Below are 54,541 nucleotides of genomic sequence, written 5' to 3' on the forward strand. Positions count from 1 at the left end.
GCACCTCGACCTCCAGCTTGTCCTCCGGGTCGTAGAGCACCCGGTCGCCCGGCTCCACGGCGCGCACGCTCTGGCCGACCGCGACCGCCTCGGCCCAGGCGCACCGCTTGGAGATCTCGGCCGTGGCGGGGATCAGGATGCCGCCGGTCGAGCGGCGCTCGCCCTCGCTGCCCTCGATCTTCACCAGCACCCGGTCGTGCAGCATCCGGATCGGCAGCTTCTCCCCCAGCCGGTCGTGGCGGGGCTCGTCGTGCGGCAGGCTCAGCTCGTCGTTCTTGCTCACGCCCCGACCGTACCGGTCCGGGGCCCGGCCGGCTCCGTCACCCCGGCAACAGCAAGGGCCGAGCGGGTCGCAACCCGCCCGGCCCCGTCCGGCCCCCGTCCGGCCGCTGGTGCGTCCGGCTCAGCCCTTGCGGCGCTTGCGGGCCGAGGCCGCCAGCAGCAGCACACCGGCGCCGACCAGCGCGACCGGGATGATCCGGTCCTTGCGCGGCCGGCCCTTCTCGTCGGTGAACTGCGCCTTCACCTGCTCCAGCGCGCCGCTCGCGGCGACGTACGCCCGGCCGGCCTTCTGCTCCACCGAGGCCAGCACCTTCGCCTTGGTCTGCGCGGCGACGGTCGCCGGGTGCACCCGCATCGCCAGCTCGTCCAGGGTCGACGCGAGCCGGTCACGGGTCCGGGAGATGTCCGACTCGATCTGGGCCGTCGACCGGGCCGCCTTGTCCTTCGTGCTCGCCTCGCCCACGCGGGCCACCCCTCTTCTTCCTGCCGTTGTCCGGTACGACAGAGCCAGTCTGTCAGCTCCCCGCCCGGGCCGCGCAGCGCCACCCACCAACGGGGGTAGGTTTGCCGTGGTACGACCACCCAGTCCACGCACGAGGAGAGATCCACCGTGAGCGAGCGCCTTCAGGCCGGCGACACCGCCCCCGCCTTCACCCTGTCCGACGCCGACGGCAACCAGGTGTCCCTCGCCGACCACCTCGGCCGCAAGGTGATCGTGTACTTCTACCCGGCCGCCCTCACCCCCGGCTGCACCACCCAGGCCTGCGACTTCACCGACAACCTCGAGGTCTTCGCCGGGGCCGGCTACGACGTCCTCGGCATCTCCCCGGACAAGCCCGAGAAGCTCGGCAAGTTCCGCGAGACCGAGAACCTCAAGGTCACCCTGCTCGCCGACCCGGACCACGCCGTCCTGGAGGCGTACGGCGCCTACGGCGAGAAGCAGAACTACGGCCGTACCTACGTCGGTGTGATCCGCTCCACCGTCATCGTCGACGAGCAGGGCAAGGTCGAGCGGGCCCTCTACAACGTCAAGGCGACCGGCCACGTCGCCAAGCTGCTGCGCGACCTGAAGATCGCCACGTCGTAGCCGACGCCGAACCGCCGGTCGGGGCGATCGCCAGGTGCTCGTACCACTCGGTGCCCGCCATCGGCGTCAACCCGATCGGCCCGGCGGGCCGCGGCAGCCGGGCGCGGAAGCCTCATCACCCGGCATCGGCGGTGGCCGCGATCCGGGCGGCGAGCCCGGGTGCCAGCGGGTACCGGGTCTCGATCGGCAGCAGCGCCTGCGCACCGGCCGGATCGCCGGCCCGGACCAGGGCGTGCGCCCGGTGGGCGAGCGCCGTGACGTCCTCGACGCCGGTGATCCACCCGTCCACGTACCGGTGCACGGCCTCCCCGGTCAGGCCGACCTGGATCGCCCGGTGCCCCAGCGCGCCCAGCCGGATCGAGCGCTCCGGATCCCACTGGACCCGCACCGGGCTGGCGGCCAACTCGGCCTTCCAGTCGGCGGCCGAGGCGTGCCGCTCGCGGTCCTGGTGGCTCAGGCAGGCGTGCGCGAGCGCCCACTCGAAGCCCTCGCGGCTGATCCGTACGGCCAGCACCCGCTCCTGCCCGGCCTTGGTGCCCCACCCCGAGCGGTACATCATCCAGCGGAAGGACGGCTTGATCCAGGTCATCCGCTCCCGCTTGAACGGCGGCACGAACCTCCCCGCCGCCAGCGCCGGTTCGGCGATCGAGGCCGGATACGCCTGGTACACCACCAGGCTGCTGTCGTCGTACGCGGCGCGGACCTCACGCAGCGGCGGCTCGGACATCGCGGGGCTCCAGAGGTCGGGGACGGTGCCAGCGTCGCAGCCCCGGTCGGTCGCGCGCGAGCGGATTTCCACCCGCCGTACGGCCCCGGGCCGGCGCCCATGGAGCGGTGGCGGCCGACCCCCCGACCGGGTCGACCGCCACCGCCGTCTCTCACCTCGGGTCAGCAGACTCCGAGGTCGCTCCACACGCCCCACTGACCGGTGGTCGAGGGGTCCTCATTGGTGGTCCACCACTTGTTGCTGTACTGGTGGCCCTTCCACGACACCTTGGTGCCGGTGGTGGCGTAGACCGTCGCGGCGTTCCAGCTCGGCGCGGTGCAGGTGCCACCGGTCGGGCTCGCGGACTGCGAGGGGCTGGCCGAGGCCGACGGGCTCGCGGACTGCGACGGGCTCGCCGAAGCACTCGGGCTCGCCGACTGCGAGGGGCTGGCCGAGGCGCTCGGGCTCGCCGACTGCGACGGGCTCGGCGAGGCGGTGCCGCCGCCGGTCGAGCCGCGGGTCAGGTCGCCCGCCAGCCCGTACAGCGTGCCGCCGACGTTGACCGTCCAGTTGGCCGGGGTCGAGACCGGCAGGTAGTAGACGAAGTCCAGGTCGACCGAGGCGCCCGGTGCCAGCGACTGCCAGCCCGGCAGCTTGACCGAGACCCGGTTGTACGTGCCCTTCAGCCCGCCCACGTTGTTCGCCGCGGTGTGGTCCTGCCGGATCACCGTCAGACCGAAGCCGGACTGGTCCTTGGCGTTGCCCGGGGCCGAGTTGGCGTAGTCGAACTGGAACTCGGTGCCGCCCGGCAGCGTCTGGGTCGAGTTGTTGACGATGTGGATCTTCGGGTTGATCGGGTAGTTCGAGTCGCCCAGCGCGAAGTTGGTGAACGACACGTCGATCGGGAGGGTCCGGGCCGGCAGCGCGACGGTCGAGCGCACCGCGCCGTACGGCGAGGCCGCCTTGAACTTGTCGTACATCAGGGAGGTCAGGGTCGACCCCGGCACGTACTCGCCCTTGCCGCCGTTGGCGGTCGCGTCCCAGCGGTAGTCGCCCGCCAGCTCCCAGATCATGGTGCCGCCGGCGCCCTGGTCGACCACGTAGTCGGCCTTGGCCGCCACCGACTCCTCGTCCTCCGTCGACAGGAAGACCTTCTTGGCGTCGTTCCACAGCCACGGCGCGACCAGCGAGGAGCTGTAGTTGCGGGTGTAGGAGCCCTGCAGCGCGGTGTCGGTCAGCCCGTACGTGGACAGGTAGTCCGGGACGACGCCCTTCTCCAGGTTCTTCGCGTGCCACATCGGGTTGGAGCCCGCCGGGGACTCCTTGCCGTTGGTGTCCAGGTCGTGCCAGAGGTTGTCGATGCCGACCGCGCCGTCACCACAGGTGGTCAGCCCCGCCCCGGCCGGGCAGGTGCTGGTCGACGAGGTGCCCCACAGGCCGTTGGTGCCACCGGTGACGTTCTTGAACCCGCGGGTGTAGTACGGCAGGCCGACGTTGATCCGGCCGGCCGGCATCGCACCGCGGAAGTAGTGGTACGCCCAGTCGGTGTTCAGGTAGCCGATCCCGCCGTACTGCGAGGTGCCGTACACGTTGGCGGCCGCCAGCTCGGCGTCCTTGCCGTCGTCGTAGAGCGAGGCGTTCGGGCCGACGTACTTGTTCCAGGCGCCGTGCAGGTCGTACGACATGATGTTGACGTAGTCCAGGTACTGGGTGACCTGGAAGGTCTCCATGCCGCGCAGCAGGTAGCCCGAGGAGGGCGCGGCCACCGACAGCAGGTAGTGCTTGCCGTCCGCGGCACCGGCCCGGTCCAGCTTCTCGCGCAGCGTCTTCATCAGCGCCGCGTAGCCCTTGACCACCGCACCGCGCTTGGCGTTGGAGATCGAGGTGTCGAGCGGGTTGCCCGCGTCCTTCATCGAGGTCGGGTACTCGTAGTCGATGTCCACGCCGTTGAAGCCGTACTTCTTGATGAAGTCGACCGCGGAGTCGGCGAAGGTGTTGATCCCGGCCTGGTTGACGCTGCCGTCCGCGTTGGTGGTCATCGCGTAGAAGCCACCCGAGTTCACCCGGTTGCCGTCGTCCCCGAAGTAGCCGCCGGTCTCGGCCCAACCACCCACCGAGATCAGGGTCTTCACGTTCGGGTACTGCTTCTTGAACTTGGTCAGCAGGTTGAAGTGACCCTTGTACGGCAGCGACGGGTCCAGCTCCGCGCCCGGCACACCGGGGAAGGTCATCCCGGTGGCGGCGTTGGTCGGGGAGTCCGTGCCGACCGACAGCCTGTTGGCGCCGTCGATGTGGCCGAAGGCGTAGTTGAGGTGCGTGACCTTGTCCCACGGGATGTTGTTCACCAGGTAGGCCGGAGTGCCGTCCTGCCCGGTGCGCCAGCCCGTGAAGTAACCGATGATGCGGCGCTGGTGGTCCGCGCCCATCTTCTCCCGGCCCGCACTGTCGTACACGCTGCAGTACGGCACGTCCACGCCGGGCGTGCTGTACATGCCGTCGGGGCGACAGGACTGGTTGTCGACGGCCGCCTGCGAGGGCGCCGCACCCAGCGTCGCCATCAGCAGCCCGGCCAGACCGGCGGCGGCCGTGGCGGCGAACGCCGGCCGTCCGCCGGAGCTCTTGTGACGGCCGGCAGCGGTGGGACGCTGCGCCGTCGCGATTCGGATCAACACTCGGTCCTCCAGGAGAGAGTGTCGGACGCGCTGTGGGGACGCGCCTGTGGGGGAGGTTTTCGCCCGCCGCACGACGAGCCGTCAACTACCCGGCCCACCGCACCTCGGAGTGCGCCGAAGCTATGTGGTCTGAACCACAGAGGTCAATAGGTCTGTACCAATCGGTAGTGAACCGACACCCCTCACGCCCCCACTTCTCCCCCCACCCCCAGCCCCTGCGAACACCCCGCACCCAGCTACCCCAACACTCGTTCGTATCTGTACGGGGGACGGGATCGACAACGACCCGATGGGGAGGATCAACCATGTCCGTCAGGTACACCCGCGAGCTGCTCGCCGAAATCACGCCGCCCGCACCCTCGCTGGACACGATCCTGCGGGCACTCGGACGGGATCCGAACGCCCACAGCCGCCGCTACCTCCGGAGCCGGCTGGCCACGTACGGGATCGACACCTCGCACTTCGAGCCCGTCGGCAGCGTCTACACCAAGCAATTGCTCGAGGAGGCCGTGTCGGCCTGCCAAAGCGTCGCCGGCGTCGTCCGCCACCTCGGCCGGCAGCAGGCCGGCGGGACCCAGGCGCACATCGCTCGGCGGATCAAGAGTCTCGGGATCGACACCTCCCACTTCACGGGCCAGGCCCACAACAAGGGAAAGCGCTCAGCGCGGCGGCTGCGGCCGGAGCAGGTCCTCGTCCAGCGGCCCAAGGACGCGAAGCGAGTTCCCGGCGCGAGGATCCGTATCGCGCTGGCGGAGATCGGGCGCCCCGAGCGATGCGAGGCCTGCGGGACCGGACCGGTCTGGCACGGCCGACCGCTCACCCTGGAGGTCGACCACATCAGCGGAGACTGGTCCGACAACCGGCCCGAGAACCTCCGCCTGCTCTGTCCGAACTGTCACGCCGTCACGGAGACGTACTGCGGGCGGAACAGGAAAAAGCGGCGGATCATGAACGAATGAGCCTCCCGAGGGCGCCCCGAGGCCGGTGTTCTGTCGGGAGCGGAGGCTCTAGACTTGGAAGGCATGCGGCCGTGGCGTAATTGGCAGCCGCGCTAGCCTTAGGAGCTAGTGGACCTAGTCCGTGAGGGTTCGAGTCCCTCCGGCCGCACCACCCTCGGGGCCCGCCCGGAGTCGATCTCCGGACGGGCCCTCGTCGTCGCTGTGGCGCGGCCGTTACCCGAGCAGCTCGCGGACCACCGGGACGAGGGCGCGGAAGGCCTGCCCGCGGTGGCTGATGGCGTTCTTCTCGGCCGGGGTCAGCTCGGCGCAGGTGCGGGTGTCGCCGAGCGGCTGGAGGATCGGGTCGTAGCCGAAGCCGCCGTCACCTGACGGGGCGGTCCGCAGGGTGCCCCGCAGTTGGCCCTCCACCACCCGCTCGGTGCCGTCCGGCAGCGCGAACGCGGCCGCGCAGGCGAAGTACGCACCCCGGTGCGGGTCGGAGATGTCGCCGAGCTGGGCGAGCAGCAGGTCCAGGTTGGCCCGGTCGTCGCCGTGCTTGCCGGCCCAGCGGGCGGAGAAGATGCCGGGCGCCCCGCCGAGCACCTCGACGCACAGGCCGGAGTCGTCGGCGACCGCGGGCAGCCCGGTGGCCTCGGCCAGGGCGTGCGCCTTGAGCAGGGCGTTCTCGGCGAAGGTCACCCCGGTCTCCGGCACATCGGGGATCTCGGGGTAGGCGTCGGCGCCGACCAGCTCGACGTCCAGCCCGGCGGCGCCGAGGATGTCGCGCAGCTCCGCGACCTTGTGCTGATTGCGGGTGGCGAGGACGAGGCGTCGGGTAGTCATGGCGTCCACCCTAGCCAGTGCGCCGGGGCCGAACGGCGCGGCTCAGCCGGTGCAGGCCTTGCTGAGGTTGCCGGCCGCGGCTCCCAGCGGCTGCAGGTCGGGGGCCTGCTTGTTGTCGATGGCGTGCTGGACGTTCTGGACCTGGGTCTGCAGGTCGCCGAGCGCCTTGCTGACGTCGGTGTCGCTGGAGTTGCGGTTCAGCTTGTCGATGTCGTTCTTCAGCTGCTGCATGGCCTGGCCGGCCGCGGTCGGGTCGTTGTTGGCGTTGTTGAACGCGGCGGTGGCGTTGGAGACGTCGCTGGTGATGGTGATCGCGGTGTTCCCGCAGTCGATCGCCTTCTGGGCGGCGGAGCAGCTGACCGCGCTGAGCGGAAGGATCAGGGCGAGGGCTGCGACGGCGAGCACGGTCGGGCGGTTGATGCTGGGCGACTGCGGCATCGCGGTCCTTCGGTCGGTCCGAGGTTTCTGCCTGGCACGGTACGGGCTGCGCCGGTGGCGTGTACAGCATCCGCCGGCCGCGGCACCCACAAGGACGCCGGGGCCGGGCGGTCCGGTTGCGGACCTCCCGACCCCGGCGGCCACCCGGAAGGCGGCGTCAGCCTTCGAGCACCTTGCGCTGGATCTCGTCGAGCTCGGCGCAGCCCAGGGTGCCGAGGTCGAGCAGCTGGTCGAGCAGGTCGCGGTCGAAGGGGGCGCCCTCGGCGGTGCCCTGGACCTCGACGAAGCGGCCGTCCGAGGTGCAGACGATGTTCATGTCGGTCTCCGCCCGGACGTCCTCCTCGTAGCGGAGGTCGAGCATCGGGACGCCGTCGATGATGCCGACGCTGACCGCGCTGACGCCACCGGTGATGGGCTGGCCCTTGGCCCGGAGGATCTTCTTCTCGCGGGCCCAGGAGACGGCGTCGACCAGCGCGACGTAGGCCCCGGTGATGGCGGCCGTCCGGGTGCCGCCGTCGGCCTGCAGGACGTCGCAGTCGAGCACGAAGGTGTTCTCGGCGAGGGCCCGGTGGTCGATCACGGCGCGCAGCGAGCGGCCGATCAGGCGGCTGATCTCGTGGGTGCGGCCGCCGATCTTGCCGCGGACGGACTCGCGGTCGCCGCGGGTGTTGGTGGCGCGGGGGAGCATGGAGTACTCGGCGGTGACCCAGCCCTCACCGCTGCCCTTGCGCCAGCGGGGGACGCCTTCGGTGACGCTGGCGGTGCAGAGCACCTTGGTGTCGCCGTAGGAGACCAGGACGGATCCTTCGGCGTGCTTGCTCCAGCCCCGCTCGATGGTGATGGGGCGGAGCTGGTCGGGGGTGCGGCCGTCGATGCGTGACATGGGTAACGAGCGTAGTGGCTCCGGGTGAACGCTTCGGCCCGCCGCCCCCGGTGGGGCGGCGGGCCGTGGCGGTGGTGAGCCGGGGCTCAGCTCACATCATGTCCTCGATGTCGGCGGCGATCGGGTCGGCGTCGGTGCCGATCACGACCTGGATCGCGGTGCCCATCTTGACGACGCCGTGGGCGCCGGCGGCCTTGAGCGCGGCTTCGTCGACCTTGCTCGGGTCGACGACCTCGGTGCGGAGACGGGTGATGCAGCCTTCGACCTCTTCGATGTTGTCGATCCCGCCGAGGCCGGCGACGATCTTCTCAGCCTTGCTGGCCATGTCTTTCTCCCTCTGTCTCGGCGCCTCGGCGGGGGTGCCGCCGGTAGCCGTACTGCGGTGTGCGGTATGCGGTGGGCGCTGTCGGAGATGATGACGCGGGATCAGCTGCCGCGTCGTCGGAACAGCGCGTCAAGCATCACCCGTCTCCGGACGATATGCCACGTTAGTCCACTTTTGGGCTACTCCGGCGCGCAGGCTCAGGGCGCCGGTCCCAGGATGGCGATCACTGGGCCCAGGGCCCGGCGCGACCGCACCGCCCGAAGTGGTCTACACCAATATTAGGTGCACTCCGGACAACGCGGGACACCTCGCCGGCGTTCCCGCCCGGCCCGCGCGGGTTCCGGCACTCGGAGGACGACATGAGCTCGGCAGGCGCCACGATCCCGCGGAGCCCCTGGTGGCAGTCCTTCTACGGCGGCCTGCAGAAGATGGGCCGCAGCCTCCAGCTGCCGGTGGCCGTGCTGCCCGCGGCCGGCATCCTGAACCGCTTCGGCCAGCCCGACCTGCTCGGCGCGGACGGCCTCGGCTGGGACAACGTGGCCAAGGCCTTCGCCGCGGCCGGCGCCGCCCTGCTGGACGGCTCGCTCGGCCTGCCGCTGCTGTTCTGCATCGGGGTCGCGATCGGGATGGCCAAGAAGGCCGACGGCTCGACCGCGCTGGCCGCGGTGACCGGCTTCCTGGTCTACTACAAGGTCCTCCAGGCCTTCCCCGACCTCAGCGCCTGCAAGGGCGTGGTGGCCGGCACCCAGTGCATCGACTACGCCAAGCAGTCGGCCTCCAACATCGGCTTCCAGAACCCCGGGGTGCTCGGCGGCATCCTGATCGGCCTGATGTCCGCCTGGCTCTGGGTCCGCTTCCACCGCACCAGGCTGGTCGACTGGCTGGGCTTCTTCAACGGCCGGCGGCTGGTCCCGATGATCACCGCCCTGGTCGGCCTGATCTTCGCCGCGCTCTGCCTGTGGGTCTGGCCGCCGATCGGCGACGCCCTGGAGTCGTTCTCCCAGTGGCTGGCGGACCTCGGCTCGATCGGCTCCGGGCTGTTCGGCCTGGCCAACCGCGCCCTGCTGCTGATCGGCATGCACCAGCTGCTGAACTTCTTCCCCTGGTTCCAGTTCGGCACCTACGTCAAGCCGGACGGCACCGAGGCGCACGGCGACATCGCCCGGTTCCTGGCCGGCGACCCGACGGCCGGCCAGTTCATGACCGGCTTCTTCCCGATCTTCATGTTCGCCCTGCCGGCCGCGGCCCTGGCCATCGCGCACAGCGCCAAGCCGCACCGCCGCAAGGAGATCTACGGCCTGATGACCTCGGTCGCGCTGACCTCGGCGGTGACCGGCATCACCGAGCCGATCGAGTACTCCTTCGCCTACATCGCGCCGCTCCTCTTCGTCATCCACGCGATCCTCACCGGCGCCTCGATGGCCGTCACCTGGGGGCTCGGCGTGCACGACGGCTTCGCCTTCTCGGCCGGCCTGATCGACTACGTGCTGAACTGGAACCTGGCCACCAAACCGTGGCTGATCATCCCGGTCGGCCTGGGGTTCGCGGTCGTCTACTACGCGGTCTTCCGCTTCGTCATCGTGCGGTTCGACGTGAAGACGCCCGGCCGCGAGGACGACGACCAGGTCGAGGACGTCACCAAGGCCTGACCCGCCGTCACCCCCGGCGCCTTTTGTTGCGCAACTCGCCAAAAGGCCTGTTACGGCGGGTAGCCAAGATCGCCAATCCGCAACAAGGTTTCGATTTCATAGCACTTCCGACCTGCGCAGCTGTCCGGGGTTCCCCCCCTCTTCCACGCGTGCTAGAAAACTGGTCTACACCACTAGTGGTGTAGACCAGTTCGCGAGTCGGCCCCCGACGCTCCACCCCACGACCGACCCGCCCTGCCGTTAGGAACCACCCCCATGAGTACGACTGCGCAGGCACCGGCGCCCGCCGCCGCACCCAAGCCGGGAAAGAAGTTCGGCTCCGGAATCCTCCCCGGCCTGCAGAAGGTCGGCCGCAGCCTCCAGCTGCCGATCGCGGTCCTCCCCGCCGCGGGCATCCTGGCCCGCCTGGGCCAGCCCGACGTGCAGACCAACTGGCACTTCCCCGCCAAGCTGGTGCAGGTGTTCGGCGCGGCCGGCGGCGCGGTCCTGGACAACCTGCCCCTGCTGTTCTGCGTGGGTGTCGCGATCGGCTTCGCCAAGAAGGCCGACGGCTCCACCGCGCTGGCCGCGCTGGTCGGCTACCTGGTCTTCAAGCAGGTCCTCACCGCCTTCCCGGCCGAGGGCACCGTCACCGCCGCCCTGCCGGCCGGCAAGCCGCAGAACCCGGGTGTGCTCGGCGGCGTGGTGGTCGGCCTGCTGGCGGCCGTCCTGTGGCAGAAGTACCACCGCACCAAGCTGGTGGACTGGCTGGGCTTCTTCAACGGCCGCCGGCTCGTCCCGATCATCATGGCCTTCGTCGGCACCGGCCTGGGCATCGTGTTCGGCCTGTGCTGGGGCCCGATCGGCGACGTCATCTCCGGCGGCAACGACCAGCTGGTCGGCGCGGGCGCCCTGGGCGCGGGCATCTTCGGCCTGGTCAACCGGGCGCTGATCCCGATCGGCATGCACCAGTTCGTCAACACCTACGCCTGGTTCCAGACCGGCAGCTTCACCGACGCGACCGGCAAGGTCGCCACCGGCGACATCAACCGCTTCCTGGCCGGCGACCCGACCGCCGGGCAGTTCCAGTCCGGCTTCTTCCCGATCATGATGTTCGCGCTGCCCGCCGCCGCGCTGGCGATCGCCCACGCGGCCCGTCCGGAGCGCCGCAAGGTGGTCCTGGGCATGATGACCTCGCTGGCCCTGACCAGCATCGTCACCGGCGTCACCGAGCCGATCGAGTTCACCTTCCTGTTCATCGCGCCGGTGCTCTACGCCATCCACGCCGTGCTGACCGCGCTGTCGATGGCCGTCACCTGGGCCCTCGGCGTCCACGACGGGTTCAGCTTCTCCGCCGGCCTGATCGACTACGTGATCAACTGGCACCTGGCCACCAAGCCCTGGCTGATCATCCCGATCGGCCTGGTCTTCGCGGCGATCTACTACACGGTCTTCCGCTTCGCGATCACCAAGTTCGACCTCAAGACCCCCGGTCGCGAGACGGACGAGGAGATCGAGGACGTCACCAAGGCCTGACGGCCGTCCGCCCCCGGTGCCCCGCCGCGTCCCCGCGCGACGGGGCACCGGCGCGTGCGGACACCGCGGACCGCCGCGCACGAGATGCCGGAAAGCTTTGCCGAACGGTCGACCAACTGCCGCCCCGGCCCCGGTAGCGTCCGCGGCATCCGTTGGACCCGAGCCCGTGAGGGGTGTGTCGTGCAGGTGATCGACCTGGTGGAGGCGGCGGCGCGGCTGCCGCGGGCGTGGAGCTCCCGGTTGCTGGGCGAGGTCGGCGCCGCCGGCCTGAAGGTGCTGCGGATGGACGCGCTGCCGCTGGCCGAGGAGACCCACGCCGTCACCGAGGCGCTGCTGGTGGTCGAGGGGTGCCTGGAACTCACCGTGGCCGGCCGCCCGGTGACGGTGCGGGCGGGCGAGCTGGCCCTGGTGCCGGCCGGCAGCCCGCACGCCGTCCGGCCGGGCAGCCGGGGCACGCTGGTGATCGTCGAGGTGCCGGAGCCGTAGCACCGCTGCGGACGGTGCCCGCGGTCGGAAGCGGTCAGAACTCGTAGACCGCGCCGGGTCTGGCGAGGTCCACCGGGCCCGCGAAGGCGGCCCGGGCGTCGCGCAGGTTGCGCTGCGCGTCCGTCCACGGCGGGATGTGGGTGAGCACCAGGTGGTGCGCGCCGGCCGCGGTGGCGTGCTCGCCGGCCTCCCGGCCGTTGAGGTGGACGGCCTGGTAGGTGTCCTTGCCGTCGGTGTAGGCGGCCTCGCAGAGGAACAGGTCGGCCCCCGCGGCCAGCTCCACCAGCTCGGCCGACTCACCGGTGTCGCCCGAGTACACGATCGAGTGGCCGCCGTGCTCGATCCGGAACGCGTAGGCCTCGACCGGGTGGTTGACCTGCACGGCGGTGATCCGCAGCGGGCCGAGCTCGAAGCTGCCGGACTTGAGGGTGCGGAAGTCGAAGACCTCGGTCATCCCCGGCTCCTCGGGCATGTCGTAGGCCCGGGCGAGCCGCTCGGGGGTGCCGGCCGGGCCGTACACCGGCAGCGGCTCGGGGCAGCCCTCGACCCGGTAGTTGCGCGCGACCCAGTAGGCGCACAGGTCGACGCAGTGGTCGGCGTGCAGGTGGCTGAGCAGCACGGCGTCGACCTCGTACAGGCCGCAGTAGTTCTGCAGCGCGCCGAGCGCGCCGTTGCCGAGGTCCAGCACCGCCCGGTAGCCGTCCGCCTCCACCAGGTAACTGGAGCAGGGCGAATCGGCGGACGGGAAGCTCCCCGAGCACCCCACCACGGTCAGTTTCATGCCGAGCCCCTCCGCCCCGATGGGTCATGGTCCGCAGCGGCCGCAGCTACTGCCCCGGTACGGTCTTCGCGTGTCGAGGGTAAGGGCCGAACGGCACTTTGCCCCCGTCCCCGTGCCGCGCTGTGGCTGGAATCACCAGAACGGGGCGCGGGGCGGGGGCGGGCGTTCGAGGACGGTTCAGCGGTGCCGTGGGCGGTTGCGGGCCCAGGCCTTGACGGTGTCGGGGTACCAGCGCGGGTGCCCGTTGCGGTCCACCAGGTCGGGCTCGGGGAGCAGGCCGTGCCGGCGGTAGTTGCGGACGGTCTCGGACTGGACGTTGATGTGCCGGGCGATCTCGGCGTAGGACCACAGGTCGTTGCTGTTCGGACTCATCTGGACCACCTTCGGACGGAGTTACGGGCCTGGCCCGGGGCGTCGCGATCAGCCTTTCCGTCCGAACCGTGAGCTTTCACCCGGAACGGACGCTGTGGTCGTTCCGTGACGAATCAGCAGCTGAAAACGGACAAATCACCGAGTGTCACAGCGCCCGGGCGGCCGGGTACGGTCGGCGGATGAACAGCTCCCCGATCCTGCTCGTACTGCTGGTCGCCGTGGCGGTGGCCGCCGTCTGGTGGTGGCGCCGGCGCTCCCGGCCCGAGGGCGCGCCACGGCCCGCGCCGGGCCCCGGCCTGCGGACCGGCCGGCCCGCGCCCCGGGAGATCTGGTGGGCCGAGGTGCCGTTCGAGGACGGCCCGGGCGCCAAGGACCGGCCCTGCCTGGTGCTGCGGGTGAAGCCGCGCACCGCGCTGGTCGCGAAGATCACCACCAAGCACCACGCCGAACGGCCGGGCGTGCTGCGGCTGCCCTCCGGTGCGGTCGGCGACCGGCACGGGCGGGCCAGCTGGCTGGAGACGGACGAGCTGCGCGAGGTGCCGCTGGGGGCGTTCCGGCGCCGGGTGGGGCCGGTGGACGAGCGGACCTGGTCCGAGGTGGTCCGGCGGGCCGGGCACTGAGACGACGTGGGCACCGTACCCCGGCGGGTACGGCGCCCACGGCGAGGACGCGGCCTCAGGCCCAGAGCTGGCCCTGCAGCGCCTCGACCGCGGCCTCGGTGGACTCGGCGGTGTAGATGCCGGTGGACAGGTACTTCCAACCGCCGTCGGCGACCACGAAGACCACCTCCGCCCGCTCGCCGGCCTGCGCGGCCTTGCGGCCGACACCGATCGCGGCGTGCAGGATCGCGCCGGTGGAGACGCCGGCGAAGATGCCCTCCTGCTGGAGCAGCTCCCGGGTGCGCCGCACCGCGTCGGCCGAGCCGACCGAGTAGCGGGTGGTGAGCACCTCGGCGTCGTAGAGCTCGGGGACGAAGCCCTCGTCCAGGTTGCGCAGCCCGTAGACCAGGTCGTCGTAGCGCGGCTCGGCGGCGACGATCCGCACGCCCGGGACCTTCTCCCGCAGGTACCGGCCGACGCCCATCAGGGTGCCGGTGGTGCCGAGGCCCGCGACGAAGTGGGTGATCTCCGGGAGGTCGGCGAGGATCTCCGGAGCGGTGCCCCGGTAGTGCGCGCCGGCGTTGTCCGGGTTGCCGTACTGGTAGAGCATCACCCAGTCGGGGTGCTCGGCCGCGATCTCCTTGGCCATCCGGACGGCGGTGTTGGAGCCGCCGGCGGCGGGCGAGGGAATGATCTCCGCGCCCCACATCCGGAGCAGCTCGCGGCGCTCCTCGCTGGTGTTCTCCGGCATCACGCAGACCATCCGGTAGCCCTTGAGCTTGGCCGCCATGGCCAGCGAGATGCCGGTGTTGCCGCTGGTGGGCTCCAGGATGGTGCAGCCGGGGGTGAGCCGGCCCGCCGCCTCGGCCCGCTCGATCATGTGCAGGGCCGGGCGGTCCTTGATCGAGCCGGTCGGGTTGCGGTCCTCCAGCTTGGCCCAGAGCGTGACCAGCCCGTCGGTGTTTCCGGGGACGGCGGCGGAGATCCGGGGGAGCCGGACCAGCGGGGTGTTGCCGACCGCTTCGATCGGGCTGTCGTAGCGCATGGGGCGGCGGCTCAGCGGGCCCCGCCGGCCACGGCCGGCAGGATGGTGACGCTGTCGCCGTCCGCGAGGGCGGTGGCGATGCCGTCCAGGAAGCGGACGTCCTCGTCGTTCAGGTAGACGTTGACGAAGCGGCGCAGCTCGCCGCCGTCGAGCAGGCGCTCCGCGATGCCCGGGTGGCGGGCGTCGAGGTCGGTGAAGAGCTCCCCGAGGTTGCTGCCGGCGCCCTCGACGGCCTTGGCGCCGTCGGTGTAGGTACGGAGGATGGTCGGGATGCGGACCTCGATGGCCATGGCTGCGCTCCTGGGGAGGTGGGTCGGGTGGGCCGCACGGGTCGCGGCAGGGGTGTGGCCCCGGTCGCGGCCGGGGCGGTCGGTGCCGAAGTCAGCGGGCGTCGGCGGTGCCGGGACAGATCGCGCTGGCGAGCCGGCACAGGTCGACGTGCAGGCGCGCCACGAGGCGGGTGCCCGGGGCCTGGTTGCTCACATCGACGGAACGCATGGGCTCATCGTATAGATTCCCGCCCCCGGTCCGGCAGCTCTGTCTCACCAACCGGGCGGTTCCGTATCCGATGCTGAGATTCGGGTGAACCGGAGGAGTGCCGTCCGCAGGTGGCGCGCCGCCGGCGGGCCCCCGGTCCCGCCCGGAGGCGGTCAGGCACCGTACGCCTCGACCACCTCGACGTCTTCTTCCGTGATCACACCGTCCAGAATGCGGAACGACCGGAACTGGTACGGGTCACCCTCGCCGTTCCCGTCCGCGGTCGACACCAGCACGTAGTGGGCGCCCGGCTCGGAGGCGTAGGAGACGTCGGTGCGGGACGGGTAGCCCTCGGTGGCGGTGTGCGAGTGGTAGATCACCACCGGCTCCTCGTCGCGGTCGTCCATCTCGCGGTAGAGCTTGAACAGGTCGCCGGAGTCGAACTCGTAGAAGGTGGGCGAGCGGGCCGCGTTGAGCATCGGGACGAACCGCTCGGGCCGGTCGCTGCCGGCCGGTCCGGCGACCACGCCGCAGGCCTCGTCCGGGTGGTCCGCGCGGGCGTGGGCGACGATCGCGTCGCGCAGTTCTCGGGTGATGGTCAGCATGCGGTCAGGATAGCCAGGCATCGAGGCCCGCCCGGCCGTCGCGGGGTGCGTTCGACGGCCGGGCGGGCGGCCGGTCCGACAGGCGGACCGGGGTCTGTTGCCGGTCAGTCGCCGGACCGGGCGGGCACCGGGGTCCGCGGGCCGCCGTGGACGGCCTCCGGCCGGGTCCGCCTGAGCACCTGGTAGCCGATCACCAGCGCCACCGCCCAGCCGGGGAAGACGTAGAGCGAGATCCGGGAGTCCGGGTCGATCGCGATCAGCACCACGACCAGGACCAGGAAGGCCAGCGCGGCCCAGCTCGGCCAGGAGCCGCCGGGCGCCCGGAAGGTGGGCGCCGGGAGCCGGCCGGCCTGCCAGGCCCGGCGGTAGCGGAGCTGGCAGATCAGGATGACCGCCCAGGTCCACAGCCCGCAGACGGTGGCGACCGAGGTGATGTACTCGAACGCCTTGGCCGGGACGAGGTAGTTGAGCACCACGCCGAGGCCCATCAGCAGCGCCGAGACGGTGATCGCCGCGGCCGGGGTGCGGCGGCCGTTCAGCCGGGTGAGCCCGCCGGGTGCCTGGCCGCGCTGGGCGAGGTCGCGCAGCATCCGTCCGGTCGAGTACATCCCGGAGTTGCAGGAGGACAGGGCCGCGGTGAGCACCACGAAGTTGATGATGCCGGCCGCCGCCGGGATGCCGATCTTGCCGAAGGCCGCCACGAACGGGCTGACCCCGGGACTGAACTCCTGCCAGGGGACCAGGGCCAGAATGATCGTCAGCGCGCCGACGTAGAACAGCATGATCCGCCACGGCAGGGTGTTGATGGCCCGCGGCAGGTTCTTCTCCGGGTCCTCGCTCTCCCCCGCGGTGACGCCGACCAGTTCGACGCCGAGGTAGGCGAACATCACGATCTGCAGGGTCATCACGGTGGATCCGATGCCCTTGGGGAAGAAACCGCCGTCCGCCCACAGGTTGCTGAGCGAGGCGGTCTCGGCGGCGTCGCTGAAGCCGAGGGTGAGCACGCCGACGCCGATCAGGATCATGCCGATGATCGCGGTGACCTTGACCATGGAGAACCAGAACTCGATCTCGCCGAACAGCTTCACCGAGATCAGGTTGGCCGCGTAGAGGATCACCAGGAAGACCAGCGCGCTGGCCCACTGCGGGATACCGGGCGCCCAGAAGCGCACATAGACCGCCGCGGCGGTGGTCTCCGCCATGCCGGTGACCACCCAGAAGAGCCAGTACGTCCAGCCGGTCACGTAGCCCGCGAACGGGCCGAGGAACTCGCGGGCGTACTCGGCGAAACTGCCGGAGACCGGGCGGTAGGTGAGCAGCTCGCCGAGCGCCCGCATGATCACGAAGATCACCAGGCCGGCCACCGCGTAGCTGAGGATCAGGCTCGGCCCGGCCTTGGAGATGGCGGTGCCGGCGCCGAGGAACAGACCGGTGCCGATCGCCCCGCCGATCGCGATCATCTGGATCTGACGGCTGCCCAGCCCGCGCTCGTAGCCCTCCTCCTCGGGCCTGGCCTCGGTCACCTCGTCATAGGCCTGATCGGCCATGGCCACACTCCTTCTGCTCGCGGGGCGAGTGGAAGTCGTACCACGGTATGACCGGATACCGGTGGGTATCTGAGCGCTATTTGAGCATGACAGGTACGGATATCGTGGGGTATGCCCGGATTGAAGGGATATTCCGCCCAGCATGCGGACGGACCGGGCCGATCCGCACCGCGCCGGTCGCAGCGGTGCCCCGGACGCGCGGGCGCCGGGGCACGGGAGGGGCGGGCGGCGAGCTCAGCCGGACATCGCCTCCAGCAGGGTCTCCTGGAGCTCGCCGAGCCAGATGTAGGCCATCACCAGCGGCTTGCGCTCGTCGGTGTCCGGCAGGCGGTACAGGCCCTGCTCGTCCTCCTCGGAGACCTCCAGCCGGCTGCCCAGGGTGAGCCGCAGGTCGTTCAGCGCCCCGAGCCAGCGCCGGCACTCGCCGGCCGGGATCCGGAGCAGCCCGCCGTCCTCCCCCAGGCCGTCCAGCGAGCGGACCACGGCCAGCGCGTCCTCCCGCTTGCGGGCGCGCAGGTCGACCTCGGTGTAGCGGCGGAACTCGCCGGCCATCGCGCGGGTCTCGGCGTCGGTGCTCTCCCCGGGCTCGCCGTAGGCGTCGGGGAAGAGCCGGGCGAGAGCCGGGTCCTCGGGCGCCTCGGTCGGGCCCTCGGCGAACAGCGCCGCGAGCGGGTCGTCGCCCGGCCCGCCCGGGCCGGGCCCGATCAGCTCCAGCATCTGCACCTCCAGCGTGCGCAGGATGGAGGCCTCGACCTCGTCCAGCGCGATCGCCGCACTGCCGCCGCCGGCGCTCTCGAACAACCCAGCCATGAGTTCTGATCAGCCTGTCTGCTTGTGGTGGTGGAGGGGAGGATCAGTCGTGCTGGAGGGTCGCCCACAGTCCGTAACCGTGCATCGCCTGGACGTCCCGCTCCATCTCCTCGCGCGTCCCGCTGGAGACCACCGCGCGGCCCTTGGTGTGCACGTCCATCATCAGCTGTCGGGCCTTGTCCTTCGGGTACCCGAAGTAGGCCTGGAACACGTACTGGACGTAACTCATCAGGTTGACCGGGTCGTTGTGGACGATGGTCACCCACGGTGTATCCGGCTCCGCCACCGGCAGGCCCTCGACCTCAGGGCGCTCGATCTCCACCGGGGCGACACTCACGGCTGCTTCTCCCTCACCCGACACGACTTCCTCTGCTCCTCATGCTTCCATCCGGGGGACGCGCGAGCGAATCCGGGTCAACACGCACGGGGGAAATCGTCAAACTGACGCTAAGTGGTAGTAGCATCATCTTCATGGACGCCATCACCGCGAGCCGGTCCACCGCGCTGCTCACCGACCGGTACGAACTCACCATGCTCCAGGCCGCCCTGCGCAGCGGCGCGGCGCACCGCCGCTCCGTCTTCGAGGTGTTCACCCGGCGGCTGCCCAACGGGCGCCGGTACGGCGTGATGGCCGGCACCGGCCGGGTGCTGGACGCGGTGGAGGCCTTCCGCTTCACCACCCCGCAGCTGGACTGGCTCGCCGACCAGCGGGTGGTGGACGAGGCCACCCTGCGCTACCTGGCCGACTACCGGTTCACCGGCGACATCCACGGCTACCCGGAGGGCGAGGTCTACTTCCCCGGCTCCCCGCTGCTGCGGGTCGAGGGCAGCTTCGCCGAGGCGGTGATCCTGGAGACCCTGATCCTGTCGATCCTCAACCACGACTCCGCGATCGCCGCCGCGGCCTCCCGGATGACCTCGGCCGCGGGCGACCGCCCCTGCATCGAGATGGGCGCCCGCCGGGCGCACGAGCAGGCCGCCGTCGCCGCCGCCCGGGCCGCGTACATCGCCGGCTTCGGCGCCACCTCCGACCTGGAGGCCGGTTTCGCCTACGGCATCCCGACCACCGGCACGGCCGCGCACGCCTTCACCCTGCTGCACGACAGCGAGCGGGACGCCTTCACCGCCCAGATCGACTCGATGGGCCGGGGCACCACCCTGCTGGTGGACACCTACGACCTGGCCGAGGCCGTGCGCACCGCCGTCGAGGTGGCCGGGCCGGGGCTCGGGGCGGTCCGGATCGACTCCGGCGACCTCACCCTGCTGGCCCACCGGGTCCGCCGCCAGTTGGACGAGCTGGGCGCCACCGACACCCGGATCATCGTCACCTCCGACCTGGACGAGTACGCCATCGCGGCGCTGGCCGCCGCCCCCGTCGACGGGTACGGCGTGGGCACCAGCCTGGTCACCGGCAGCGGGCACCCGACCTGCGCCATGGTGTACAAGCTGGTGGCCCGGGCGAGCGGGCCCGACGGCGAGCTGGTGCCGGTGGCGAAGCGCTCGGCGGGCGGCAAGAGCAGCCTCGGCGGGCGCAAGTGGGCCGCCCGGCGCCCGGACGCGGACGGGGTCGCCGAGGCGGAGGTGGTCGGGCTCGGGCCGGTGCCCGCGGAGCTGGCCGGGCACCTCCTGCAGGTGCCGCTGGTCACCGGCGGCGAGGTGGTCGGGCGGGAGCCGCTGGCGGCCGCCCGGGAGCGCCACCGCCGGGCGCTGGCCGCACTGCCGCTCTCGGCGACCCAGCTGTCCAAGGGCGAGCCGGTGATCGTGACCGAGCTGCCGGCCACCGCCCAGGCGGGCCTGCCGGTCGGAGTCTGACCACGCCGGCCGCGGGCCTTTCGCCTACGCGCGTCACTCCCTAGAGTTCATAGCCCCGGCCCCTGGCCCCGACCCGAGACCACAACGAGAGAAGCCAAGCCATGCACCGCGCCCTGATCGTCGTCGACGTGCAGAACGACTTCTGCGAAGGCGGCAGTCTGGCCGTGTCCGGCGGTGCCGAGGTCGCCGCCGCGATCACCGACCTGATCGCCGAGTCCGCCCCCGGCTACACCCACATCGTCGCCACCCGCGACCACCACATCGACCCGGGGACGCACTTCTCCGCCGAGCCGGACTTCGTCAACTCCTGGCCGGTGCACTGCGTGGCGGGCACCGAGGGGGTCGGTTTCCATCCCAATTTCGCGCCCTCGGTGACCTCGGGAGCGATCGAGACGGTCTTCGACAAGGGCTCCTACTCGGCCGCGTACAGCGGCTTCGAGGGCAGTAACGAGAACGGTGAGGGCCTGGCCGACTGGCTGCGCTCCCGGTCGGTGTCGGAGGTCGACGTGGTCGGCATCGCGACCGACCACTGCGTGCGGGCGACCGCCCTGGACGCCGCCCGCGAGGGTTTCACCACCCGCGTCCTGCTCGACCTCACCGCTGCGGTGGCCGCCCCGACGACGGCGGCGGCCCTGGAGGAACTCCGGCTGGCCGGAGTCGAGTTGGTCGGCGAACCGGTGGTGCGGGGCTGACCCGCCAGGGGTCTCAGCGCTCGGTCACCAGCAGCTCGACCACGTCCTCGCCACCGGCCCGGAAGGCCTCCCGCAGCTCGCTGCCGACCGCCTCCGGCTCGGTGGCGAGCCGCTCGCCGCAGACGTACACCACCCGCACCCCGAGGTACTCCATCCGGTGCTGGCCGCCGCGCACCCAGGCGGCCTCGCCCTCGCTGACGCAGCGCAGGTCCGAATCCACCTCGACCGCCACCGCGACATCGGGCCAGTAGAGGTCGGGCACCGCCACGTAGGTGCCGCCGCGCATCCGCAGCTCCGGGCCGGTCAGCGGGGCCGGCAGCAGCCACTCGTCGACCAGCTCGCCGATCCGCTCCAGCACCGCCTCCCGCCCGGTGGCCAGCAGTTCGTCCAGGGCGGCGCGCACCCGGGGCTCCTCCAGCAGCCCGGCCTCGGCGAGCTCGGTGGACAACTCCCGGAGCGCACCGCCGGATTCGATCCGGGCGACGGCCTCGCGGAGCACCGAGCGCAGCAGGCCGGGGCCGATCACCCCGGCATCGAAGGCCCCCGCGTCCGTCCACTCGCGCACCGCGTCGGCCACCGCGCGGGCGACCGGGGCACAGGCCAGGCCGTGCACCGACCGCGCCACCAACTCCCGCTCGGTCCGGCGGATCCGGACCTCCCCGGCGTCCCGAAGCCGGCGCTGACGGGGCACCAGCACCTCGACCCCGGTGACGGCCGGCAGCCGCGGCATCGAGACGAAGCCGTACAGCGCGAGCGCGGCCGCGCCGGTGATCACCGCCCCGTCCCGGCCGTCCTCGTCGCGCCCGTTCTGCGCGGCGTACAGCAGCGCGGCCCACATCCGCTGCTCGGGGGTCGGCTCGCTCTCCTGCAGCAGGTACACCCGGGGCAGCATCCGCTGCCAGGGACCGCCTCGTCGGCAGTGTTCGCTGACCACCCGGGTCGGCACGCCACGGGCACGCAACTGGCTGGCCGTGATCACGTTCTGCTGCCGCCTGGCCAGCTCTTCGAGGGACAAGGACTGGGAAGGAATCTGGTAGCTCATGCCGACACCCTCCCCAACAGCCCCGCCCCGGCACCCCCGACCTGACGACCTGTTACCCAACCGTCGCGAAAACGGGACTGGTCTGCACTAAAGTCCCCATACCCTCACCCATTCGGCGGATAGGACGTTCATTCAGTTGCCGGATTAGATCGGACTTGACGGGTACCATCCGATTTTCATCGGATTGGCCTCCGGCGCAACCGAAGCCACCCCATGACACTGACCTGGTGATCATGACGGAGCGTGACCGGCGACGCACGGTGAAGCACCAACCCGGAGTCAACCCCGTGTCGGCGATTGCCTACCATCAGCTCATGCCACGTGACGAAACCTCCGGCCGGCGCACTGCCCAGCTGCGCCTCGGCCGACTGCCCGGCTACGTCCGCCGACCGGACCTCGCCCGCCGCAACAGCGAGGACGGCCGCGCATACAAGAAGGGCTGGGAGGTCCGCTTCACGGCGCGGACGGAGGAGGAGATAGCCGAGATCCGGGAGCTGGTGATCGCGGCCGGCTTCGCTCCGGCCAGGCCGTTCTTCAAGGGGCACCAGCTGATCCAGCCGGTCTACGGCATCGCGGCGGTCCAGGCCTACCTCGCCGCTCGGGAGGCGGTCGAGGCAGCCGAGGAATCCGCCCGCAGCCGCCGGACCGAGCCGTCCCTGGGCATCCCCGGACAGACCAGACGGGAGGCCGCCCCTGCGGCGGCCTCCGCTGCCGCCGTGGCCGCCTCCGCCGCGGCGGCCTCGGCCCGGCGCTCGCACCTGGCCGAACAGGCGGCCCCGCAGGCGGCCCCGCGGCCGGGCGGCGGCCGCAGCGACGTCAGCCCGGTCGGCCGTACGTCCTGAGGGGGTTGGCCACCGCGGGAGCAGCAGGTCGGCGGGGGCGTGGGCATCGCGGCGGCAGGTCGGCGGGGGCCGTGCGCGGCGCGGTCCGGCGGCCCGGACCGCGGCCGTGCGCCCCCCGCCCCGGCAGCACGCCCTGCGGATGCGCCGCCCGCCGTCGCCGATCCCGCGGCGGCATCCACTCGTTCGGGGCCGATCCGGTCGGCGCCGCGCCCCGTCCGCGCGCCGGCGCCGCCGGTCCGCCAGGCCCTGCGGCGGCGGCACCGGTACGCCGTCGAACGGACCGTGCCGGAACGGCGGCCGGCCCGGATCCGGCACCGTTGTAGCATCGCTGACCAGCCGTGACACGGTCACCGTCGGCGCCATGGCACAGACCTGACCGCTCGTCAGCGAATCGGCCGGATCGGGCCCCAGTCCCGGTCATCTCAACGGACTTGTCACCCGGTGCAGCGGGGCGAGGGCCTAGAGTGAGCGGAATGTGCGCCGCCCCGCCGCCCCGAGCAGATCGAGAGGCAGATGTGACAGAACGTCATGTCCAGGCCGAAGAACCGGCGGCTGCGACCAGGGCCGCGGACTTCCCCGGCATGCCGGTGGAGTTCGGCGCCTTCTGCGAACTGCACCGGCCCCGCTACCTGAGCTACGCCCGGGTCTGGTTCGCCGACCCGGACCAGGCCGCCGCGGTGGTCCGGCACGCGCTGGGCTGTCTGGCCTCGGTCTGGTCCGAGGTGCTGGTCGGCCCCAACCCCACGGCCGCCGCCTGGGAGATCCTGCGCACCACCATCGCCGAGCAGCGGGCCGGTTCGACCCCTTCGGGCCTGCGGCCCGGCCCGGCCGACGAGGACCTGGCGATCCTGCACTACGTGGTCGGGCTCGCCACACCGGAGATCGCCGACGTGATCGGCACCGACACCGCCAGCATCACCGGCCGCCTCCGGCACGCCCGCCGCAGCAGCCCCGTCGAGGAGGTGTGACGGGCGCCCGCCGCCCATGGTGATCGGGATCACCCGCGTGCCCCCTGCTGACGGGCCGTCCGCGGGCGAATGATGATCCCAGCCGACCGAAACGGAGCCCGCAGATGTCCCCAGCCCCCGCCGCACCCGGCGAGCCGGGCGGAGCCTTCCCCCCGGGGCCGCCGACCGCACACGCCTTGGTGCACGCCATCACCCTGGTCGAGCAGCAGGCCAAAGCCTGCGCCGACCTCGGCTCGCCGCTCTACGCCGCGCTGCTGGACCAGGTCGCCCTCGACCTCGCCACCGGCGGCCCGTGCGCGGCGGCGCTGGCCGGACACGAGAGCGCCCCGGCGGGAGCCGCCGTCGCCCTGCGCCTGCTGGGCGGGGTGCACGCCCTGGTGCTCACCGGGCGGGCCCCCGAACTGGCCGCCCACTACCCCAGCGCCGGCGGGCACGTCGACCCCGCCCGCCCGGCGGCCGCCTGGCCCGCCTTCCGGTCCGCCGTCGCCGCCAACCTGCCCTGGGTGCGCGACTGGCTCACCCGGCCACCGCAGACCAATGAGGTGGGCCGCGCCAACCTGCTCATCGCCGGCCTGCTGCACACCCTGGCGGGCCGGGCCCGCCCGGTCCGGCTGTTCGAGCTCGGGGCCAGCGCCGGGCTCAACCTGCTGGCCGACCGCTTCCGCTGCGAGTCCACCGACTTCTCGTACGGGCCGGCCGACTCACCGGTCCTGCTCACCGATGCCTGGCGCGGCGCACCGCCCGTCCCGCCGGCCGGATCACCGCCGCTGGAGTTCACGGAGCGGCGCGGCTGCGACCTGACCCCGATCGACCCCCGCTCCGCCGAGGGCGCACTCGCCCTGCGGGCCTACCTGTGGCCCGACCAGCCCGCCCGAGCGGCCCGGCTGGAGGGTGCGCTCCGGCTGGCGGCGCAGATCCCGGCCCCGGTCGAGGCCCGGGGCGCGGCGGACTTCCTGCGGGGGGTGGACGTCGTGGACGGCACGCTCACCGTGGTCTGGCACTCGATCATGCGGCAGTACGTCCCGGCCGAGGAATGGGCCGCGGTGGAGCGGGAGTTGGCGCGGCTGGCCGGGCGGTCCACGGCCGCGGCGCCGTTCGCCCACCTCGCCTTCGAACCGCGCCGGGACGGCGACACGCACCGCTTCGTGCTCACCGTCCGGTCCGGTCGGGAACCCGAGCGACCGCTCGCCGAGGCGGCCCCGCACGGGCTGCCGGCCCGGGCCCTGGACGCCCCGCCGCCCGGCCGGTAGCGCGGCGTCAGGGCGCGGTCAGGGGCGCGCGGCGGTGACGTCGTGCAGATGGTGGACCGGGTCGTGGATCAGATACCGGGCGAAGGACGCCACGGTGAACCGCGCCCCGTCGCTCCGGGTGCCGGTGCGCTCCCACCGCGCGCCCTCGACCTGTTCGAAGGCACAGGCCAACACCTCGGCCGCCGCGGCCAGTTCGACGGCGACCCGGGCCGGCTCCTGCCGGTCGTACCGTTCGGCGACGGCGGTCTCGTCCTGGTCCCAGTTGGGGAAGGCCGGATCGTCCTGGCCGAGCATCAGGGCGAGCCGGACGTCGAAGAGCCGGAACACGTCCCGGACGTGGCAGGCGTATTCCAGCGCGGACCACACGTCCGGGGCCGGCCGCCGCCGCAGCCCCGCCGGATCGCCCGCGAGCAGGCCCACCCAGGCCGTCGCGTTGGCGCGCACCATGCCCGCGACGGCCTCCAGGGCCACCGCCGGGGTGTCCAGACCGCAGTCGGCGCAGGCGCGTTCGAGCACCCAGGTCCAGTCCTTGGTATCAGGAGTGATCATGGCTCAAGGGTGGCCCCGGCCCGGCCGGACCACCAGCGGCCGGACCGCCATCCGTCCGCGAGATGCTGCCGTCGGCGCCGCCCGGCGGCCGCCGAAATTCGCTTGCCCATCACCCCAGAATGAACCGTGTGACCAGCACCTTCCCCCTTGAGGCCGTACCCCCGCCCACCGGCTGGGAGGTTGCCGCCGTACCGGCCGACCACCCCGACGCCACCGTCCTGCTGCGCGAGTACACCGACGAGCTGATCAGCCGGTACTACCGGCGCCCCGCGTCCTCGTCGGAGATCGACACCTTCGCCGGCGACATCGCCGACCTGTTCGAGCCGCGCGGCTCGCTGCTGGTCGCCCGGGCCGGCCGCACCCTGCTCGGCTGCACCGGAATCCACTGGCTGGACGAGGAGCGGGCCGAGCTCACCCGGGTCTACGTCCGCCCCGGGGCGCGCCGGGGCGGCGGCGGGGCCCGGTTGATCGGCGCGGCGGAGCAGGCCGCCCGGGCCCGCGGCGCGCACCGGATGCTGCTCAACACCCGCAAGGACCTCACCGAAGCCATCGCGCTCTACACCCGCCTCGGGTACCGTCCGACCGACCCCTTCGGCGACGACCCGTACGCCGAACTCTGGTTGGCCAGGCCACTGTCGGGTGACTGACGGGCCGTCGGACGGGCCGTCGGGGGCTCGCCGTAGGATGTCGGCCGCCCGCCTGCCGCGGGCGGACCTGACACCCACGGGGGGTACCACACCATGACGGCCAACGCCCCGCGCAGGGCCGCGCTCTGCCTGATATCGGTCGCCATCGCCGCCGCGCCGCTGGCGGGCTGCGCCAAGAGATCGGAGCACCCCGACGCGGCCCCGCCACCGGCCGCGCCGGCCGTCACCGGGCCGCTCTCCGCCGCCCCCTCGCCGACCACCGCACCCACCGCGAGCGAGGCGCCGAGCGGCACCGCCCCCAGCCCCGGCGCCTCGGCCGACGCCTCCGCAAGCCCCGGCGGCAAGCGGACCAGTGCCTCGCCCGGCCCCGCCAGGACGGCCGCCAAGCCACCCGCAGCGGCGCCGGCACCCACCGCCAAACCCGGCCCGGTCGCCCCGCCACCGCCTCCGGTCACCCCGCACACCCCGCCGCTGCAGAGCGGCTGCGCCCCCAGCCACACCGGCACGGACGCCCCCCGCGGCGCCGTCGGCGACGCCCTGGCCGCGGCGGCCGCCCAGTCCCGCACCCTCTCCCTGGGCAACGGCGGCACCGACCGGCTGCCGCCGATCCCGACCGCCCTGCTCAAGGCCGTCGCCTGGCAGGAGAGCGGCTGGCAGTCCACGATCCTCGCCTGCGACGGCGGCATCGGGACCATGCAGATCATGCCGAACACCGTGAGCTGGATGAACACCAAGTTCGGCACCAAGAGCGACGTCAACACCCTCGCCGGCAACGTCCAGCTCGGTGCCCAGCTGATCGACTGGCTGATCGCCTACTACGGCGACTCGTGCTTCGGCGGCAGCTACGACCTCTCCCCCGACCCGGTGAACGGCCGGACCCCGCTGCTCGACCTGGTCATCGCCGCGTACAACGCCGGGGCGGGCAACGTCCACTACACCACCACCACCGACCCCGCGACCGGCGCCACGGTCGGGACATCGGTGATCCCCAACCCGGGCTACGTCGCCAACGTCAAAGCGATCATGGCCAAGGCCCCCTGGACCACCGCCGGCTGACCGAAAACCCCTGGCCCGACCGGTGCTCCCGGCGTAGAACGGGCGGGTGATCAATCATGCCGCCCTGCTCGACAAGCCCACGCTCGAAGGCCGCCGGGTCCGCCTCACCCCCCTGGCCCCCCGCCACGCCGAAGCCCTCTGGCACGCGACCCAGGACCCGGAGGTCCGCCGACTCACCGCGACCCGGCAGGAGTTCACCCTCGACAGCATCCGCACCTGGTGCGCCGAGCGCGCCACCCGGCCCGACCGCCTCGACCTCGCCATCGAGAACCCGGCCGACGGGGAGTTCCTCGGCGACCTCGCCCTCAACGACCTCGACCCCGACTCCGAATCGGCCGGCTTCCGGATCGCGCTGCGCCCCGGCAGCCCCGGCCGGGCCTGGGCACCGAGGCCACCGTCCTGCTGCTGCGCCACGCCTTCGAGCAGGTCCGGCTCCACCGGGTCGAACTGGAGGTCTTCGCCTACAACCCGCGCGCCGTCCGGTGCTACGAGAAAGCCGGCTTCGTCCACGAAGGACGAAGCCGGCAGGCCCTGCTCTGGGACGGCGAACGCCACGACGTCCTGCGGATGGCCGCCCTGCGCACCGAGTGGCGCCCCGCCCCGGCCTGACGCGAAGCCTCAGCCGCCCTTGCGGACCACGCAGATCGCGTCGGTCAGGCTCCCGGAGAGCGCGGCCGGCAGCAGCGCCCGGCACACCGCTGCCTCCTGCTCGTTCTTCGGCCCGTCCGCCGACGCGGGGGCGGCGGCGCCGAGCACGCCGGCCGTGGTGGCCGAGGCGAGGAGGGCGAGAGCGGCGAGCTTCTTGAACATGACGGCCCTTCGGGTAGGCGACGACTGTGCAGCCATCTCTTACCCGAAGGGCCGATCACATTCGACGATCTACGGCCGTCCGTGGGCGTGTCAGCGCCGGTAGGGGTTGTCTCCCGGCGGGGCGGCGGGGGGCTGCTGGGGCGGGTACTGCTGCGGGTACGCCTGCGGCGGCTGCTGCTGGTACCCGTACCCGACCGGGGCCGGACCGGACCCACCAGGCCCACCGGCACCCCCGCCCCCACCACGCGACCGCCGCACCAGGAACACCACCAGCCCGACCACCACCACGAGCCCGACGACCCCGCCCACCACAGCGGCCACCGGGAAGCTCTTCCCGCCGTCCTCCTGCACGGCCCCCGCCGACGCCCCACCCCCGGCCACCGACCCGCTCGGCACCGGCTGCGGGCTCACCGGAGCCCCCGACGAGCCCTTCTGCGACTCCGCCCGCCCGAGCAGCGGATTCTCCTTCGCCCCACCGTCCACCGCCGGGTTGGGCGCCAACGCGGCCGCCGGCGAGGCAATCCCGTACCCATAACTACTGTTCGGCACAGCCGACTTGTCCGGCGGAGCCACCGCCGACTTGATCATCCGATTGATGACCTGCCCCGCCGAGAGCTCCGGATACTTGGCCCGCACAAGCGCCGCGATCGCGGACACGTAGGCGGTGGCATCCGAAGTGCCGTTCGAGGTGATGTAGGCCGAGTTCGACTTGATCCCGGCGCTGGCGATCCCCACCCCGGGTGCCGCCAGTGTCATCTCGGGGCCCTTGTTGGACTTGTCCCAGACGGCGCCGGTCTTGTCGACGGCAGCGACCGCGACCACTCCCGGGTAGGCCGCCGGATACGCGACAGGATTCCCGTGATTACCGAGATTTCCCGCTCCCGCGATGAGGACGACGTCCTTCGAGAGGGCGTACTCGACCGCGGATCGCGTCTCACTGTCGGCCGCGGACCCGCCCGACACCGACAGGTTGACCACCTTGGCGCCGTGGTCGGCGGCGTAGCGGATCGCCTCGGCCAGCTTGGTCTCTCCGCCCTCCGCCTCACCCGCGTCGTTCAGGGCGACCCGGATCGGGAGGATCTTTGCCTTGGGGGCCAGCCCCATGATCCCCGACTGCCCGTCGTGGCCGTGTCCGGCGATGATGCTGGCCATGGACGTGCCATGCCCCTTGGTGTCCGCGCGCCCGTCGCCCTGCGCCCCGGACAGGTCGGTCCCGGGCAGCACCTGGCCGCTGAGATCCTGGTGATCCGGCAGGACGCCCGTGTCGACGAGGGCCACGGTGACTCCCTCACCCTGGCTGAGCGGCCAGACCCTGGACTCCGCACCGTAGTTCTGCAACGGCCACTGAGCGTCGCGGATGCTGTCCGCATACGCCGGCGCCACCGCAGGCCCCCACAGCAGGGCACCCGTGGCCAGAACAGCCACAATGCCCATCGGTCGCCTGACCACCAAGTCCTGTCACCTCATTCTTCGTACGGGCCGTCCGGAGAACGGCTGAACACGAGCCACCTGTCGAGCGGGCAGGTCACTCCACCACGTCGGGGTTGACCCGCTCGCCGGACGCCCAGGTCTCCTCGTCCTCGACGAGGTAGTCGGGACGATCCTTGGCCTGCTTCTTGTCCTTCTTGCCGCCACGGCTCCCGCCGGGCATTCCGTTCGCCGCTCCGTCCGCGCCCGGCCCGCCCTGCCCCCGGCTTCGGCCGAGCCCGGAACCGCCCTCGGTGAAGGCCTGTCGGCCGGATCCGTTCTTGCCTGCCTCACCGACCAGCCCGCCACCCTTGCGGACGAGCCCGGAGGACGTACGACGATCCGCACCGGCACCGCCGCCCGCACCAGCGCCGGCTCCCTTGGCGTGGCCGCCTTCCATGCCGCCCGCGCCGAAGGCATTTGCGCCTCCACGAGCGGAGCCGCCGGCCCCACCGATGGACCGACCCGCTCCGGATCCCGCTCCCGATCCGCCGAGCTGGCCCCGTTGGCCTCCCGTCGAGGAGCCGCCACGGCCGCCGGCCCCACCGGCCGCACCACCGCCCCGCACGTCCACGCCCCCGGCGATACCACCGGCGTGCCCGCCCGAGTTCACGCCCGAGCCGCCACTCCCGCCGCCTTGCGGCAGGACGTTCCCCTTCGGCGCGGTCGTCCCGACGTGCACACCGTCGATCCCGGTACCAGGACCACTGGGCCCGGGCGAGGCGGGCTTGGCGGGCGAGTTGGCAATGCCGCCCTTGATGCCCGGATCCGTCGGGCCGGCCTTCGCGGGCTTCGGCGAGGTGGTCGATCCGCCGATGGCCGGGCCGGAGGAGCGCGGGGTCGGGGCGACACCGCCCTTGCTCTGGCCGGCGCCCGCGAATCCCATCCCGCCGCCCATGATCAATGCACCGAGGGCCGCCGCTCCGCCGGAGTCCGGCGGCTGCAGGTCCTCGATCTCGTCGCCGATGTCCGTCTTCCTGGGCGGCTTCAGGTAGTTGGTGGTGGCGCGGTACTTGGCGGCGAGGGTCTCCATGACGCCCACCGCCTGGGCCTTCTTCTCGTCGGAGATCGCCGTGCGGGTGTCCTCGTCGTCGGCGCCGACGGTGGACTTGGCGGTGTCGCTGATCGCGTCGCCCGCCTTGTCCCACCAGCTGGGCTCCTCCGGCATGTCCCGCTTCGCGGTGTCGATGGCCTCCGACATCATCTGCATCGCCGCGGCGGCGTCGTTCGCGTACGCGGCCGCATTGTTCACCGCGTTCGCGAGCTTCGTCATCTTCGAGTAGAAGGCGTCGCTGGTCGACCCCTCCCACGACGAAGTCGCGTCGGCGGAGGCCACGTTCAGGGCGCCGTGGATCTGCTTGAGGGTCTCGGTGGCCTTGCGCCAGGGGTCGCTGGCGGCCATCACGCCGCCGGAGTCCATGGACTGGACCATGCTCCGCATGTCGCCGTGGCTGTAGCCATGGAAGTTGGTGAATTCACTCATGATGATCGGACGCCTCCCGTTTCCGTCCCCGTCCCCATCGCCCCGCAGCGGTCTACCACGACGGCTTCGGCTCCCCGCTGCCCGACGGGGACGCGGTGCTCGTCGGGGCGGTCGGGGACACCGCGGCGACCGGCCTGGGCTGCGCGGCGGTCGTGGTGGTGCCGTAGACGGTCTGGCTGTGCGTGGAGGGGTTGGCCACCGACCAGCCGTCGGAGCCGACCCGCAGCGTCCGCGAGGTCTCGTGCTCCTGCTCCTCGTAGTTGACCGCGGTCAGCTCGGCCTTGCGCTGGGATTCGTCGATCGCGTCGTAGAGCGCGTTGAGGACGTCCCGAAGACCGTCCCGCATCTGCTCGTACCGCTCGTGCAGCGCCTGCGCCTCCGGGAAGCTGCCGAAGGCGGACCCGCCGACCCCGCTCTGCCCGTGCACCCGCGTGCCGTCCGCCGTGGTCTGGAACTCGCTCAGCAGACCCCGCACCTGCGTGGCGAACGCCCGGAGGCTGTCCACCTCCACGCGGTAGCCGGCGCCGGAGCCGCCCGTCGATCCGGTCCCCGTGCTCACGTCCTCGTACCTCCCCCGTACCGGAGTGGCGGGCGGGTGTTGCTCCGGCGCCGCCCGCCGGCCACCTGCCGTTGCCAAGCTTCAACCCATATGTCTAACACATGCAACGCCGCGTCAGAACGGCGACTCGTACCCCAACCATCGCCCACCGTCTACCTGTGGGTTCCCGCCGACCGGGTGTCGTACGCCCGCTGCGCTTCGACCAGCCCGCGGCGGCACAGGGAGTCCGCGTGGCGGGTGGTCTCGGGGAGCCGGTAGGAGGGGCTCAGGGTGAGGGTGGTCGCCACCGCCTCCGCGAGGCCGATGCGGTGGCCCACGGAGACGAAGACCGGCTTGACGCCGCGCCGGGTGCGGACGGCCCGGCCGACCTCCTGCGCGCCGTCGAGCAGCGGTGAGCTCGCGCCGCGCTCGTCCGCCGGCTGCTGGTGCTCGAAGCCGAACGGGGTCTTGGCCACCCCCATGGTGCGCAGGCCGGTGAGGACTCCCAGGTGGCTGGCCAGGCCGAGGCGGCGCGGGTGGGCGAGACCGTAGCCGTCGCAGACCACCAGGTCGGGCGTGTGCCGCAGGTCGGCCAAGGCGTCCAGGACGGCGGGGAGTTCGCGGAAGGCGAGCAGTCCGGGGAGGTAGGGAAAGGCGATCCGGCCGGTCGCGGTGGTCTGCTCGACGGCCTCCAGGGTGGCCAGGTCGAGCAGGACGGCGGCGGCCACCACCAGGTCGCGCTCGTCGTCGTAGGCGACGTCCACACCCGCGACCAGGGCGCCGTCGGACGGCTGCGGGGCGGGCCCGGTGGCGATCACCAGGCCGCGCAACCGGTCCTGCTCGGCGCGCGCCTCGGCCTCGCCGCTCGGCCAGTCGACGGGTACGGGCATGGCTCCCCCAAGATGATCGGTCCTGGGGATCACCGTATCGACCGCCGACCGCCGACCGCCGACCGCCGACCACCGACCACGGAGCACCGCGCCACCGCCCCACCCGCACCCGAGCCGCACCCGAGCCGCACCGCGGCGGCCCCCGAGCGCACCGGCCGACGGTTCCTCCGGCGGGCACGATCCCGTGCGCCCCCTCGTGCCTCTGCATATGCCCGGATCCGCCGATTACCCTGATAAGGCTGCACTTACCGACCTACCGTCATGGGTAGGCCCTCAGTACCGACTCCCGCACTTCCGCCCCCGCGCGAAGGACTGACCGCCATGCCGCGCCCCACCACCGCACAGCTCTGCACCGGCACCCTGATCGTCGTCGCCACCACGGTGGCCCTGCTCGCCGTCTCCGGTTCGTCGGGGGTGTTCGAGGTGGCCGTGCTGGTGCTGTTCGCCATCGCGCTGGGCACGCTCACGACGGCGCTGCTCATGGCGGTGGCCGCGCAGCGGCGGCCGGCTGCCGAGCCCGGGCTCGGCGAGTCGTCCGGGCTGCCGCGGCCGGAGTACGCCGGGCAGGGCTGACGCCCCCGACCCGGGGCTGCGGCCCCGGGCCTGCCTGCGGTGGGCCGTCAGGCCGTGGAGATGACCACGGTCTTGGCGGCCTTGTCGTGGATGCACTGGCGGTACGGCTTGTCGAAGACGCCAAACAGGCCGTCGACCGGCCACCACAGGCCGCCGCAGCAGATCACCGCGGGCAGCACGAAGGTGGCGGACCTGGTCCAGGCCGCGTTGCTGGTCGGGGCTGAGCCGTCGATCAGCATGGCGACCCGGAGCTTGAAGAGCTTCTTGCCGACGGTCTGGCCGTCCCGCCCGAGCATCAGCCCCTCGTAGACCAGGAAGAAGGCGTAGCCGAGCCAGATCGGGCCGATCCAGCCGTTCTGCCGGGTCAGGTCGGAGAACGGCAGCGACACCACGATGGCGAGCAGCTCCATCATCACGAAGTCGAGGACCTTCGCGGTGATCCGGTTGGGCCAGCTGCCGAGCGGCGGCATCCCCGGCACCGGGCCGGCCCCCTGGTCGCCGTACGGGCTGCCGCCGGGCGGCGGGGCTCCGTGGGGGGCACCGTACGAGGTGCCCTGGCCGCCGGGCGGAGCGCCGTACGGGGCGCCGTAGCCCGGCGGGGCGTCCTGCGGGGCACCGCCGGGGGCGGGCGGGGGCGTGCCGTACGGGTCGGACGGCGCACCTGAGGGCGGACCCGCCTGCGGGGGCTTGTCGAAGGAGGGCTTGTCGCCCCCCTCCTGCTCATGGCCTGAGGGGTCGTTGGTGCTCATGACCCGAGTAGAACACCGTGAATACCACGCTGTAGGGATATCTGACCCGTTTTGACCTATTTCGGTTCCGGACAGCCCGTCAGCTGCCGTCAGGCCCGCACCACCCGGGTGCCGGCCGCGCGGTCCTGCAGCCCGCGCCGGGTCCGCCGGTCGAGGAGCGGCCACAGCAGGCCGATCACGAGTACGGCGGTGAGCTGGCCGACGAGCCAGCGCAGCAGCGAACGGGCCGGCCGCAGCGGGCGGGGGCGGCCGGCCGAGGCCTTGGCGTCGACCACCTTGATGCCGGCCAGCCGCTTGCCGAAGGTCTGACCGGTACGGGCGGTCGGCAGGACCTCGTACACGACGCCGAGCAGCACCAGCAGCCCGAGCAGTGCCGCCGCCTTGCCCGCGACCACCGGGTCGACCATCCAGACCTGCACCGCCCGGCCGGTGAGATGCGACCGGGCCTGGGCCAGTTCGAGCTTCTCCCGGAGGTGCTCCAGCACGGAGGCGCTGAGCGGGACGGCCGCGGCGGCGGCGACCACGGCGACCACGGCCGTGTCGATCGCCCGGGCGAACAACCGGCGCCCGAGACCGGCGGGCCGCAACGGCGCCGGCCTGCGGGCGGCGGACTTCGCCGGAGCGGGCCTCCCCGGAGCGGGCTTCCCCGGGCCGGCCTTCACGGGGCCGGGCTTGGCGGGGCCGGGCTTGGCGGGACCGGGCCCCGCGGCAGGCGCGGCCGCGACCGGCCGTACCGCAGCGGGCTCGGCGGCAGCGGGCTCCGCCACCGCCCGCCCGGCGGCGACCGGTTCGGCGGCGACCGGTTCGGCGGCGACCGGCTCCACCGGAAGCGGCTCCACGACCGTCGGCGCCGCGACCGCGACCACCGACGCGACCACCGGCTCCGCAGCGACCCCCTCGGCCTCGGCCCCGGCCTCAACCCCGACCTCGGGCGCGATCCCGGCCTCGGCCCCGGCCTGGCCCAGCACCCCCCACGACACCCACCGCGGCGCCGCCCCGGTCTCCAGCAGCCCGCGCTGCGCCGCCGGGTCGGCCCGCCAGCCGGACTCCCCCGGATCCTGCTCCTCGGGCCGGTACAGATCGGCAGGGGTCGCCGGGAGCGGTGGCAGCGGAAGCAGCTCCGCCCGGCGGACGGTCGACGGGTGGTGCTGCTCGGTGGCGGCGGCGGCAGTGGCGGCGGCCGGCGACTGACGCTGCTCGACGGCGGCGCGCGGCCGCAGCTCCAGCTCGGCCTGCGGGGCCATCGTGAAGGCGGCGCCGGCCCCCGTCTGGTCGAGGAAGACCGGGCCGGTCTCGCCGCCCCCGCCGGCCTCCGGGAGCGGTGCCGCGGGCGGCGCCGGGAGCACCACCGGCGGCGGCATGTGCCGGGGCGGGACGACCGGCGGCGCCTGCCGGGCGGCGAAGTGCGGGGGCGGCAGTTGCTCGCCCTCGGCCGGCGCCCGTCGACTGGTGCCGGGCACCCAGCCGGTGCCGCCCCAGTATCGGACGAAGCCGGGGATCGAGGGGTCGGGGTAGTAGCCCGGCGTCGGGCCGGCGGCCGTGTCCGCACCGCCGGCGAATGGCCGGTCCGTCATCCGTGCTTCCTTCGCGCCCGCACCGGGCCGGGTCGATTGACGCAGGCGGAGAGTCGCCGTGCAGTCACAAAGGGTAGTGCCTGAGCCGCGCACTTCCCCCGGGTTCGGCGGAAAAGACTCCGCCCGAATGTGTGTAAGAGATCCTGTGCACCGTGCTCTCTCCTCCCGGAGGGGCTGAGCGGCAGCCGTTCCGGAAAGCGGAGAGGAACACGGTCATGGAGCGGTCCGTCGGTGTGGTGGAACAGGAGCTCGACCTCGACCTGGTGCTGTCACCCGAGCGCAGCGTGCCTGTCCCGGCCCGGCTCTCGTACGGGAGCCACGACCCGTTCGCGGTGCACATCACCTTCCACCTCGACACCGGCACGCCGGTGACCTGGGTGTTCTCCAGGGAGCTACTGGTGGAGGGCACGTTCCGCCCGTGCGGGCAGGGGGACGTACGGATCTGGCCCACCCGGTCGGGGCGGCGGAGCGTGCTGTGCCTGGCGCTCAGCTCGCCGGCCGGGGACGCGCTGCTGGAGGCGCCGCTGCCCACCGTGGCGTCCTGGCTGGAGCGCGCGCACCGGCTGGTGCCGCCGGGGGCCGAACTGGGGGCGCTGGACCTGGACGGCTCGCTCGCCGACCTGCTGGCGTGACACCGGCGTGCCCCCGTGACTCCGGCCCAGCGGCATGACGCCCACCCGGGCCGGCATCAACCCGGGAGACCGGGCCGCCCCGGCCGCCACGACCGCTGCGACCGCCGCCGTCAGGCCTGCTGCGGCTCGCGCGGAGTCCCGTCGGCCTGCCCGCGGGAGCCCGCCGCCCGGCCCGGCCGCTGCTGCGGCAGTGCGGCCAGCGGCGCGCCCGCGGCCCTGCGCCGGGCCCTGACCCGGAGCGCGGACAGGGCCAGGAAGCAGACCCCGACGATCGGGTAGACGTCGGCGGGGAGCTGGTGCAGCAGCGGCAGGTGCAGGTCGAGGTCGCCCTTGTGGGGGACGATCCACATGCCGAAGGACAGAAAGGCCAGCAGCGTCGCCGCGAGGATCGGGCGCCAGCGCAGCCGTCGGACGGCGGCCGGGCGGGAGCGCTCGTGCGCGGCCTCGGCGGCCAGCAGGACGAGCATCGGCACGCACCAGACCCAGTGGTGGGTCCAGCTGATCGGCGAGATCAGCACGGCGGTGACGGCGGCGCAGCAGACGCCCCAGGCCTCGGCGCGCGGCGTCCAGCGGCCGCTGCGGTGGGCCCAGGCGGCGACGGTCAGGCCGACCAGCGCGACGGTGCCGCTCGCCAGGGTGGCGAGGGTGCCGGGGTCGGCGCTGTGCAGCAGGCGGGCGACGGCGCCGCGGACGGACTGGTTGTCGACGATCTCGGTCTTGCCGACCCGGGAGGAGTCGTAGAGGTACTTTGTCCAGAAGCCCCAGGTCGCGTCGGGGAGCACGGCGGCGCCGAGGGCGAAGGTGGCCAGGAAGGTGAAGCCGGCCACGAAGGCGGCCCGGATCCGGCCGGTGATCAGCAGGTAGACCGCGAACAGGCCGGGGGTGAGCTTGATGCCGGCGGCGATGCCGATCGCGACGCCCTTGCTCCGCCTGCCGTCGGGCCGGGTGAGGTCCCAGAGGATCAGGCAGGCCAGCGCGAGGTTGATCTGCCCGTAGCGCAGGGTGGTGAAGACCGGCTCCAGCCAGACGCCCAGGCCGGCGATCAGCACCACGCCCACCGGGCGCAGCTCGCGCCGCGGCCAGCCGACCAGCTTGAACGACAGGTGGGCCAGCACGGCGAGCAGCGCGACGTTCCCGGCGGTGATCGCGACCCGCAGGAAGCCGACGCCGAACCAGGTGGTCGGCACGAACAGCATGGCGGCGAACGGCGGGTAGGTGGCCGGCAGGCTCCACTCGGTGACCCGCAGCGCGTAGAGGTCGTGGCCGTCGGCGACGGCGGCGCCCTCCGCCCGGTAGACGATCATGTCGACCATCGAGGTGCCGACGAAGTGCCGGACGGTGGCGTAGCAGAGCAGCGAGACCAGGGCGAGTGCGGTGGCGAGGGCCAGCGGGCGGCGCGGGGCCTGCCGCAGTGCGGCCAGCGGCGCTTCGAACGGGCGGCGCCAGGCGGCCGGCGCAGGGGGCTGCTCGGGGCGCCGCGAGGGCGTCCTGCGTTCCTCTTGCACCGTGCTCACATCGTGCTCCGTCCGCTGGTGGGGCCAGCCTGCGACCTTACCGGACGGGGCCCTGCGGGCGCCTGGGCACGCGGGGCCGGTGGGGGCGGAACGGGGCCGCCCCCGGAGCCGTGACGGCTTCCGGGGGCGACCGGTGGGGCGGGTGCGACCCGGACCGCGAATCGAACGGCGGGCCCGGTCGGCGGCTGCGGAGGTGGGTGCGCCGCGGCTCAGCCGTTGTAGGCGCCGAGCGCCCGGGTGAAGTCCAGCGGCTGCTGGACGATGCTGCTGCAGGTGGCGTCGGCGAAGCCCTTGGCGCCGCCGGCGCAGGCCTTGTCCCGGGTGCCGGACCACATGGCGAGCCAGGCCAGGTGCTTGGTCCTGGCGAAGTCGGCCAGCTGGGTGGCGTCGGCGACCGTGAAGACCTCGGTGGCGACGTCGTTGACGCCGATCATCGGGGTGACCGCGACCTTCGCCCAGGCGGCGCTGTCGCCGATCCCGAGCACGCTCTTGACCTGCGCCTGGGTGGCGGTGGCCGCGTCGATGGCGTACTTGCCCATCCGGCCCTGCGGGTTGGGCGCGACGCCGTCACCGAAGTCCATCGCCATGATGTTCACGGCGCCGATCCGGACGCCCGCGCCCGATGCCCCGGCGACCAGGTTGATGCCGTCCTGGGTGAGGCCGGTGGGCAGTGCGGGGAGGGTGAAGGAGACGTCCAGCGCCTTGCCCTTGGCGGCGGCGTTCTTCTGCAGCTGGACGATGGCCTGGGCGCGCCGGGTGTTGGCGGCGCCGTCGGCGATCGCGCCGCCCTCGATGTCGAAGTCGAGCTTGTCGAGGCCGTAGGCGTCGACGGCCTTCTGGTACGCGGCGGTCAGCTCGGCGGTCGAGGAGCAGGCCGCCGCCAGCTCGCTGCCGTTGGCACCGCCGAAGGAGACCCGGACGTCGCCGCCGATCCCGCGCAGCGCGCCGATCTGGCTCGCCACCGCGTCGGCGGAGAGGTCCGAGACGCCGCCCCACTTCGGGGTGCATCCGCCGCCGGAGACGATGAAGGCGAGGTTGAAGTCCTTCACCCCGCTCGCCTTGGCGGTGGCGACCAGGTCGTACGGCGGGTAGAGCGAGGTGTCCACGTACGGCGCGAAGCGGGCGCCGCCGACCGGGGCGGGCGTGCCGGTCGGGGTCGGCGTCGGGGTCGGCTTGGGCGAAGCGGTCGGGGTCGCGCTGGCGCTGGGCTTCGGCGAGCCGGTGGAGGCGCTCGGCGACGGGGTCGGCGCGGGGGTGCTCGGCGTACCGGTCGGGCGGCCGGAGGGGGTGGGGGCCGGCCCGTTCCCCGCGGTGCAGGAGACGTTGTTGATCAGGCAGTGGCCGGGTTCGTCCTGCGCGGCGCCGGAGCCCTGGACCACGAAGCCGACCTCGACGGTGCGGCCCGGCTCGATCCGGCGGTTCCAGTCCTCCGGCTTGACCGTGACGTGCTGGCCGGAGACGGTGAAGCCGGCGTTCCAGAGCGAGGAGACGGTGGCGCCGGCGGGCAGGTCGAAGCTCAGGGTCCAGCCGTCGAGGGCGGCGCTGCCCGGGTTGGTGATCACGTACCGGCCGGTGTAGCCGCTCTCCCAGGTGCTGGTGCGGCTGTACGCCGCGCCGACCGACGCGGCGCTGGCCGAGGAGGCGAGGACGACCACGCCGCCGGCGACGATCGCGGCGGCCACGGCCGAGGCGCCGATCAACTTGCCCTTGCGGCTGCGGCGGTGTCCGGTGCGGCGGGTGGGCTGGCTGGTCGTCATGGGTCGGGGTACCTCCGGGAGTGCGACCGTCGTACCCGGGGTCCGCGACCCCGGCGCCGCTGACGCTAGCGACGGGTACGGGGACGAATCGGACAGCTGAGACAGGGGTAGCGCTGGCTTAGGGCCCGGTTAAGGAACCCGTCCGCGGGAGGCGTGCGGAAGGCCGCCGGGAGGCCGTGCGGGAGGCCGCGCCGGGGCGTCAGGCCCGGCGGCGCGCGGCGCCGGCGAACCGGCCGGCTCGGCGCCGGGCCTGGCGGGGCTCGGCGGCCTCCGGCCGGGTCTGGATCCGCAGCGCGATCTCCGCGCCGCCGAGCCCGGCCGAGCGGCCCAGCGCGACCTCGCCGCCGGTGTCCTCGGCCAGCTTGCGGGCGATGTCGAGGCCGAGGCCGGTGGAGCCGTCGCCGCCGTGGCCGGTGCCCCGCTCGATCGCCGTGTCGGGGTCGGCGAAGCCCGCTCCGGCGTCGCCGACCAGGACGATCACGGAGTCCGGGGTGGCCATCAGGTCCACCGAGAAGGCGGTGCCGACGGGGGTGTGCCGGAAGACGTTGCCGAGCAGCGCGTCCACCGCCGCGGCCAGGTCGCCGCGCTGGACCGGCACCTGGACGGCGCCCTCGGCGCCCGCCAGCTGCCAGGGGCGCCCCTCGTCCTCGGCGAGCGCGGACCAGAAGCCGACCCGTTCGCGGATCACCTCCACGGCGTCGCAGCCGAGCGTGACGGCCGGCGCGTCGTCCGGCGCGCGCCGGGCCGAGCGGATGATCTGGTCGACCTCGCGCTCCAGTTGGGAGACCGCGTGCCGGGTGGCGTCGGCGGCATCGCCGTCGCCGAGCGAGGCGGCGTTCAGCCGCAGCACGGTGAGCGGCGTGCGCAGCCGGTGGGAGAGGTCGGCGGCGAGCTCGCGCTCGGCGGCGAGCAGGTGGACGACCCGGTCGGCCATGGCGTTGAAGGCCTGTCCGGCCTCGCGGAGCTCCTCGGGGGCGTCGGCGCCCTGCCGGCCGTCGACCGGCACCCGCACGGCCAGGTTGCCGGAGCCCAGCGAGCGGGCGGCGACGGCCAGCCGGCGGGCCGATCCGACGATCCGGGCGCCCATCCGGTCGGCGACCAGGACGGAGATCGCGACCAGCGCGAGGGCGACCAGCGAGAGCACCAGCCAGGCGGTGCTGACGCCGTGGGTGAGGTCCCCGTCGACCACGTGCACCTCGACCACCGCGATCCGGCCGTTGTCGACGGCGACCGGCTGGAGCAGCGCGAAGCCGCCGGGGACGGCCACGGTGAAGGAGCGGCCCTGGTCCTCGACGCTGCCGATGTCGGCGGGGCTGGCCCGGACCGCGCCGACCGTCGTGCCACCCGGCAGGTGGACTGCGACCCGGCCGCGGGCGCCGGCGTCGGTGGAGGCGAGCGCGCGGTCGATGGCGTCCGGGTCGGTGGTGATGGCGAGGGCCGGGCCGAGCGCCGCGGCCTGGCGTTCGGCGGCGGTGAAGGCGCGGTCCCTGGCGGTCTGCTGGACCATCAGGCCGAGCGGGATCAGGAAGGCGAGCGCGACCATGGTGGTGCCGGCCACCGCGGCCTTGACCATGGCCCAGCGCAGCGAGCGGGTGAACCGCCTCACGGGGTGTATCCGGCAGGACCGCCCGGCGCCTCCAACCGGACGCCGACGCCGCGCACGGTGTGCAGGTAGCGCGGGCTGGAGGCGGTCTCACCGAGCTTGCGGCGCAGCCAGGACAGGTGCACGTCGATGGTCTGGTCGCCGCCGTAGGTCTGCCGCCAGACCTCGGCGAGGATCTCCTTGCGCGGCACCACCACGCCGGGGCGGGCGGCGAGGAAGGCCAGCAGGTCGAACTCGCGCCGGGTGAGGTCGAGCGCCCGCCCGTCCAGCACGGCCTCGCGGCGCTGCGGGTCGATGGCCAGGCCGCCGACCCGCAGGACCTGCGGGGTGGCCACCCCGCCGCCGCCGAGGCGGCGCAGCACGGCCGCCATCCGGGCCGTCAGGTGTTCGGCGGAGAACGGTTTCACCAGGTAGTCGTCGGCGCCGTCGTTGAGCAGCCGGACGATCTCGGCCTCGTCGTCGCGCGCGGTGGAGATGATCACCGGCACGTTGGTGACGCCCCGGATCATCTTGAGCGCCTCGCCACCGTCCAGGTCGGGCAGCCCGAGGTCGAGGATCACCAGGTCGCAGCCGACCTGGGCGACTTCGCGCAGCGCCTCAAGTGCGGTGCCCACGCTGCGGACCGCGTGGCCGGACTCGGAAAGGTGCCGGATGAGGGCGGAGCGGACAAAGGGGTCGTCCTCGACCACGAGCACTGTTGCCATGGCCCTGCACGCTACTTCATCGGCCAGCATTGGTCTGTACCTCGGGTGGCAGAACCGGTCCGAAGGCCGTTTTTGCAGGCTTCTTTCCGATTGTCCGGGCCGCTGACCTGCCGTCCGCCGGGATACGGCAGGATGAGCGGCGATGCGGAGCGGACTGGTACAACTCGGCGCCTGGACGGCGGCCACCGGGGCGGCGGTGGTGCTGTCCTGGCTCGGCGTGCACGCGGTGCTGGCGGGCACGGTGTTCGAGCAGCCGACGGCCGTCCCGCTGCCCTCCGCCGCGGCCCCGTCACCGACCCCGGAGGGCTCCACCGCACCACCGACGGCGAGCAGCACCGAGGCCTCGGCCACCGCGGGTGCGAGCGCCCCGGCGAGCACCCAGGGTGCCGCGCCCAGCCGGGCGCCGAGCCACCGGCCCAGCCCGAGCGCCTCCGTGCAGAGCGTCCTGGTGCCGGGCGGCCGGGTCGCGCTGGACATCCGGGCCGACCGGGCCGAGTTGATCTCGGCGACCCCCGATCCGGGCTGGAAGATGCAGGTCTGGAACCAGCAGGAGTGGATGCGGATCGACTTCTCCCACCCGGAGGGCACCAGTTCGGTCTTCGTCACCTGGAACGGCCATCCGCCGACCGTCCAGACGGTGCCCGCACCGTAATTGACGGCCCGTCACCGGTACAGCGAGGTGGTCGGCGGCCGCACCCCGGCCGGCACCGGGGTGAAGCCCGGCAGGTAGGGGCCGGCGTAGCGGGTGCGGTCGACCAGGGTGTGCCGGGCGGAGCCGGCGGTGGCGATCACGGCGAGCACCACGGTGCCGTGGCGGTCGGTGAGTTCGTACGGCTCGGCGATCGGGGCCGCGCCGCGGTCGACCGCGTAGTCGTACGCGGCGAAGGCGTCCGGGACCCTCAGCGAGAGGTCGACGATGCCCTCCCCGTAGCGGGCCAGGTGGTCGGCGATCAGGCGGCCGTGGTCGGTGAGCACCTGCACCACGGAGGTGAGCACGTAGCGGGCCGGGCCGGTCTCGAAGACGTAGGCGCAGGTCTCCGGGTTGCCGTTCGCCGGCCCCGAGTAGGCGGTACATCGCATGGCCAGGGTGGCGGAGTAGTAGTGCGCGGCCTTCCTGGCGTCGTGGACCGCGAGCACCACGGCGTCGGGGCCGGTGATCGGACGGAAGTCGTCGGCGGGTTCCTGGGTCAGCGGTGCGGCGGAGATCTCGGTCAAGGCGCTCCTCCCCGGTCGTCCCGCCGGCTCGGGGTGGGGCCCGGCCACGGGGTGTGGGGGGAGACTGGCCCTCGGCGGATCGATGCGCAACTGTTCCGATTCATCCTGGGCAAGGTGCGCGTCGGCGCCCGAAAATGGCGGCAGCAACTGTGCAGTTTGCCCACCGGACGGAGCCCCCGTGCACTCCCCCAACGATGCGATCGACGCGCTCGACGGAAAGTTGATCAGTCTGCTCAGCGAGGAGCCGCGGATCGGCGTGCTGGAGTGCTCCCGCCGGCTCCAGGTGGCCCGCGGCACCGTGCAGGCGCGGCTGGACCGGCTGCAGGCCAGAGGTGTGATCGCCGGCTTCGGGCCGCAGGTCGACCCGGCGGCGCTGGGCTACCCGGTGACCGCCTTCGCGACCCTGGAGATCTCCCAGGGCCAGGGGGTGGACGTCCGGGCGCACCTGAGCGGGGTGCCGGAGGTGCTGGAGCTGCACACCATCACCGGGCAGGGCGACATGCTGGTGCGGATCGTCGCCCGGTCGAACGCCGACCTCCAGCGGGTGATCGACCGGGTGGTGGGCTTCGACGGGATCGTCCGGGCCTCGACCGCGATCGCCCTGGAGAACCCGGTGCCGTACCGGGTGCTGCCGCTGGTGGAGCAGGCCGCCCGCGAGTGAGCCGGGCGGCCCCGGTAGGGCCCCGGCAGGCTCAGCAGTGCGGAACGGGTGCTCCGCTGTTCAGGGCGTTCAGCGCGGCCACCGACTCCTCGATGGTGGTGACCGGGACCAGCTGCAGCCCCGGCGGGAGGTTCACCCCGGCGTCCGAGCACTCCTGCGCGGGGACCAGGAACACCGTCGCGCCGTCCCGGGCCGCCGCCTGGGTCTTCAGCGGCACCCCGCCCACCGCGCCGATCCGGCCCTGGTCGTCCACGGTGCCGGTGCCGGCCACCACCCGGCCGCCGGTGAGGTCGCCGCCGTGGCCGTTGCCGGAGAGCTTGTCGATGATCCCGAGGGTGAGCATCTGGCCCGCGCTGGGGCCGCCGATGTCACCCAGGTCAACCGTCACCTTGACCTGGCCGCCCTGGAGGTGGAGGTAGTTCAGGGCCGCCGTGGTCGCGGCGTCCTGGGACTCCGTCATCTGCCGGGAGGTCTCCTGCACCGCGTCCGCCGGGTCCGGCTCGGGGTAGACGACATCGGTGGGCAGCACCGCCTCGTCCTCGTTCAGCCAGCCGTCCACGGCCTGCTTGAGCGTGATCCGCTCGCCGGCGTTGGTCGCCGAGATGGTGGTCGCCCGGAGCTGGCCGTCGGTCACCCGGAGCGGCGCGCCGGTGATGGTGAGCACCGGGCGGCCCTGGTAGGTGCCGAGGGTGTCGGCGGTGACCCCGGGCTGGGTCAGCGTGAACGGCAGCGGCGCGAACGCGGCGACCGCGAACAGCGCCACGACCAGCGCGCCGCACAGGCCCAGGGCGCGGGTCTTGGGAGCGGTGAGGGCCGGGGGCAGCTTCACAGGGGACACACCTTCACAGGAGACACACCCCGCATCAAAACACACCCGGGCCCTCGCCCGGGCACTACCTCAGGGCGTCGGCGACCTCGGTCGCGGCCTCCACCACCCGCGGGCCGACCCGCTCGGGCACCAGGCCGTTGAGCATCACCACGCCGACACTGCCCTCGATGCCGCTCAGTCCGAGCAGCGCGGCCGCGGCACCACTGGCACCGGACTGCTCCTCCGCGTGGGTGACGACGAAGCCCTGATCGGGCCGGCGCTGGCTCGGGAAGGAGCGGGCCTCCAGGATGGCCCGGCCCGCCGCGCTCTCGCTGAGCGGGTGCCGCAGGCCGGTCCGGTAGGCGACGTGGAAGTCGGTCCAGGTCGGCTCGACCACGGCCACCGCCAGTGCCTCGCTGCCGTCCACCAGGGTGAGGTGGGCGGTGGCGCCGAGGTCCTCGGCGAGGCTGCGCAGGGCGGGCAGCGCGGCCTCGCGCAGCAGCGGGTGCACCCGGTGGGCCAGGCGCAGCACCCCGAGGCCCACCCGGGCCCGGCCGCCGATGTCCCGGCGGACCAGCCCGTGCTGCTCCAGGGTGGCGAGCAGCCGGTAGACCACGGTCCGGTTGACCGCCAGCCGGGCGGCCAGTTCGGTCACGGTCAAGCCCCGCTCGGAGTCGGAGAGCAGTTTCAGCACCCGGACACCTCTGTCCAGGGTCTGGGAGGTCTCAGCAGTCACGACGCGCATGTCCTTTCCGCGGCGGTCGCCGGACCGGCGGGCTGCCGGTACCGGGACGGAGGGGTCGCGCGCGAGTGGGTGTCCGCGCTGGAAGCCACGTCCCGGCGCCATTGCCGGACGGACGGCTCTGCGGTGCGCACTCGGGTCGGGGTGATCGGTGCGAGTGAGCGTGGGGGAAAAGTAGTGAACGGGAGGCCCCGGCGGAACCCCTTGTCCAAAATCCGATCCGGATCGTCGCGCTACCGAGATGAAATTCCAGGCAAATCCCCCATAACATCCGGCGTCGTTCGTGCACCAGTTCGAGCGGACTCCGGAGTCCGGACACCGCGGAGTGCCGGCCACCGCTTCCGGGTCGGCCGGCGCGCCCGTCTCCGGGAACGGCGAACGCCCGGCGGCCTCGAGCCACCGGGCGTTCCCCGTTCGTCCCGCGGAGCACCGCGGGAGGCGATCGCTCAGGAAGCGGTCGCCCACTCCCGGATCTTGGCGATCCGGGCCTTCAGCTGGTTGGCCGTCGCCTGCGCGGTGAGCGGCCCTCCGCACTGGCGGCGCAGCTCGTTGTGCACGGTGCCGTGCGGCTGGTTGGTGCGGTGGTGCCAGGCGGCGACCAGCGCGTTCAGCTCCTTGCGCAGTTCGCGCAGCTCCTGGTGGGTGACCACCGGGCGCTGCTCGGCCGGGAGCTCGATCAGGTCGGCCTCCTCGGCGGGCTTGGCCTTGCTGCGCTGGATCTGCCGGTGCTGGCGCTTCTGCAGCAGCATCTGGACCTGGTCCGGCTCCAGCAGGCCCGGGATGCCGAGGTAGTCCTCCTCCTCCTCGCTGCCCGGGTGCGCCTGCATGCCGAACTCCATGGCGTTGTACAGCACCCGGTCGAAGACCGCGTCCGAGCCCAGCGCCTCGTAGGAGAACTCCTCGCCACCAGCCGTGTCCGGCCCGTCGTCGGCCTTCTCGGCCTCGGCGAGCAGCCGGTCCTCCTCGTCGAAGAGGCCCTCGCCCTCCTTCTTCGGGCGGTCCAGCACGTGGTCGCGCTGGAGCTCCATCTCGTTGGCGAAGCCGAGCAGCATCGGGATGGTCGGCAGGAACACCGAGGCGGTCTCACCGCGCTTGCGGGCCCGGACGAAACGCCCGACCGCCTGGGCGAAGAACAGCGGGGTGGAGATCGAGGTGGCGTACACCCCGACGGCCAGCCGGGGCACGTCGACGCCCTCGGACACCATCCGGACGGCCACCATCCAGCGGGAGTCACCGGCCGCGTAGTCGGAGATCCGCTTGGACGCCTCGGTCTCGTCGGAGAGCACCAGGGTCGGCTTCTCCCCGGTCAGCTCGCGCAGGATCTTGGCGTACGCGCGGGCCACGTTCTGGTCGGTGGCGATCACCAGCCCACCGGCGTCCGGGATGGCCTTGCGGACCTCGGTGAGCCGCCGGTCGGCGGCGCTCAGCACGTTCGGGATCCACTCGCCCTGCGGCGCCAGCGCGGTCCGCCAGGCCTGGGCGATCAGGTCCTTGGTCATCGGCTCGCCGAGCCGGGCCTCCAGCTCGTCGCCGGCCTTGGTGCGCCAGCGCATGTTGCCGCTGTAGGACAGGAAGATCACCGGCCGCACGACGTGGTCGGCCAGCGCGTGCCCGTAGCCGTAGGTGTAGTCGGCCACCGACTTGCGGATGCCGTCGCTGCCCGCCTCGTACTGCACGAACGGGATCGGGTTGGTGTCCGAGCGGAACGGCGTACCGGTCAGCGCCAGCCGGCGGGTGGCCGGCTCGAAGGCCTCGGCGCAGGCCTCGCCCCAGGACTTGGAGTCACCCGCGTGGTGGATCTCGTCCATGATCACGAGGGTCTTGCGGGCCTCGGTCCGATTCCGGTGCAGCATCGGGTTGACCCCGACGCCCGCGTAGGTGACCACGATGCCGTGGTACTCCCGGGACAGCGGCCCGGAGGAGTAGCCCGGGTCGAGCTTGATGCCTATCCGGGCCGCGGCCTCGGCCCACTGCTTCTTGAGGTGCTCGGTCGGGGCGACCACGGTGATCTGCTGCACCAGGTGGTTGTGCAGCAGGTACGAGGCCAGGGTGAGGGCGAAGGTGGTCTTTCCCGCGCCCGGCGTCGCGACCGCGAGGAAGTCGCGCGGCTGCTTCTCGATGTACCTGTCCAGCGCACCCTGCTGCCAGGCCCGCAGCGAGGCGGCCGTACCCCAGGGGGCACGGCCGGGGAAGGCCGGGGACAGGTGCGAGGCCGCGGTGGTGCCGGCCGGGCGGCCGGGTGCGTTCGGGTCGGCGTGCGAGAACAGGGGGGCCATCGGGGAGGCGGCAGTACTCACGGTCTCCGGAGGGGGTCGTCGCAGGTCAGGGCGGTTAGCTGCCCCCGGCCCACTGTCGGTCGGCGGTCGTACAACCCGCCCAGCCTACCGGCCCGGTGGCCCCTCCCGGCCCTCGCCGCGCTCGTCCGGCCGATCCGCCCGCCGGGCGATCACGCCCACCGCGCCCCCGGCCGACACTCCCCCGGGTACCCGGATCGACCGCCCGGGGCACCGGCCTGCGGCCGCGCCACCCCCGGCCGGGCGGGTGAAGTTCACACCATCCGACCGGATTTTCCGCAATATTCGGTTTGATGTGACCTGGATCACATCAGAAACGGCGAAAAGCCACGTAACGCCGACCCACCCGCGGACTCCTACATCCGGAGCCGCACCCGCCCCAGGCGTCACACGGCCCGCACTGAGTCTCATCGGGAGGAACCCAGCATGTCCGGTATGTCGGCAGTCGTGGAGCAGGTCGTCCAGGCCCGTCTGATCCTCAGCGCCCAGCGCTCGGCGCTGCTGCAGGTGGTCCTGCGGTACCGCGCGGACGACCCGCTCGCCGTCCGGATGGTCTTCCCGGCCGAGTACGCGCTGGACGGGCCGGCCGACACCCCCGAACTCGGGGACGGCGGCCCGGTCGATCCCGACACCGGGGTCGAGTGGGTCTTCGCCCGCCGGCTGCTGACCACCGGGGTCGACCGGCCGGCCGGCCCCGGCGACGTGCACATCCGGCCCGCCCTGGACCGCCGGACGGTGGTGGAGCTGCGGGCCCCGGAGGGCGTCGCCCTGCTCCACTTCCCCACCCAGGACCTGCGGCGCTTCCTGTGGCGCAGCCACCTGGCCGTCCCCGAGGGCCAGGAGGCCCGCTACCTCGACCCGGACCGCGAGCTGGCCGAGCTGCTCGGCTGACGGGCCGCCGGCGCCCGGGTGGAGCGGGCTCAGGCGGACAACCGGCGCATCAGCCGCACTCCCTGGGCCGGCGTCAGGTGCGGCAGGTAGGCCTTGCCGATCGCCCGGGTGATGCTGCCGAGCGCCGCCGGGTCCGGGTACACCATGTACATCGGCCGGTACTCCGGCTGGAACTTCGCCTTGAAGGCCAGCAGCGAGCGGAAGCCGTAGACCGGCTCCAGCGTCTTGCCCATCCAGTCGAGCATCCGCTGCAGCGCGGTCGACGGCTCGCCTCGGTCGGACCGGGCCAACGGGGCGCCGGAGAGGCTGAGGAACTGCGCGCCCTCCTCCTTGAAGCCCAGCGCCGCCGAGGCGATCAGGAACTCCATCACCCCGCGGAAGCCCTCGCTGCGCCGCCGCATGAAGTCCAGCGTCCAGCCGACCGGCTGCCCCTCCCCGTAGACCGGCATCCAGCTGGTGAGCCCGTGCACCGTCCGGTCGGCGTCCACCGCGACCAGCACCCGCACGGCCGGGTCGGACAGCTCCGCCAGCCCGCCCAGGGTGAAGCCCATCTCCGGCAGGCCCTTGTCGGAGACCCACTCCTCGGAGATCGACCGGATCTGCTCCCGGATCGCGATCGGGGCCTCGTGGTAGGTCCACCACTCGGCCGTGATGCCCTGCTTGCCGGCCTTGTTCAGCGAGGTCCGGATGTCCTGCCACTTCTTCCCGGTGAAAGCCAGCTCGGGCAGCGCCACCACGGTGTCCTCGGCGACCTGGAGCGAGCGCCAGCCGAGCTCCTCGGCCGCCGCCAGGGTCTCGGGGGTGACGCTGTAGAAGCACGGCGTCCACCCGCGCGCGTCGCAGTAGCGGGCGAAGCCGGCCACCGCGCGCCCCCGGGCGGCCGGCTCGCCGAACGGGTCGCCGGTGGTCAGCGCCACGGTGGCGATCACCCGGTACGGCACGGCGGCCCGCCCCTGCTCGTCGAACCAGTAGTGGTTGCCGTCCCAGGTCGAGATGAAGGACAGCGTCGACCCGCCGTGCGCCACCAGCAGCGCCCGGGCCCGGGCGGCGTCCTCGGCGTCGCTGTGCAGCACCGGCCGGCGGAACGCCAGCAGCAGCGCGACCAGCGTGACCACCCAGAACACCACCCCGCAGTAGATCTCCAGCGCCTGCGCGGTGCCGCCGACCGCGATCGGGTACCCGGGCAGCAGGTCGTTGTACGAAGGCGGCAGCAGCTCCGCGGGCAGCCCGGCGAGCAGCCCGGTCAGCGTGGCGTCCGGCTCGTACTGGTCGCGGACCAGCCAGCCGATGCCGACGTACGCGCCGCAGCACAGCACCAGCGCACCACCCACCACCGCCGCCAGCCTGGCCGTGTCCCGGTGCGGCAGCCGCTGGTCGAAGCTGCGCCGGGTGACCCACTGGAGCACCAGCAGGGCGACCGGCAGCAGCAGCGCCTCGCCGATCAGCTCGAACAGCAGCGACACCCCGCCGTCCCGGGCGAAGCTGTCGTAGTTGTCGGACAGCAGCCAGGCCAGCACCCCGACCCAGGCCAGCTCGGTGATCACGGCCAGCCACCAGGCGAGCCGCAGCCCCCGGCGCAGCCCCTCGGCCAGCACCAGCAGCAGCACCGGCACCAGCGCGGCCATCAGCCGGCCCGGCGAGTCGAAGAACCGGTCCACCGAGTGCGCCCGGGCGCAGTCCGTGGCGGAGGAGGCACAGGCCTCGGCGATCTCCGCCGAGGACGGCACGTGCGAGAAGTAGAGGTCGCCGACGGTGTTGAACGGGCCGATCGCGTCCTGGTAGAGCGAGGCGACCAGCGGCCCGATCGCGGCGGCCGCCAGGCAGAGCGCGACCAGCACCCGGGTCTCGCTGTGCGAGGCGCGGTGCGGGCGCACCAGCCGGCGCCGGTACAGCAGCGCACCGCCGACCAGCCCGACCAGCACGCCGGCCACCCGCTGGACGCCCTGCAGATGGCCGACGTAGAGCATCAGCACCAGCGGGACGAGGACGGCCAGCAGCCGCAGCCGGCGCCGCCAGAGCAGGCTGAGCCGGTAGCTGAGCACTGCGGCCAGCGCGACCAGGCCGGCGCCCGGGCTGACCGCGATCTGGTCCTGGATGGCCTTCGTCCACCCCAGGTCCGCCGAGACCCCGAGCCGGACGGCGCCGGTGCCCAGCAGCGTGCCGAGCACCTGTCCGACCACCAGCACGGCGGCGGCGAGCGGGGAGCCCAGGCGCCGCTCGGAGATCGGTCCGAGCACGGCGAGCAGCAGGCTGATCACCACGTACGCGCCGATGCCCGAACACCAGAGCAGCGAGCTGAACGGGGTCCACCAGCGGCCGGCCTCCAGGGTGGGGATGCCCACCCCGACCTGCTCCAGCAGATCGTGGTCGGGGCCGGTGCCGAGGCTGCCGGTGGCCGCGCCGATCACCCACAGCGCCACCAGCAGGGCCAGGGTGAGCGGGGCGGAGCGCAGCTGGGCCGCATGCGGACGCAGCAGCCGCAGGGTGCGCTGCAGGCCGCGCTCCGGCTGCGGGGTGACGGGGGCGGCGTCGGCGGCGCTCACCGGGTGAGTCCGGTCTGCCGGGCGACCCACGGCACGTACCGGGCCATCGCGGTGTGGAAGGTGCTCCAGTCGTGGCCGCCCGGGACGGTCTCGAAGGTCGCCTGCACCCCCGCCTGCACGGCGGCGGCGTACATCTTCTCCTGCTGCGGCCGGAACTCGGCGTCGCCGGTGCCCACCAGGAACAGCCCGGCGGTGTCCGGGAACCGCTGGCGGGCCATCAGGTGCACCGGGTCGACCGCGTCGAAGGCCGCCTCGTCGCCGCCGAAGGCCTTGGCGACCGTCCCGGCGTGGCTGCCGAGGGTCGGCTCGGCCTGCCCGGAGAGGTCGAGGAAGGATCCGTAGACCTGCGGCGCGTTCAGGGCCAGTTGGATGGCGCAGGTCCCGCCGAAGGAGCCGCCGGCGATGGACCACCGGGTGCGGCCGCTCCCGGTCTGCAAGTGGGAGTGGATCCAGTCGGGGACGTCGACCGACAGATACGTCTGGGCCATGGCGATCCTCGAATCCATGCAGAGCGTGTTGTTGAGGGAGGAGCCGATCGGGTCGGCGACCACCACCACCGGGGCGAGGCCCTGGTGCGCGGCGGCGAAGGAGTCCAGGACCTCCGGCATGCCGCCGGAGTTGATCCAGTCGGCCGGGCCGCCGGGCTGGCCGGACATCAGCACCACCACCGGCAGCAGCGGTCGCGGTGAGACCTGGTAGGCGGGGGGCAGGTAGACGTAGGCGTCCCGGGCGGTGAAGCCGGACCGAGCGCCGGGGATGGTGACGGCGGAGAGCGTGCCCTTGGCGGGCATCCCGGCGGGCGGCTGCCAGACCTCGGAGAGTGTCCGGCCGGGCGGTGCGGTGACCGTGCGGGCGTCCTTCCCGGTGGTCAGCGCCTGCGTCTCGGGAGCGAGCATGGCGCGCAGCGCCGGGTACTGGACGTAGTGCCGGTTCACCTGGTTGGCGGCCATCAGCAGCACCAGCACCGCCGCCAGCACGACGCCGAGGCGTCCGGGCCGGCGCAGCGGCGGCAGCCGGAAGCCGGCCAGGCACAGGCCGAGCAGCGCGACGCCGATCCAGACCGTCACATCGCGCGGCAGGGCGTCCGGGAAGGGCTTCCACCAGTCGTCGACCGCGTACACCACCAGCAGGGTGAGCAGCACGGCCAGCACCACGGCGCACGGCAGCCACCGGCTCCACCAGTGCGCCCCGGTGGAGAGCGCGAGCCCGCACAGGGCGCCGAACCCGAGCACCAGCAGGGTGTACGGCACCGGGCCGTGGATCAGCGACCAGTCGAGCGGGTTCCACCCCGCGAGCGGCCGGGCCAATGCGTCTCCTCGGTGCTCGGGGCGGGTCAGGCCCGCAGGGTGCGGACCAGGTGGGCGTAGACGACGACGTTCCCGTCGTAGCCCTCCTGCTGGGTGAAGCCGCCGCCGCAGGTGATCAGGCGCAGCTGGGCGTCCCGGGTGGCGGCGTAGACCTTCCGGTCGGGGAAGTCCTTCTTCGGGTAGACCTCGACCGCGTCGACCGAGAAGAACGCGGTGGCCCGGTCGGCCCGCAGGACCTCCAGCTGGTCGCCCCTGCGCAGGCTGCCCAGCCGGTAGAAGACGGCCGGGCCCTGCCGGTTGTCGACGTGTCCGGCGATGATCGCCGCACCCCGCTGCCCGGGGGCGGCGCCGTCGCGGTACCAGCCGGCCAGGTTGCGGTCGCCGTCCGGCGGTGGTTGGAGCCGGCCCTCGCCGTCCAGGGCGAGCGGGGTGAAGGGGGCGTCGACGCCGATCACCGGGATCCGCAGCCGGGTGGGCGGTGAGTGCGGCAGCGGGGGCACGATCGGCCCGGCCACCGAGCTCCCGTCGAAGGCCTGGTCCGCACCGGGCCCGGGCGGCAGGGCGGCGCCGCCGTGCTGCACCAGCCAGGCCCCGAGCACCAGCGCCGTGCCGGCGGCCAGCGTGCCCGGCCACGGACTCCTGGTCTGCTGCCCGACCACCTGTGCTCCCCTCGGTCCGTCCGTCTGCCCAGTGAAACCCCGGGCCGGGCCGGGCGGCATCCGCTGGGCACCGGGCGGGTGGCGTGGCCGGGCCGACCGGAGCAGGCCGGGCGGGTGCGGGGTGCGGTGGGGCCTGACGGCCGCTCACCGGGCCGGCTCCGTGCGGCCGCGCCGCAGCGAGCCGACGCTGGGCAGCCGGGGCCGGCTGAGGAAGCCCTCGGCGGTGGCGTTGGCGATCGCGATGGCGGGCAGCTCGGAGGACTTCTCGTAGAGCAGGTACCGGGGTTCCCACTCCGGCTGGTACTTGGCGTTGGCGCGGTACAGCGACTCCAGCTGCCACCAGCGGGAGAAGAAGCGGAGCACCCCGCGCCACAGCCGCAGCACCGGGCCTGCCCCGAGCTTGCCGCCCTCCTCGAAGACCGCCCGGAACATGGCGAAGTTCAGCGACACCCGGGCCACCTGCGGCTCCCCCTCGGCGGACCGCAGCAGCAGCTCGGTGATCATGTACTCCACCAGGCCGTTGTCCGACTCCCGGTCACGGCGCATCAGGTCCAGCGAGAGGCCGTGCGCGCCCCATGGCACGAAGCTGAGCAGCGCGCAGGTGCGGTCGTTCTCGTCCCGGCACTCGGCCATCAGGCAGTCGCCGTCGGCCGGGTCGCCGAGGCGGCCGAGCGCCATCGAGAAGCCGCGCTCGGTGCGCCCGTGGCGCCAGGCGTCGGCGAGCCGCACCAGCTCGGCGAGCTGCTCCTCCGGGATCTCCCGGTGCCGGCGCAGCACCACCCGGTACCCGGCCTTGCGGACCCGGTTACAGGTCTGGCGCAGCGTCCGCATCGAGCGCCCGTCGAGGCCGAAGCCGGCCGTCTCGACCACGGCCTCGTCGCCGAACTCCAGCGCCCGCAGCCCGGCCACCCGCCCGTACGCGGTGCCCGCCTGCTCGCCGGCGCCGGTGACGGCGGGCACCCAGGCGTGCCGGCGGACCTCCTGCCACCACCGGTCGATCGCCTGCGGCCAGGCCTCCGGGTCGCCGATCGGGTCGCCGGAGGCCAGTGCCACGCCGTTCACCACCCGGTAGAGCACGGCGGCCTTGCCGGAGGGCGACCAGCAGACCGACTTGTCGCGGCGCAGCGCGAAGTAGCCGAGCGAGTCGCGGCCGCCGTGCCGGTCCAGCAGCTCGCGCAGCCGCAGCTCGTCCTCGGGCTCCAGGTGGCGGCGGCCGAGCGGGGAGCGGAACAGGGCCCGCAGGGCGAGCAGCAGCAGCGCGGCGCCGAACAGGTTGATCCCGAGGTCGACCCAGCCGGGGACGTCGACGTCCGCGTACTCGACGATGCCGGACAGGGTGACCAGGCGCAGCAGCACGTAGATGCTGCTGTCCCCCCAGTCGGGCGGGGCCCCGGCGTAGGTGAGCCGGACCACGGCCGCGCCGAGCACGGCGAGCACGGCGCCGCCGACCACCAGGACGGCCAGCGCCAGCGCGATGTTGCGGCGCTCGCCCCTGGCCTGGAAGGCGGGCCGGGCGAGCAGCAGGACGGCCAGCAGGGCGAGGGTGAGGCCGGCCGAGACCCAGTTGAAGGGGTGCCGGCGGTAGGTGGAGTAGGCCATCGCGAGCAGGAAGACGGCGGCGTACAACGTCACCACGGTGGTGGTGACCAGCCAGGCGGCCCGCTTGCGGCGGCGCAGCATGACGGCCAGCAGGCCGGCGAACAGGGCGGAGCTGAAGCCGGCGGTCATCAGCACCGGGGTGAAGAACTCACCGGTGTTGGCCCGCTTGAGCTGGTCCCGGAAGGGGGCGATCAATCCGGCCAGCAGGCAGAGCAGGGCCGCGATCCGCACGTACCACTCGGCCGCCAGGGCGCACCCGGCGCGCCAGGGGGCCACCGGCTCCGGCTCCCAGATCTCGGACTCGGGCGGCGGCACCACCAGGGTGGTGGCGGTGGGCGGCGGCGGCCCGGCCGAGGGGTCGGGGGCGCCGGCGAGGAAGTTGTAGGCGGAGGTGCGGTAGGCGGTGATCCGCCCGTGGATCCTGATCTCCCGCCGCTCGGCCCGGGCCAGCCGCTTGGGGCGGGCCCGGTAGCGCCAGCGGGCCCACGGGCTCTGCGGCCGGGCCAGGCGCACCGCGCCGACCAGCGCGAGCGGCCAGAGCATCACCCCGAGCAGGCCGGTCCACAGCTTGCCCTTGAACAGGCTGATGGTGACCAGCACCAGCAGGAAC

At 73.1% G+C, this 54,541-nt stretch carries 56 protein-coding genes, 1 tRNA gene and 1 pseudogene (2 of these 58 cut by a window edge); 20 read left to right on the forward strand and 38 right to left on the reverse strand.

The window, feature by feature from the left end:
* Positions 1-205, reverse strand: the 5' portion of a protein-coding gene (locus tag AB0K43_RS15455) for a co-chaperone GroES (protein WP_363639964.1). Its footprint begins 98 nt before the window's first position; only the first 205 of its 303 coding nucleotides appear in the window; the start codon lies at positions 203-205; its stop codon lies beyond the left edge, outside the window.
* Between the two features lie 198 nt (positions 206-403).
* Positions 404-745 carry a DUF3618 domain-containing protein gene (locus AB0K43_RS15460; protein WP_363639792.1) on the reverse strand — a complete coding sequence of 114 codons (342 nt, stop codon included), beginning with the start codon at positions 743-745 and terminating at the stop codon, positions 404-406.
* 147 nt (positions 746-892) lie between these two features.
* On the opposite strand from AB0K43_RS15460, the gene bcp reads away from it, so the two are divergent.
* Complete coding sequence (gene bcp / locus AB0K43_RS15465; protein ID WP_363639794.1) at positions 893-1,369, forward strand: thioredoxin-dependent thiol peroxidase; 477 nt, start codon at positions 893-895, stop codon at positions 1,367-1,369.
* A gap of 115 nt (positions 1,370-1,484) precedes the next feature.
* On the opposite strand, the gene AB0K43_RS15470 is transcribed toward bcp, so the two are convergent.
* Both AB0K43_RS15470 and AB0K43_RS15475 read right to left on the reverse strand, forming a co-directional pair.
* Positions 1,485-2,096, reverse strand: a complete 612-nt coding sequence (locus AB0K43_RS15470) for a DUF4291 domain-containing protein (RefSeq protein ID WP_363639796.1) — start codon at positions 2,094-2,096, stop codon at positions 1,485-1,487.
* A 161-nt stretch (positions 2,097-2,257) separates the two neighbouring features.
* Positions 2,258-4,648: a glycosyl hydrolase family 18 protein gene (locus tag AB0K43_RS15475; protein ID WP_363639966.1), complete on the reverse strand. Its 2,391-nt coding sequence runs from the start codon at positions 4,646-4,648 to the stop codon at positions 2,258-2,260.
* A gap of 404 nt (positions 4,649-5,052) precedes the next feature.
* Between AB0K43_RS15475 and AB0K43_RS15480 the strand changes: the two genes are divergently transcribed.
* A complete protein-coding gene (locus tag AB0K43_RS15480; RefSeq protein WP_363639798.1) occupies positions 5,053-5,706 on the forward strand; it encodes an HNH endonuclease signature motif containing protein in 654 nt (217 codons plus the stop codon).
* A gap of 65 nt (positions 5,707-5,771) precedes the next feature.
* Positions 5,772-5,857 (forward strand) — tRNA-Leu (locus tag AB0K43_RS15485).
* Positions 5,858-5,919: 62 nt separating this feature from the next.
* Here the strand turns inward: AB0K43_RS15485 and rdgB are convergent.
* From rdgB to AB0K43_RS15505, 4 genes are all read right to left on the reverse strand, one after another.
* Positions 5,920-6,528: an RdgB/HAM1 family non-canonical purine NTP pyrophosphatase gene (gene rdgB, locus AB0K43_RS15490; RefSeq protein ID WP_363639799.1), complete on the reverse strand. Its 609-nt coding sequence runs from the start codon at positions 6,526-6,528 to the stop codon at positions 5,920-5,922.
* Positions 6,529-6,570: 42 nt separating this feature from the next.
* A complete protein-coding gene (locus AB0K43_RS15495; protein ID WP_363639801.1) occupies positions 6,571-6,966 on the reverse strand; it encodes a hypothetical protein in 396 nt (131 codons plus the stop codon).
* A gap of 157 nt (positions 6,967-7,123) precedes the next feature.
* Complete coding sequence (gene rph, locus AB0K43_RS15500; protein WP_363639803.1) at positions 7,124-7,849, reverse strand: ribonuclease PH; 726 nt, start codon at positions 7,847-7,849, stop codon at positions 7,124-7,126.
* 91 nt (positions 7,850-7,940) lie between these two features.
* Positions 7,941-8,174: a PTS glucose/sucrose transporter subunit IIB gene (locus AB0K43_RS15505; RefSeq protein ID WP_093660495.1), complete on the reverse strand. Its 234-nt coding sequence runs from the start codon at positions 8,172-8,174 to the stop codon at positions 7,941-7,943.
* Between the two features lie 359 nt (positions 8,175-8,533).
* On the opposite strand from AB0K43_RS15505, the gene AB0K43_RS15510 reads away from it, so the two are divergent.
* From AB0K43_RS15510 to AB0K43_RS15520, 3 genes are all read left to right on the forward strand, one after another.
* Entirely contained in the window at positions 8,534-9,823 is a 1,290-nt protein-coding gene (locus tag AB0K43_RS15510) for a PTS transporter subunit EIIC (protein ID WP_363639805.1), read from the forward strand.
* A 255-nt stretch (positions 9,824-10,078) separates the two neighbouring features.
* Positions 10,079-11,338, forward strand: coding sequence for a PTS transporter subunit EIIC (locus AB0K43_RS15515; protein ID WP_363639807.1), 1,260 nt, complete (start codon positions 10,079-10,081; stop codon positions 11,336-11,338).
* 180 nt (positions 11,339-11,518) lie between these two features.
* Entirely contained in the window at positions 11,519-11,824 is a 306-nt protein-coding gene (locus AB0K43_RS15520; RefSeq protein WP_363639809.1) for a cupin domain-containing protein, read from the forward strand.
* A gap of 34 nt (positions 11,825-11,858) precedes the next feature.
* On the opposite strand, the gene AB0K43_RS15525 is transcribed toward AB0K43_RS15520, so the two are convergent.
* Together AB0K43_RS15525 and AB0K43_RS15530 are read right to left on the reverse strand one after the other, a co-directional pair.
* Positions 11,859-12,605: an MBL fold metallo-hydrolase gene (locus AB0K43_RS15525; RefSeq protein WP_363639811.1), complete on the reverse strand. Its 747-nt coding sequence runs from the start codon at positions 12,603-12,605 to the stop codon at positions 11,859-11,861.
* Between the two features lie 177 nt (positions 12,606-12,782).
* Positions 12,783-12,977 (reverse strand): MerR family transcriptional regulator, encoded by a 195-nt coding sequence (locus AB0K43_RS15530; RefSeq protein ID WP_363639813.1) that lies wholly within the window; start codon positions 12,975-12,977, stop codon positions 12,783-12,785.
* A 179-nt stretch (positions 12,978-13,156) separates the two neighbouring features.
* Here AB0K43_RS15530 and AB0K43_RS15535 point away from each other — a divergent pair, with 179 nt between their 5' ends.
* Positions 13,157-13,597 (forward strand): type II toxin-antitoxin system PemK/MazF family toxin, encoded by a 441-nt coding sequence (locus AB0K43_RS15535; protein WP_363639815.1) that lies wholly within the window; start codon positions 13,157-13,159, stop codon positions 13,595-13,597.
* 55 nt (positions 13,598-13,652) lie between these two features.
* Here AB0K43_RS15535 and AB0K43_RS15540 read toward each other — a convergent pair whose 3' ends face one another.
* The 7 genes from AB0K43_RS15540 to clpS all read right to left on the reverse strand — a co-directional run bounded on the left by AB0K43_RS15540 (position 13,653) and on the right by clpS (position 18,397).
* Positions 13,653-14,621: a cysteine synthase gene (locus tag AB0K43_RS15540; protein ID WP_363639817.1), complete on the reverse strand. Its 969-nt coding sequence runs from the start codon at positions 14,619-14,621 to the stop codon at positions 13,653-13,655.
* A gap of 11 nt (positions 14,622-14,632) precedes the next feature.
* Complete coding sequence (locus AB0K43_RS15545; RefSeq protein ID WP_350639784.1) at positions 14,633-14,911, reverse strand: MoaD/ThiS family protein; 279 nt, start codon at positions 14,909-14,911, stop codon at positions 14,633-14,635.
* A 91-nt stretch (positions 14,912-15,002) separates the two neighbouring features.
* Positions 15,003-15,119, reverse strand: a complete 117-nt coding sequence (locus AB0K43_RS15550) for a putative leader peptide (protein WP_354640698.1) — start codon at positions 15,117-15,119, stop codon at positions 15,003-15,005.
* A 152-nt stretch (positions 15,120-15,271) separates the two neighbouring features.
* Positions 15,272-15,703, reverse strand: coding sequence for a M67 family metallopeptidase (locus AB0K43_RS15555; protein ID WP_363639819.1), 432 nt, complete (start codon positions 15,701-15,703; stop codon positions 15,272-15,274).
* A 104-nt stretch (positions 15,704-15,807) separates the two neighbouring features.
* Positions 15,808-17,250, reverse strand: coding sequence for an amino acid permease (locus AB0K43_RS15560; protein ID WP_363639821.1), 1,443 nt, complete (start codon positions 17,248-17,250; stop codon positions 15,808-15,810).
* Positions 17,251-17,484: 234 nt separating this feature from the next.
* A complete protein-coding gene (locus AB0K43_RS15565; RefSeq protein ID WP_363639823.1) occupies positions 17,485-18,060 on the reverse strand; it encodes a DUF2017 domain-containing protein in 576 nt (191 codons plus the stop codon).
* Between the two features lie 43 nt (positions 18,061-18,103).
* Positions 18,104-18,397 (reverse strand): ATP-dependent Clp protease adapter ClpS, encoded by a 294-nt coding sequence (clpS, locus tag AB0K43_RS15570; protein ID WP_363639825.1) that lies wholly within the window; start codon positions 18,395-18,397, stop codon positions 18,104-18,106.
* Positions 18,398-18,531: 134 nt separating this feature from the next.
* Here clpS and AB0K43_RS15575 point away from each other — a divergent pair, with 134 nt between their 5' ends.
* A complete protein-coding gene (locus tag AB0K43_RS15575; protein ID WP_363639826.1) occupies positions 18,532-19,872 on the forward strand; it encodes a nicotinate phosphoribosyltransferase in 1,341 nt (446 codons plus the stop codon).
* Between the two features lie 101 nt (positions 19,873-19,973).
* Entirely contained in the window at positions 19,974-20,564 is a 591-nt protein-coding gene (locus AB0K43_RS15580; protein ID WP_363639828.1) for an isochorismatase family protein, read from the forward strand.
* Between the two features lie 13 nt (positions 20,565-20,577).
* On the opposite strand, the gene AB0K43_RS15585 is transcribed toward AB0K43_RS15580, so the two are convergent.
* Positions 20,578-21,606 carry a hypothetical protein gene (locus tag AB0K43_RS15585; RefSeq protein ID WP_363639830.1) on the reverse strand — a complete coding sequence of 343 codons (1,029 nt, stop codon included), beginning with the start codon at positions 21,604-21,606 and terminating at the stop codon, positions 20,578-20,580.
* A gap of 314 nt (positions 21,607-21,920) precedes the next feature.
* On the opposite strand from AB0K43_RS15585, the gene AB0K43_RS15590 reads away from it, so the two are divergent.
* The 3 genes from AB0K43_RS15590 (at position 21,921) to AB0K43_RS15600 (ending at position 24,666) form a co-directional block, all read left to right on the forward strand.
* Positions 21,921-22,448 (forward strand): hypothetical protein, encoded by a 528-nt coding sequence (locus AB0K43_RS15590; protein WP_363639832.1) that lies wholly within the window; start codon positions 21,921-21,923, stop codon positions 22,446-22,448.
* A 515-nt stretch (positions 22,449-22,963) separates the two neighbouring features.
* The gene (locus tag AB0K43_RS15595) at positions 22,964-23,416 is read left to right on the forward strand and encodes a hypothetical protein (RefSeq protein WP_363639834.1); all 453 of its coding nucleotides are present in this window, start codon (positions 22,964-22,966) and stop codon (positions 23,414-23,416) included.
* 104 nt (positions 23,417-23,520) lie between these two features.
* On the forward strand, positions 23,521-24,666 hold the full coding sequence (locus AB0K43_RS15600; protein WP_363639836.1) for a DUF2332 domain-containing protein: 1,146 nt from the start codon (positions 23,521-23,523) through the stop codon (positions 24,664-24,666).
* Positions 24,667-24,684: 18 nt separating this feature from the next.
* On the opposite strand, the gene AB0K43_RS15605 is transcribed toward AB0K43_RS15600, so the two are convergent.
* Entirely contained in the window at positions 24,685-25,215 is a 531-nt protein-coding gene (locus tag AB0K43_RS15605) for a DinB family protein (RefSeq protein ID WP_363639838.1), read from the reverse strand.
* Positions 25,216-25,343: 128 nt separating this feature from the next.
* Between AB0K43_RS15605 and AB0K43_RS15610 the strand changes: the two genes are divergently transcribed.
* From AB0K43_RS15610 to AB0K43_RS15620, 3 genes and pseudogenes are all read left to right on the forward strand, one after another.
* The gene (locus tag AB0K43_RS15610; protein ID WP_363639840.1) at positions 25,344-25,862 is read left to right on the forward strand and encodes a GNAT family N-acetyltransferase; all 519 of its coding nucleotides are present in this window, start codon (positions 25,344-25,346) and stop codon (positions 25,860-25,862) included.
* Positions 25,863-25,955: 93 nt separating this feature from the next.
* Positions 25,956-26,918, forward strand: a complete 963-nt coding sequence (locus tag AB0K43_RS15615; RefSeq protein ID WP_363639842.1) for a lytic transglycosylase domain-containing protein — start codon at positions 25,956-25,958, stop codon at positions 26,916-26,918.
* Between the two features lie 46 nt (positions 26,919-26,964).
* Positions 26,965-27,527 (forward strand): annotated as a pseudogene (locus AB0K43_RS15620) (GNAT family protein).
* 9 nt (positions 27,528-27,536) lie between these two features.
* Here the strand turns inward: AB0K43_RS15620 and AB0K43_RS15625 are convergent.
* From AB0K43_RS15625 to AB0K43_RS15645, 5 genes are all read right to left on the reverse strand, one after another.
* Complete coding sequence (locus AB0K43_RS15625) at positions 27,537-27,728, reverse strand: hypothetical protein (protein ID WP_363639844.1); 192 nt, start codon at positions 27,726-27,728, stop codon at positions 27,537-27,539.
* A gap of 90 nt (positions 27,729-27,818) precedes the next feature.
* Positions 27,819-29,162 (reverse strand): type VII secretion-associated serine protease mycosin, encoded by a 1,344-nt coding sequence (gene mycP / locus AB0K43_RS15630; RefSeq protein ID WP_363639846.1) that lies wholly within the window; start codon positions 29,160-29,162, stop codon positions 27,819-27,821.
* Positions 29,163-29,253: 91 nt separating this feature from the next.
* The gene (locus AB0K43_RS15635) at positions 29,254-30,678 is read right to left on the reverse strand and encodes a hypothetical protein (protein ID WP_363639847.1); all 1,425 of its coding nucleotides are present in this window, start codon (positions 30,676-30,678) and stop codon (positions 29,254-29,256) included.
* Positions 30,679-30,730: 52 nt separating this feature from the next.
* Positions 30,731-31,237 carry a hypothetical protein gene (locus AB0K43_RS15640; protein ID WP_363639848.1) on the reverse strand — a complete coding sequence of 169 codons (507 nt, stop codon included), beginning with the start codon at positions 31,235-31,237 and terminating at the stop codon, positions 30,731-30,733.
* A gap of 152 nt (positions 31,238-31,389) precedes the next feature.
* The gene (locus AB0K43_RS15645) at positions 31,390-32,106 is read right to left on the reverse strand and encodes an endonuclease V (protein WP_363639850.1); all 717 of its coding nucleotides are present in this window, start codon (positions 32,104-32,106) and stop codon (positions 31,390-31,392) included.
* Between the two features lie 321 nt (positions 32,107-32,427).
* Between AB0K43_RS15645 and AB0K43_RS15650 the strand changes: the two genes are divergently transcribed.
* Positions 32,428-32,679, forward strand: coding sequence for a hypothetical protein (locus tag AB0K43_RS15650; RefSeq protein WP_363639852.1), 252 nt, complete (start codon positions 32,428-32,430; stop codon positions 32,677-32,679).
* Positions 32,680-32,726: 47 nt separating this feature from the next.
* On the opposite strand, the gene AB0K43_RS15655 is transcribed toward AB0K43_RS15650, so the two are convergent.
* Together AB0K43_RS15655 and AB0K43_RS15660 are read right to left on the reverse strand one after the other, a co-directional pair.
* The gene (locus AB0K43_RS15655; protein WP_363639854.1) at positions 32,727-33,428 is read right to left on the reverse strand and encodes an RDD family protein; all 702 of its coding nucleotides are present in this window, start codon (positions 33,426-33,428) and stop codon (positions 32,727-32,729) included.
* Positions 33,429-33,517: 89 nt separating this feature from the next.
* Positions 33,518-35,002, reverse strand: coding sequence for an RDD family protein (locus AB0K43_RS15660; RefSeq protein ID WP_363639856.1), 1,485 nt, complete (start codon positions 35,000-35,002; stop codon positions 33,518-33,520).
* 215 nt (positions 35,003-35,217) lie between these two features.
* Between AB0K43_RS15660 and AB0K43_RS15665 the strand changes: the two genes are divergently transcribed.
* On the forward strand, positions 35,218-35,634 hold the full coding sequence (locus AB0K43_RS15665) for an SsgA family sporulation/cell division regulator (protein WP_350639737.1): 417 nt from the start codon (positions 35,218-35,220) through the stop codon (positions 35,632-35,634).
* Between the two features lie 110 nt (positions 35,635-35,744).
* On the opposite strand, the gene AB0K43_RS15670 is transcribed toward AB0K43_RS15665, so the two are convergent.
* The 4 genes from AB0K43_RS15670 to AB0K43_RS15685 form a co-directional block, all read right to left on the reverse strand.
* Positions 35,745-37,148 carry a glycosyltransferase 87 family protein gene (locus AB0K43_RS15670; protein WP_363639858.1) on the reverse strand — a complete coding sequence of 468 codons (1,404 nt, stop codon included), beginning with the start codon at positions 37,146-37,148 and terminating at the stop codon, positions 35,745-35,747.
* 209 nt (positions 37,149-37,357) lie between these two features.
* Positions 37,358-38,905, reverse strand: a complete 1,548-nt coding sequence (locus tag AB0K43_RS15675; RefSeq protein ID WP_363639860.1) for a cellulose binding domain-containing protein — start codon at positions 38,903-38,905, stop codon at positions 37,358-37,360.
* A gap of 199 nt (positions 38,906-39,104) precedes the next feature.
* On the reverse strand, positions 39,105-40,490 hold the full coding sequence (locus AB0K43_RS15680) for a HAMP domain-containing sensor histidine kinase (RefSeq protein ID WP_363639968.1): 1,386 nt from the start codon (positions 40,488-40,490) through the stop codon (positions 39,105-39,107).
* A 17-nt stretch (positions 40,491-40,507) separates the two neighbouring features.
* The gene (locus AB0K43_RS15685) at positions 40,508-41,212 is read right to left on the reverse strand and encodes a response regulator transcription factor (protein WP_363639862.1); all 705 of its coding nucleotides are present in this window, start codon (positions 41,210-41,212) and stop codon (positions 40,508-40,510) included.
* A 142-nt stretch (positions 41,213-41,354) separates the two neighbouring features.
* Between AB0K43_RS15685 and AB0K43_RS15690 the strand changes: the two genes are divergently transcribed.
* The gene (locus AB0K43_RS15690; protein WP_363639864.1) at positions 41,355-41,864 is read left to right on the forward strand and encodes a hypothetical protein; all 510 of its coding nucleotides are present in this window, start codon (positions 41,355-41,357) and stop codon (positions 41,862-41,864) included.
* Positions 41,865-41,875: 11 nt separating this feature from the next.
* Here AB0K43_RS15690 and AB0K43_RS15695 read toward each other — a convergent pair whose 3' ends face one another.
* Positions 41,876-42,427 carry a VOC family protein gene (locus tag AB0K43_RS15695; RefSeq protein WP_363639866.1) on the reverse strand — a complete coding sequence of 184 codons (552 nt, stop codon included), beginning with the start codon at positions 42,425-42,427 and terminating at the stop codon, positions 41,876-41,878.
* Positions 42,428-42,605: 178 nt separating this feature from the next.
* Between AB0K43_RS15695 and AB0K43_RS15700 the strand changes: the two genes are divergently transcribed.
* Complete coding sequence (locus tag AB0K43_RS15700; RefSeq protein ID WP_363639868.1) at positions 42,606-43,088, forward strand: Lrp/AsnC family transcriptional regulator; 483 nt, start codon at positions 42,606-42,608, stop codon at positions 43,086-43,088.
* A gap of 31 nt (positions 43,089-43,119) precedes the next feature.
* On the opposite strand, the gene AB0K43_RS15705 is transcribed toward AB0K43_RS15700, so the two are convergent.
* The 3 genes from AB0K43_RS15705 to AB0K43_RS15715 all read right to left on the reverse strand — a co-directional run bounded on the left by AB0K43_RS15705 (position 43,120) and on the right by AB0K43_RS15715 (position 46,914).
* The gene (locus AB0K43_RS15705) at positions 43,120-43,911 is read right to left on the reverse strand and encodes a S16 family serine protease (protein WP_363639970.1); all 792 of its coding nucleotides are present in this window, start codon (positions 43,909-43,911) and stop codon (positions 43,120-43,122) included.
* A gap of 70 nt (positions 43,912-43,981) precedes the next feature.
* Entirely contained in the window at positions 43,982-44,632 is a 651-nt protein-coding gene (locus AB0K43_RS15710) for a helix-turn-helix domain-containing protein (RefSeq protein WP_363639870.1), read from the reverse strand.
* 452 nt (positions 44,633-45,084) lie between these two features.
* On the reverse strand, positions 45,085-46,914 hold the full coding sequence (locus tag AB0K43_RS15715) for a DEAD/DEAH box helicase (RefSeq protein ID WP_363639972.1): 1,830 nt from the start codon (positions 46,912-46,914) through the stop codon (positions 45,085-45,087).
* A 453-nt stretch (positions 46,915-47,367) separates the two neighbouring features.
* Here AB0K43_RS15715 and AB0K43_RS15720 point away from each other — a divergent pair, with 453 nt between their 5' ends.
* Positions 47,368-47,823 carry an SsgA family sporulation/cell division regulator gene (locus AB0K43_RS15720; RefSeq protein WP_363639872.1) on the forward strand — a complete coding sequence of 152 codons (456 nt, stop codon included), beginning with the start codon at positions 47,368-47,370 and terminating at the stop codon, positions 47,821-47,823.
* Between the two features lie 29 nt (positions 47,824-47,852).
* Here AB0K43_RS15720 and AB0K43_RS15725 read toward each other — a convergent pair whose 3' ends face one another.
* The 4 genes from AB0K43_RS15725 to AB0K43_RS15740 form a co-directional block, all read right to left on the reverse strand.
* Entirely contained in the window at positions 47,853-50,366 is a 2,514-nt protein-coding gene (locus tag AB0K43_RS15725) for a DUF2156 domain-containing protein (protein WP_363639874.1), read from the reverse strand.
* Positions 50,363-51,673: an alpha/beta hydrolase-fold protein gene (locus AB0K43_RS15730; protein ID WP_363639876.1), complete on the reverse strand. Its 1,311-nt coding sequence runs from the start codon at positions 51,671-51,673 to the stop codon at positions 50,363-50,365. Before AB0K43_RS15730 ends, AB0K43_RS15725 begins: the two co-directional genes overlap by 4 nt.
* 26 nt (positions 51,674-51,699) lie before the next feature.
* The gene (locus AB0K43_RS15735; protein WP_363639878.1) at positions 51,700-52,332 is read right to left on the reverse strand and encodes a class F sortase; all 633 of its coding nucleotides are present in this window, start codon (positions 52,330-52,332) and stop codon (positions 51,700-51,702) included.
* A gap of 144 nt (positions 52,333-52,476) precedes the next feature.
* Positions 52,477-54,541 carry the 3' portion of a phosphatidylglycerol lysyltransferase domain-containing protein gene (locus AB0K43_RS15740; protein WP_363639880.1) on the reverse strand. It continues 482 nt past the right edge of the window, so only the last 2,065 of its 2,547 coding nucleotides appear in the window; its start codon lies off the right edge, out of view; its stop codon occupies positions 52,477-52,479.

This window comes from Kitasatospora sp. NPDC049258, from assembly GCF_040678895.1.
Lineage (GTDB): Bacteria > Actinomycetota > Actinomycetes > Streptomycetales > Streptomycetaceae > Kitasatospora.

Excerpts from the sequence above, each read along its gene's own strand:
- AB0K43_RS15510 (WP_363639805.1), top strand. The coding sequence starts at position 8,534 with ATGAGCTCGGCAGGCGCCACGATCCCGCGGAGCCCCTGGTGGCAGTCC.
- rph (WP_363639803.1), bottom strand. The coding sequence starts at position 7,849 with ATGTCACGCATCGACGGCCGCACCCCCGACCAGCTCCGCCCCATCACC.
- AB0K43_RS15515 (WP_363639807.1), top strand. The coding sequence starts at position 10,079 with ATGAGTACGACTGCGCAGGCACCGGCGCCCGCCGCCGCACCCAAGCCG.
- AB0K43_RS15470 (WP_363639796.1), bottom strand. The coding sequence starts at position 2,096 with ATGTCCGAGCCGCCGCTGCGTGAGGTCCGCGCCGCGTACGACGACAGC.
- AB0K43_RS15655 (WP_363639854.1), bottom strand. The coding sequence starts at position 33,428 with ATGAGCACCAACGACCCCTCAGGCCATGAGCAGGAGGGGGGCGACAAG.
- AB0K43_RS15535 (WP_363639815.1), top strand. The coding sequence starts at position 13,157 with ATGAACAGCTCCCCGATCCTGCTCGTACTGCTGGTCGCCGTGGCGGTG.
- AB0K43_RS15615 (WP_363639842.1), top strand. The coding sequence starts at position 25,956 with ATGACGGCCAACGCCCCGCGCAGGGCCGCGCTCTGCCTGATATCGGTC.
- mycP (WP_363639846.1), bottom strand. The coding sequence starts at position 29,162 with ATGGGCATTGTGGCTGTTCTGGCCACGGGTGCCCTGCTGTGGGGGCCT.
- AB0K43_RS15635 (WP_363639847.1), bottom strand. The coding sequence starts at position 30,678 with ATGAGTGAATTCACCAACTTCCATGGCTACAGCCACGGCGACATGCGG.
- AB0K43_RS15650 (WP_363639852.1), top strand. The coding sequence starts at position 32,428 with ATGCCGCGCCCCACCACCGCACAGCTCTGCACCGGCACCCTGATCGTC.
- AB0K43_RS15600 (WP_363639836.1), top strand. The coding sequence starts at position 23,521 with ATGTCCCCAGCCCCCGCCGCACCCGGCGAGCCGGGCGGAGCCTTCCCC.
- AB0K43_RS15590 (WP_363639832.1), top strand. The coding sequence starts at position 21,921 with ATGCCACGTGACGAAACCTCCGGCCGGCGCACTGCCCAGCTGCGCCTC.
- rdgB (WP_363639799.1), bottom strand. The coding sequence starts at position 6,528 with ATGACTACCCGACGCCTCGTCCTCGCCACCCGCAATCAGCACAAGGTC.
- AB0K43_RS15580 (WP_363639828.1), top strand. The coding sequence starts at position 19,974 with ATGCACCGCGCCCTGATCGTCGTCGACGTGCAGAACGACTTCTGCGAA.
- AB0K43_RS15555 (WP_363639819.1), bottom strand. The coding sequence starts at position 15,703 with ATGCTGACCATCACCCGAGAACTGCGCGACGCGATCGTCGCCCACGCC.
- AB0K43_RS15585 (WP_363639830.1), bottom strand. The coding sequence starts at position 21,606 with ATGAGCTACCAGATTCCTTCCCAGTCCTTGTCCCTCGAAGAGCTGGCC.
- AB0K43_RS15720 (WP_363639872.1), top strand. The coding sequence starts at position 47,368 with ATGTCGGCAGTCGTGGAGCAGGTCGTCCAGGCCCGTCTGATCCTCAGC.
- AB0K43_RS15545 (WP_350639784.1), bottom strand. The coding sequence starts at position 14,911 with ATGGCCATCGAGGTCCGCATCCCGACCATCCTCCGTACCTACACCGAC.
- AB0K43_RS15495 (WP_363639801.1), bottom strand. The coding sequence starts at position 6,966 with ATGCCGCAGTCGCCCAGCATCAACCGCCCGACCGTGCTCGCCGTCGCA.
- AB0K43_RS15540 (WP_363639817.1), bottom strand. The coding sequence starts at position 14,621 with ATGCGCTACGACAGCCCGATCGAAGCGGTCGGCAACACCCCGCTGGTC.
- AB0K43_RS15505 (WP_093660495.1), bottom strand. The coding sequence starts at position 8,174 with ATGGCCAGCAAGGCTGAGAAGATCGTCGCCGGCCTCGGCGGGATCGAC.
- AB0K43_RS15675 (WP_363639860.1), bottom strand. The coding sequence starts at position 38,905 with ATGACGACCAGCCAGCCCACCCGCCGCACCGGACACCGCCGCAGCCGC.
- AB0K43_RS15530 (WP_363639813.1), bottom strand. The coding sequence starts at position 12,977 with ATGAGTCCGAACAGCAACGACCTGTGGTCCTACGCCGAGATCGCCCGG.
- AB0K43_RS15525 (WP_363639811.1), bottom strand. The coding sequence starts at position 12,605 with ATGAAACTGACCGTGGTGGGGTGCTCGGGGAGCTTCCCGTCCGCCGAT.
- AB0K43_RS15685 (WP_363639862.1), bottom strand. The coding sequence starts at position 41,212 with ATGGCAACAGTGCTCGTGGTCGAGGACGACCCCTTTGTCCGCTCCGCC.
- AB0K43_RS15605 (WP_363639838.1), bottom strand. The coding sequence starts at position 25,215 with ATGATCACTCCTGATACCAAGGACTGGACCTGGGTGCTCGAACGCGCC.
- AB0K43_RS15660 (WP_363639856.1), bottom strand. The coding sequence starts at position 35,002 with ATGACGGACCGGCCATTCGCCGGCGGTGCGGACACGGCCGCCGGCCCG.
- AB0K43_RS15645 (WP_363639850.1), bottom strand. The coding sequence starts at position 32,106 with ATGCCCGTACCCGTCGACTGGCCGAGCGGCGAGGCCGAGGCGCGCGCC.
- AB0K43_RS15480 (WP_363639798.1), top strand. The coding sequence starts at position 5,053 with ATGTCCGTCAGGTACACCCGCGAGCTGCTCGCCGAAATCACGCCGCCC.
- AB0K43_RS15565 (WP_363639823.1), bottom strand. The coding sequence starts at position 18,060 with ATGGCTGGGTTGTTCGAGAGCGCCGGCGGCGGCAGTGCGGCGATCGCG.
- AB0K43_RS15665 (WP_350639737.1), top strand. The coding sequence starts at position 35,218 with ATGGAGCGGTCCGTCGGTGTGGTGGAACAGGAGCTCGACCTCGACCTG.
- AB0K43_RS15550 (WP_354640698.1), bottom strand. The coding sequence starts at position 15,119 with ATGCGTTCCGTCGATGTGAGCAACCAGGCCCCGGGCACCCGCCTCGTG.
- AB0K43_RS15560 (WP_363639821.1), bottom strand. The coding sequence starts at position 17,250 with ATGGCCGATCAGGCCTATGACGAGGTGACCGAGGCCAGGCCCGAGGAG.
- AB0K43_RS15625 (WP_363639844.1), bottom strand. The coding sequence starts at position 27,728 with ATGTTCAAGAAGCTCGCCGCTCTCGCCCTCCTCGCCTCGGCCACCACG.
- AB0K43_RS15690 (WP_363639864.1), top strand. The coding sequence starts at position 41,355 with ATGCGGAGCGGACTGGTACAACTCGGCGCCTGGACGGCGGCCACCGGG.
- AB0K43_RS15715 (WP_363639972.1), bottom strand. The coding sequence starts at position 46,914 with ATGGCCCCCCTGTTCTCGCACGCCGACCCGAACGCACCCGGCCGCCCG.
- AB0K43_RS15575 (WP_363639826.1), top strand. The coding sequence starts at position 18,532 with ATGGACGCCATCACCGCGAGCCGGTCCACCGCGCTGCTCACCGACCGG.